At 53.1% G+C, this 57,671-nt stretch carries 39 protein-coding genes, 3 pseudogenes and 1 other annotated feature (2 of these 43 cut by a window edge); of the genes and pseudogenes, 19 read left to right on the plus strand and 23 right to left on the minus strand.

Annotation, left to right across the window (positions count from 1 at the left end; all coding sequences use genetic code 11):
- The 3 genes from KP708_RS10210 to KP708_RS10220 all read right to left on the minus strand — a co-directional run.
- Window positions 1-3,360, minus strand: the 5' portion of a protein-coding gene (locus KP708_RS10210; protein WP_215757176.1) for a cellulose synthase subunit BcsC-related outer membrane protein. 486 nt of this gene lie to the left of the window's left edge; only the first 3,360 of its 3,846 coding nucleotides appear in the window; the start codon lies at window positions 3,358-3,360; its stop codon lies beyond the left edge, outside the window.
- Window positions 3,357-7,913: a UDP-forming cellulose synthase catalytic subunit gene (bcsA, locus tag KP708_RS10215; protein ID WP_215751152.1), complete on the minus strand. Its 4,557-nt coding sequence runs from the start codon at window positions 7,911-7,913 to the stop codon at window positions 3,357-3,359. Before bcsA ends, KP708_RS10210 begins: the two co-directional genes overlap by 4 nt.
- Before the next feature lie 201 nt (window positions 7,914-8,114).
- A complete protein-coding gene (locus KP708_RS10220) occupies window positions 8,115-8,399 on the minus strand; it encodes a hypothetical protein (protein WP_252347547.1) in 285 nt (94 codons plus the stop codon).
- Window positions 8,400-8,828: 429 nt separating this feature from the next.
- Between KP708_RS10220 and KP708_RS10225 the strand changes: the two genes are divergently transcribed.
- On the plus strand, window positions 8,829-9,521 hold the full coding sequence (locus KP708_RS10225) for a recombinase family protein (protein WP_252347548.1): 693 nt from the start codon (window positions 8,829-8,831) through the stop codon (window positions 9,519-9,521).
- A gap of 412 nt (window positions 9,522-9,933) precedes the next feature.
- On the opposite strand, the pseudogene KP708_RS16030 reads toward KP708_RS10225, so the two are convergent.
- Window positions 9,934-10,089 (minus strand): annotated as a pseudogene (locus KP708_RS16030) (IS481 family transposase); the annotation flags it as partial.
- 748 nt (window positions 10,090-10,837) lie between these two features.
- Here KP708_RS16030 and KP708_RS10230 point away from each other — a divergent pair.
- The 6 genes from KP708_RS10230 to KP708_RS10255 all read left to right on the plus strand — a co-directional run bounded on the left by KP708_RS10230 (window position 10,838) and on the right by KP708_RS10255 (window position 17,828).
- On the plus strand, window positions 10,838-11,869 hold the full coding sequence (locus KP708_RS10230; RefSeq protein ID WP_215751153.1) for a LacI family DNA-binding transcriptional regulator: 1,032 nt from the start codon (window positions 10,838-10,840) through the stop codon (window positions 11,867-11,869).
- A gap of 200 nt (window positions 11,870-12,069) precedes the next feature.
- Entirely contained in the window at window positions 12,070-13,074 is a 1,005-nt protein-coding gene (locus tag KP708_RS10235) for a Gfo/Idh/MocA family protein (RefSeq protein WP_215751154.1), read from the plus strand.
- Window positions 13,071-14,486, plus strand: coding sequence for an MFS transporter (locus KP708_RS10240; RefSeq protein WP_215751155.1), 1,416 nt, complete (start codon window positions 13,071-13,073; stop codon window positions 14,484-14,486). The genes KP708_RS10235 and KP708_RS10240 overlap by 4 nt, the downstream gene beginning before the upstream one ends.
- Before the next feature lie 110 nt (window positions 14,487-14,596).
- On the plus strand, window positions 14,597-15,388 hold the full coding sequence (locus KP708_RS10245) for a 2-keto-4-pentenoate hydratase (RefSeq protein ID WP_215751156.1): 792 nt from the start codon (window positions 14,597-14,599) through the stop codon (window positions 15,386-15,388).
- A 27-nt stretch (window positions 15,389-15,415) separates the two neighbouring features.
- Window positions 15,416-16,348, plus strand: a complete 933-nt coding sequence (locus KP708_RS10250; RefSeq protein WP_215751157.1) for a 2-hydroxyacid dehydrogenase — start codon at window positions 15,416-15,418, stop codon at window positions 16,346-16,348.
- Window positions 16,349-16,406: 58 nt separating this feature from the next.
- Window positions 16,407-17,828, plus strand: a complete 1,422-nt coding sequence (locus KP708_RS10255) for a carbohydrate porin (RefSeq protein ID WP_252347549.1) — start codon at window positions 16,407-16,409, stop codon at window positions 17,826-17,828.
- Between the two features lie 189 nt (window positions 17,829-18,017).
- On the opposite strand, the gene KP708_RS10260 is transcribed toward KP708_RS10255, so the two are convergent.
- The 5 genes from KP708_RS10260 to KP708_RS10280 form a co-directional block, all read right to left on the minus strand.
- Window positions 18,018-19,628, minus strand: coding sequence for an ABC transporter ATP-binding protein (locus KP708_RS10260; protein WP_215751158.1), 1,611 nt, complete (start codon window positions 19,626-19,628; stop codon window positions 18,018-18,020).
- A gap of 10 nt (window positions 19,629-19,638) precedes the next feature.
- On the minus strand, window positions 19,639-20,478 hold the full coding sequence (locus KP708_RS10265; protein WP_215751159.1) for an ABC transporter permease: 840 nt from the start codon (window positions 20,476-20,478) through the stop codon (window positions 19,639-19,641).
- Entirely contained in the window at window positions 20,475-21,437 is a 963-nt protein-coding gene (locus tag KP708_RS10270; protein ID WP_215751160.1) for an ABC transporter permease, read from the minus strand. Before KP708_RS10270 ends, KP708_RS10265 begins: the two co-directional genes overlap by 4 nt.
- Complete coding sequence (locus KP708_RS10275; protein WP_252347550.1) at window positions 21,434-23,098, minus strand: ABC transporter substrate-binding protein; 1,665 nt, start codon at window positions 23,096-23,098, stop codon at window positions 21,434-21,436. The genes KP708_RS10270 and KP708_RS10275 overlap by 4 nt, the downstream gene beginning before the upstream one ends.
- Before the next feature lie 70 nt (window positions 23,099-23,168).
- The gene (locus tag KP708_RS10280; RefSeq protein WP_215751161.1) at window positions 23,169-25,430 is read right to left on the minus strand and encodes a TonB-dependent receptor domain-containing protein; all 2,262 of its coding nucleotides are present in this window, start codon (window positions 25,428-25,430) and stop codon (window positions 23,169-23,171) included.
- Between the two features lie 311 nt (window positions 25,431-25,741).
- On the opposite strand from KP708_RS10280, the gene KP708_RS10285 reads away from it, so the two are divergent.
- The 8 genes from KP708_RS10285 to KP708_RS10320 all read left to right on the plus strand — a co-directional run bounded on the left by KP708_RS10285 (window position 25,742) and on the right by KP708_RS10320 (window position 37,571).
- On the plus strand, window positions 25,742-26,956 hold the full coding sequence (locus KP708_RS10285) for an acyl-CoA dehydrogenase family protein (protein WP_215751162.1): 1,215 nt from the start codon (window positions 25,742-25,744) through the stop codon (window positions 26,954-26,956).
- Window positions 26,953-28,347, plus strand: a complete 1,395-nt coding sequence (locus KP708_RS10290; RefSeq protein WP_252347551.1) for an NtaA/DmoA family FMN-dependent monooxygenase — start codon at window positions 26,953-26,955, stop codon at window positions 28,345-28,347. The genes KP708_RS10285 and KP708_RS10290 overlap by 4 nt, the downstream gene beginning before the upstream one ends.
- Window positions 28,344-29,525, plus strand: a complete 1,182-nt coding sequence (gene ssuD, locus KP708_RS10295; RefSeq protein WP_215751163.1) for an FMNH2-dependent alkanesulfonate monooxygenase — start codon at window positions 28,344-28,346, stop codon at window positions 29,523-29,525. The genes KP708_RS10290 and ssuD overlap by 4 nt, the downstream gene beginning before the upstream one ends.
- On the plus strand, window positions 29,522-30,955 hold the full coding sequence (locus KP708_RS10300; protein WP_215751164.1) for an FAD/NAD(P)-binding protein: 1,434 nt from the start codon (window positions 29,522-29,524) through the stop codon (window positions 30,953-30,955). The genes ssuD and KP708_RS10300 overlap by 4 nt, the downstream gene beginning before the upstream one ends.
- Window positions 30,952-32,445 (plus strand): MFS transporter, encoded by a 1,494-nt coding sequence (locus tag KP708_RS10305; protein WP_215751165.1) that lies wholly within the window; start codon window positions 30,952-30,954, stop codon window positions 32,443-32,445. Before KP708_RS10300 ends, KP708_RS10305 begins: the two co-directional genes overlap by 4 nt.
- 99 nt (window positions 32,446-32,544) lie before the next feature.
- Window positions 32,545-33,858: an LLM class flavin-dependent oxidoreductase gene (locus KP708_RS10310; RefSeq protein ID WP_215751196.1), complete on the plus strand. Its 1,314-nt coding sequence runs from the start codon at window positions 32,545-32,547 to the stop codon at window positions 33,856-33,858.
- Window positions 33,855-34,796: an aliphatic sulfonate ABC transporter substrate-binding protein gene (locus KP708_RS10315; RefSeq protein ID WP_215751166.1), complete on the plus strand. Its 942-nt coding sequence runs from the start codon at window positions 33,855-33,857 to the stop codon at window positions 34,794-34,796. Before KP708_RS10310 ends, KP708_RS10315 begins: the two co-directional genes overlap by 4 nt.
- Before the next feature lie 489 nt (window positions 34,797-35,285).
- Window positions 35,286-37,571: a TonB-dependent receptor domain-containing protein gene (locus tag KP708_RS10320; RefSeq protein ID WP_252347552.1), complete on the plus strand. Its 2,286-nt coding sequence runs from the start codon at window positions 35,286-35,288 to the stop codon at window positions 37,569-37,571.
- A 527-nt stretch (window positions 37,572-38,098) separates the two neighbouring features.
- On the opposite strand, the gene KP708_RS10325 is transcribed toward KP708_RS10320, so the two are convergent.
- From KP708_RS10325 to KP708_RS10365, 8 genes and pseudogenes are all read right to left on the minus strand, one after another.
- Window positions 38,099-39,256: an aldo/keto reductase gene (locus KP708_RS10325; RefSeq protein ID WP_215751168.1), complete on the minus strand. Its 1,158-nt coding sequence runs from the start codon at window positions 39,254-39,256 to the stop codon at window positions 38,099-38,101.
- 283 nt (window positions 39,257-39,539) lie between these two features.
- Entirely contained in the window at window positions 39,540-39,698 is a 159-nt protein-coding gene (locus KP708_RS15785) for a hypothetical protein (RefSeq protein ID WP_252348095.1), read from the minus strand.
- Between the two features lie 371 nt (window positions 39,699-40,069).
- Window positions 40,070-41,059, minus strand: coding sequence for a transporter (locus tag KP708_RS10335; protein WP_252347553.1), 990 nt, complete (start codon window positions 41,057-41,059; stop codon window positions 40,070-40,072).
- A gap of 30 nt (window positions 41,060-41,089) precedes the next feature.
- Window positions 41,090-42,193, minus strand: a complete 1,104-nt coding sequence (locus KP708_RS10340) for an asparaginase (protein WP_215751169.1) — start codon at window positions 42,191-42,193, stop codon at window positions 41,090-41,092.
- Window positions 42,194-42,291: 98 nt separating this feature from the next.
- On the minus strand, window positions 42,292-43,881 hold the full coding sequence (locus KP708_RS10345) for a bifunctional aspartate transaminase/aspartate 4-decarboxylase (RefSeq protein WP_215751198.1): 1,590 nt from the start codon (window positions 43,879-43,881) through the stop codon (window positions 42,292-42,294).
- A gap of 25 nt (window positions 43,882-43,906) precedes the next feature.
- Entirely contained in the window at window positions 43,907-45,598 is a 1,692-nt protein-coding gene (gene aspT / locus KP708_RS10350) for an aspartate-alanine antiporter (RefSeq protein ID WP_215751170.1), read from the minus strand.
- A 307-nt stretch (window positions 45,599-45,905) separates the two neighbouring features.
- Window positions 45,906-46,660, minus strand: a pseudogene (locus KP708_RS15790) (IS5 family transposase); the annotation flags it as partial.
- Window positions 46,661-47,004: 344 nt separating this feature from the next.
- Window positions 47,005-47,117: a sequence feature (AL1L pseudoknot), on the plus strand.
- Between the two features lie 517 nt (window positions 47,118-47,634).
- Window positions 47,635-48,867, minus strand: coding sequence for an MFS transporter (locus KP708_RS10365; RefSeq protein WP_215751173.1), 1,233 nt, complete (start codon window positions 48,865-48,867; stop codon window positions 47,635-47,637).
- A gap of 108 nt (window positions 48,868-48,975) precedes the next feature.
- Here KP708_RS10365 and KP708_RS10370 point away from each other — a divergent pair, with 108 nt between their 5' ends.
- Window positions 48,976-49,923 (plus strand): AraC family transcriptional regulator, encoded by a 948-nt coding sequence (locus KP708_RS10370; protein WP_215751174.1) that lies wholly within the window; start codon window positions 48,976-48,978, stop codon window positions 49,921-49,923.
- Between the two features lie 841 nt (window positions 49,924-50,764).
- Here the strand turns inward: KP708_RS10370 and KP708_RS10375 are convergent.
- The 5 genes and pseudogenes from KP708_RS10375 to KP708_RS10390 all read right to left on the minus strand — a co-directional run bounded on the left by KP708_RS10375 (window position 50,765) and on the right by KP708_RS10390 (window position 54,660).
- Window positions 50,765-51,391, minus strand: a complete 627-nt coding sequence (locus tag KP708_RS10375) for a LysE family translocator (protein ID WP_215757177.1) — start codon at window positions 51,389-51,391, stop codon at window positions 50,765-50,767.
- Window positions 51,392-51,489: 98 nt separating this feature from the next.
- A complete protein-coding gene (locus KP708_RS10380) occupies window positions 51,490-52,263 on the minus strand; it encodes an AraC family transcriptional regulator (RefSeq protein WP_215751176.1) in 774 nt (257 codons plus the stop codon).
- A 254-nt stretch (window positions 52,264-52,517) separates the two neighbouring features.
- Window positions 52,518-52,894, minus strand: a pseudogene (locus KP708_RS15800) (IS5/IS1182 family transposase); the annotation flags it as partial.
- A 21-nt stretch (window positions 52,895-52,915) separates the two neighbouring features.
- Window positions 52,916-53,776: a DMT family transporter gene (locus KP708_RS10385; protein ID WP_215751177.1), complete on the minus strand. Its 861-nt coding sequence runs from the start codon at window positions 53,774-53,776 to the stop codon at window positions 52,916-52,918.
- Window positions 53,776-54,660 carry a MurR/RpiR family transcriptional regulator gene (locus KP708_RS10390; protein ID WP_215751178.1) on the minus strand — a complete coding sequence of 295 codons (885 nt, stop codon included), beginning with the start codon at window positions 54,658-54,660 and terminating at the stop codon, window positions 53,776-53,778. The genes KP708_RS10385 and KP708_RS10390 overlap by 1 nt, the downstream gene beginning before the upstream one ends.
- Before the next feature lie 96 nt (window positions 54,661-54,756).
- Here KP708_RS10390 and KP708_RS10395 point away from each other — a divergent pair, with 96 nt between their 5' ends.
- Window positions 54,757-55,653 carry an oxidoreductase gene (locus KP708_RS10395; protein WP_215751179.1) on the plus strand — a complete coding sequence of 299 codons (897 nt, stop codon included), beginning with the start codon at window positions 54,757-54,759 and terminating at the stop codon, window positions 55,651-55,653.
- Window positions 55,654-56,128: 475 nt separating this feature from the next.
- Window positions 56,129-56,350 carry an aminoglycoside phosphotransferase family protein gene (locus tag KP708_RS16035; protein WP_215751180.1) on the plus strand — a complete coding sequence of 74 codons (222 nt, stop codon included), beginning with the start codon at window positions 56,129-56,131 and terminating at the stop codon, window positions 56,348-56,350.
- 35 nt (window positions 56,351-56,385) lie between these two features.
- Here KP708_RS16035 and KP708_RS10405 read toward each other — a convergent pair whose 3' ends face one another.
- On the minus strand, window positions 56,386-57,144 hold the full coding sequence (locus tag KP708_RS10405) for a GntR family transcriptional regulator (RefSeq protein ID WP_215751181.1): 759 nt from the start codon (window positions 57,142-57,144) through the stop codon (window positions 56,386-56,388).
- Window positions 57,145-57,325: 181 nt separating this feature from the next.
- Here KP708_RS10405 and KP708_RS10410 point away from each other — a divergent pair, with 181 nt between their 5' ends.
- Window positions 57,326-57,671: the 5' portion of a TonB-dependent receptor gene (locus KP708_RS10410; protein ID WP_215751182.1), read on the plus strand. It continues 2,006 nt past the right edge of the window; 346 of the gene's 2,352 nt are visible here — the first part of the coding sequence; it begins with the start codon at window positions 57,326-57,328; the stop codon falls past the right edge of the window.

Consider the following 57,671-nt stretch of genomic DNA (forward strand, 5'->3'; position numbering starts at 1 on the left):
GTTGTTATTATACCTGAACCAGTCGGCATCAGCACCGATATGAACTTTGTTCATACCATCGTCGTAGATACGGAAACTGCCTCCCACCCCGGCTTCATAATTAACATTGGACTGCGTGTTACGACCATAGATGTAAGCACCGCCCCCACCTGCATACAGAGAAAAGGCATCATCTCCGTATTCGAACTGTGCATGAGCTCTATTTTTGGTCACCCCGCCCCAGGTCCTGTGCTGGGTTACGTCGCCCACTGTCTCCGCCTCACGCAGACCTGCATAAGAGAGGACGCTATCTGCGATGGCACGTCGTTCGAATGTCGTATGCAGTATAAGATGAGGCGCAATCTGAGGGGTTAATTCAATCCCACCCAGAATGTTGGTCACAGCAAAGCCCAGAGGCGACGTGCCAATATCCGCCCTGAACCAATCAAGAGCATAATAAAGATTTGTACCTACGCCATAAGCCGAGCGGCGACGTATTGCGTCACTGTAGCAGGCAGAAGTTGTCTGGATGTCTTGAGGCGCACAAGTTACCGCTGTCGTCCCGGTTTTCCATAGCCCTTCCCGATAATCCATAGTCCCCGTGCCGGAGGCGAGTACGGTGGGATCCAGAACGATACCCAATCGTCCCGAACCCACCGTCATGGCTCCTTCCATCTTCAAATCAGCACGGGAAAGCTTGGTCAAGCCGGTCCCGGAACGTCCGAGAAAGCCGGGAGTAATATCCACGGTCGGCGCATAAGTCTGACTGACGCGGCTTTCATCTTCCTGAATGCCACTCAGCATTGGGTCCTGCTCCGCCTCGGATTTGCCGTGATCCTGCTGCCGGAATGGATTAACGTCCTCAACAAGGCCTCCATCCGTCCGTCGAACCTGAGCGGCACGGAATTCTCTGGCCCGAGCAAGATCTTCAAGACTTTCGCGCCAGTTACCATCCATCTCGGCCACACGAGCTGCCGCAATCCACGCACGCGGATCGGTGGGCGCACGCTCCTTGAGAGCTTCGGCATTAACTCTGGCTTCGTCTTTTTGGCCAGCCTGAGCTTCGAGCTTGACCAATGCTAGTCTGGCTTCCAGATCATCAGGGTCACGATTGACAACCGCACGTACAATTTCATCCGCCTTGGCATTTTCCTGCCGGGCTTCATACAGTCTAACGAGCGCCATACGGGCTGACGTGTCAGACGGATTATCCGCCAGAACGGGCCTGAGGGCTTCATAGGCTTCCGCCTGATTACCCTTCGCATTCAGCTGATCCGACCGCGTTACAGCCAGCCCTGTTGTAATATCGTGGCGCTCACGTTCCTCTTCGGGAGTCAACTGCGCACCTGCAAGGCCTTCCATCAGATGTCGTGCTTCTTCTGTTTTGCGAACCCCCAGGAAGCTCCCCGCATATGCCAGTCGCTGCTGTGCCGTCAGATGGGGGGTAGAAGACAAGAGGCTCCGGAGAAAAAAGACAGCGAGAGCAGGCTTGCCTGCACCAACCAGTTGGCTGGCAACGCCTGCGCCCCTTATCCCGGTAGGATCGCTCATAGTGTCGGCAAGTCTGCGGACATAAAAGCGGGCATCGGTCTCATCCGCCGGCAGAGTGGCGATGCGGTCGTGATCTTCAAGACGCATCTCAACCTGTCTGATGGATTGCGTCCGTGCCTGTGCAGGCAATGTTCGAAGAAGCTGTCTGATTCTGTCGAAATCATTGACCTGACTGCTAAAAAACACTGCAGCCTGTAGCTGTTCAGCCGTCAGATGGCGATCTGTCGACAGGATAGGCTCCATGACTTCCCGTGCTTCCTGCTGGCGCGAAGACTTCAGAAGCGCCTGAGCCAGATGAAGCCTGATCCACGGGTCGTCTGGTTTTTCCGCTAGAGCTGAAGTCAACAGGGTTACCTTTTCCCCGGCGTTATCCGCCCGGTCAGCTTCGGCCTGTAAATCGGCCGCACGCATATCCTGCAGGAAACGGTTGCCCATACCCGGAATACGTCGGGCGAGTGCCTGAGCCTCACTCACCCTTCCATCCGAAGCCAGAAGTCCACTCAACCCCTGAAGCGCTGCGATATTCCCGGGCTCTGAAGCAAGAACACTACGATAGCCTCGCTCGGCTTCAGCCGTTCGCCCCTGCCTACGATCCATGTCTGCAAGTTTGACTTTAAGAGCCGCTTGGTCGGGCGCCACCTGCAACGTGTCAACAGCGAGTTGTCGTGCTTCGTTATAACGCCCCGTAGCGATCAGACTGTCTATCCTGTGATAGGTGCCCGCCAGCTTCGAACCTGCCAGGGCTTTCGTCCAACGCGCGGCCTCGGCAGGGTTCAGTTGCGATGCCCGGTTCAGAAGTTCCGTAGCTTCGTCCGAACGCCCCTGCCGCAGACGCACAAGTCCGAGCCCCCCTACCGCGTCCGCATCGTCCGGATGGGTCTGCAGCACTTCACTGAAGTCACTTTCCGCCTGCTGAAGATTGCCACGGTCCAAAGCCTGAAAACCTTCAGTGCGCGTCTGGGCCAATTCTTCACTCGGGGCATGCTCTGCCTGATGTCGACGTTCCAGTACATCATGATCTTGCGGCAGGACCGATAGAAAAGCATCATAAAGTGGGATGCTTCGAGAGGTCGGAGGAACCCAGTAAAGTGCTGTTCGCCAAGCTCTCATGACAGATGTTCGCTGCTCTCTTGAAAGAGCCGTAACACCTGCCAGACCTTGCAACCGTTTCATTCCATCCAGACGAGTGTCCTCGTTCCAGGTCAGAGCTTCAGCATATCCAATCTGAGCCGCAATATTGTTATGATCAGTGCGGACCAGTGATCGCAACCCGGCAATACCCTCGTTTCTCAATGGCTTGGACGCAGCCATCACCTGATAATATTCCAGTGCATACCCTCCTGGCGGACCATTCGGAAACAGACGCTCATAAACGCGCACTGCTTCTGTCGCCTTCCCTGAACGAGCGAGGGTTCGGGCCTCCTCCAAAAGCGGGCCAGAAACAAGGCTTCCCCTCATAACGGAATCCAGATTTTGTGCCGCTTTCGGATTGATTTTCTGAAGCGTCTTTAGAACTCTTTCCGAAGCCTCAACGTCACCTTTCTGAGCAGCCCATTCTCCCTCTATTTCCAGAACGCCTGGGTTCTGAGGAGCAATCTGCCGCGCCTGAGCCAGTGTTTCTGCCGCACGATCATACTGACTGCGACCAAGCCAGTACCTCGTCTGTTTTAACAGAAGCTCGACGACCTCCCCCTGATCCGCCGGGATCGCCGGAAGAGTAGCTGCCTGTTGAGCCTGTGCATCTTCCGGCAACCAGAAAAACACACATTGGGATAGACCGGAAAGAAGCAGGGCAGACGTCGGTAACGACGGCAGGAAACGCGCTTTCATTGCGCCTGAACGCCCTGATCGGAGAGTTGCACCTCATCCATGACACGTTTGCGCAGCATTGCCTGATACATGACTGCTTTATGCAGACTGCGTCCGATCAGAAAGATGGCAACGGCAGCAGCGACAATGATGCGGAATGGGTGCTCACGGAAGATACGCTCGATATTCACCCAGAAAGGCAGACTACCAACGGTATAGGAGATGCCATTGCGGGACGCGACAACATGGCTGCCATTAACGACAGTCAGATCCCCCTGAATTCCCCGCTGTTTTTCTGGATCGCGCATGGCATGAACCAGTTCATCCAATCCCTGCGGTGTCCCGGACAGCATCATGACAAGCGAGCGATGCGATGCATAAGGAGAGCGCGCTGCCATAAAAGCTCCCCCACTCTGCAGACTGAGCGCCCCCTGAAGCTTTACTGTACCTGTGTCAGAAACGGCATTTCCTGCAAGATCGGCAAAGAAATATCGCACCCCATCCAGCATTGTTCTCTGCCGGAAATGAAGCTTGCCATTTTCAAGAGTATAAGGTGTTGCCGACAACAGAGATGCATATGACCTGTCCGAGCCAAGCGTTCCCATCACCAGCACGTCCTGATCGGGAAAAGTCTTGCCCGAGGCTAGGACGCTCTCGCCAATCAAAGTCATTTTGTCTGCGGGATACCACGTATAGGAGCCAATGGTGCCCATCAGGTCCAGAAAGGCAGTCGTTACTGCAGTATCCGGATGATCAGGAAGGCAGATTACCGTTTCGGAAAGGTCTGCAAGGCGCGTAAAGGGAAAGGCGCTATTTGCGAACATTGCGAGATTGGGAAGTACGGCAAAATGGTACGCCCGCCTGAAATCAAGCGTGGAATCAGGATCAATGCTGATCGTGATATCCTGACCGGATGCGGCAATTTGTGTATTCGCAGCCGGGCGACCGCTAAAATAGAAATCAAGCTGGTTCTGCGCATACACCCCCCAAACTGGAAGTTTGATCCGGTCCTGCTGCAGGGCAGAAACCGACGGGAAGTAACGTGAAATCCATAATGGTAGAAGCGTCGGAACTCTCCAGGAGTAGCTCCGCAGGTAAAGGTTGTTGAGGCTCACATCAACATGAGACCGGTCCAGGTCAACAATTGCTTCCAAGGGACCATTGATGCCAACCTCGGCGAGAAATGGCTTGTCCCGCCACGTGTAGAGATCAGGCAAGATACGGAACGGAATACTCAGTGTGCCAGGAATATACCCGTGGCCCGTGAGAGCAGCATCACTCACCAGCTCGCCAAACCGGACTACCCGGCTTGTTGGTATAAATGCCGGTGCATCGTACGGATTTCTGGGCATGGTTTCCGGTGCGCTGACACTCTGTGAAGCATTTTCAGAAAGTGCTTCCGGTAGAAATGCAACGGCACGCGCAGCTTCCTGAACCTCTTCCACTGTGCGACCAGTAACAACCAGTACGGTTCCATTACTATCTTTGGGGTTGGCAACTTCAGCTACAAAGGGCCCTTTGACAGAGGCTGGAAGCAGCAGTCCGACTGGCAAAAGACCTGCTGGAGCGATGGCCACCGCATTACCGCTCAAAGGAAGATGTCTGCTGACAGGAAACGAGATATGCCGGACGTCGGTAATCTTTCCAAACCAACCTGCCATGATCGCAGCGCCCCGTAGGTCCCCCGGAGACTGGTTATCAGGAAGGACAAAAGGCAGCACGACAGGATCGCTCGCCTGAATGTCCAGCAGAGGTGCGGGAAGACGGTTGAGATGACGCTGGGGCGGCAAGGGTACGGTGGTCAGCGTCAGAGAGGACATACCTCTGATTTCGGCCCATATATCAGTCGTTCTTTGGGGCGGCGCAGGCGTTCCGTGATCCGAAGACGTGCTTCCCAAAGAAAATGTCAGTGTGTTCTTTTTCGTGAAAAGTACGGGATCAAGATCAAAACTAAGGGCGTCAAAAGAAGCGCGAGAGCGATCCAAAGTGATCGTTCCAACATACTGATCATTGAGACGTATCGTGATGGCCCCGCCTGTCGCGGCAAGTTGCGGTGAAAACGCTCCACTCAGGACAAGACGCGCCTCTGTGACAAGACGGGAAGATGGAACTGAAAGATTGACCCCCTGAATGGAAGCCCAAGGCAACATCCGTAAAACAGAGGGCGTTCCAAAATGCATGAGAGAAAAGGTCTGCGGCGTTGCCCCTGCAAGCGGAGGCATGACAGGCCCCGGCACATTCGTAGTGGTTCCTATATCGGGCAGAGGAATATTGTCTCCTGCATCGGAAATCGGAGATGGGAGAGCCTGAGCAGAGGCCTGCCCACTCATCGCGATGCTTGTCATCAGACCGATGATCAGGAGGGCAGCAGTCGAACCTTGTTTCATGGGACGAAGCACTATTCTCTCGCGTTTTTTCTTGCGGGCGGCAGCAAAATCCTTTGCCTGCTGTTCAGCATTCAGAATGCGCTTGTCGCGCTCAGCATAAGAATCAGGATCAGTTCGTTTAAACAGTGCTCCGAAACAGCGCAGAAGTAGCCACGCACTCCGGAGCGGACGATCTGGCGCATAGTTATCCCAGCCAAGCCATGCATCTGCCCGACCAAACATGAACCGTACAATCACCGCTTCTTCTCGTGGCGAAGCAGGCGTCCAGCGCAGGCTGACCTCGTCCTCTTCGACAAGGACAATTCTAGCAAGCACACCGGTCTCACCTGACTGCAGACGAAGACGGACTGCCATATCCGGGCGGATCATGCTTGCGTCTTCAGGCGGAACGTGAAGCCTGCAACCGCCTCGTGAGACATCGATCGTAACGCCTTCGACGAGGCTACCGTTCTGCAAATCGACCGTCAGCGGAAATATCGCAGCAAGTCTCGGGCTATGCCTTATCTGACGTGTCTCACGCCCAACCAGGATGGCACCAAAAACCAGGAGGGCATTCAGCGCAGCCCAGAAGCAGGTCGTCCATAACGCATTCAGAACCATGACGTCGTGCTGTCTGAAAAAAATTCTCCACACCCCTGAAAGAACAGCGATGCAGAGCAGGATCAGAATAACAATCTGCGGCCAAATGGCGCGGATATCCGTATATTCCTGCTTAACCAGACCACCTTTGTCGGTCACATTAAAGCGCCCGCGGCGTGGGAAGAGCAGCGTCATGAACGTAATTGGAGCGATGAATGGCGCAAGCGCGATGTCGTAAACTTCGCTCCAGAATGAATATCGCCAGTTTCTCTGGACGTGAGAAGCTGTTGCAACCGAATGGAAAAAGTGCGGCAGCACATAGACGGCGAGTGCCATAGGAGATGCTGCTATCAGCGTTTCCCCAAAGAAGAGATACGCGAGAGGCGCAAGAAGAAAAATGAGACGAGGGATCGCGAAGAGAAAACTCATCGTGGCAGACAGATAACAAAGCCGCTGGGCAAATGTCAGACCCGGTCCGAACAGCGGATTATCGACACGAAAAATTTGCGTCATTCCTCGCGCCCAGCGCGCACGCTGACCGATATGAAGGATAAGACGTTCCGTTGCCAAACCGGCAGCCAGAGGAATGCGCAAGTAAGCACTAGACCACCCTGCTCTCTGCATCCTGAGCGCCGTGTGACAGTCTTCTGTCACTGTATCGGTCGCAACCCCTCCTATCTCCTCCAGCGCCGTTCGTCTCAATACTGCACACGAACCGCAGAAAAATGCGCTATTCCAGAAATCATTTCCCGGCTGAAGCAATCCATAAAACAGATTACCCTCTGGAGGGACGGAAAGCCCTTCTGAAAGATTTCGCTCAAATGGATCTGGAGAATAAAAATAATGAGGCGTCTGAATGAGGCCAATACGGCGATCAGCAATCATCCATCCCATCGTGGACTGAAGAAACGCTCGTACAGGAATATGATCGCAATCGAAAACCGCGATGTACTCACCTGATGTGAGAGCAAGCGCGTGGTTTAGATTGCCAGCTTTTGCGTGAGAATTATCAGGACGCGCGATATAACCAGCACCACAGGCTTGAGCGAATTCGAAAAATTCACTTCGATGCCCATCATCCAGAATATAAATATTTAATCTATCTGCAGGCCAGTCCAACCCCATACAGGCCAAAACAACCATGCGTACTATTTGAAGGTCTTCATTATAAGTGGGAATATAAACGTCGACAGCTGGCCATTCTTCAACTTGATCTGGCAATGCCATCGGCTTGCGTTGCAGAGTATGCAATGTCTGAAAATAGCTCAAGACAAGCATTATTCCCGCGAAAAATTCGGCAAATATAAGGGCTACACTTAAGGCGGCCTGAGTAAAATCTTCAAATTCAACCGTCTCAGTAAGACGCCAGACAAAATATCTCAGTGAAACAAATAGCGACAGCAGCTTAAGAATAATCGCCGCATTGTCATTACGTACCCTATCTACGATAAAAAATGCTACAATACCTGCAACAGCAAGAACGGCTTGATTTTCCACTGAAAGAGGTATCGTTGCAGCCCCGCCAAAAAGAAGCGTTCCGCCCAGCGTGGCAAAGACAAGGTGGCGCGCTCTTATAGAACGCCACGCGGCAAGAGAGGACACTACCATTTCGCATCAAGATCCGAACTGAACTGTAAAAATTTCGATTACCCGGATCCTTTCCGCAATAACCTGTTATATGACCCGAAGACGAAGGTTAAGAACGACGAAGATGGGATTCCAAAACTCAATCTTAAGAGAGACGCAGCAATAGCGTCACGCTCTCAGCTATTGGGGCGCATTCAGCACCATTGCAATTTCTTAGATATTTCACAGCAGCGGGGTCCCTGTTGGACCACAATAAACCTCGAGTGCCAGACGTTCATCAGGAGCAAGCTCTGCTAAAGCTGCACAATGATATGCAGCCCCACGAGCGGCCGCTTGAGCGACATGCCACCACGCGTCCAGATCGCTTTTCCCCCCACATCCGCGTAGTCGGGCACCTGTGCCGCAATCGTATTCTATGAACCAGCCTTCACTTTCAGCCCGTGCCATGTCGAAGCTTCTCACATACCACTCGACTGACTGAGCCTTTTCAGAGAAAATCATTTTCATTTTTTAACAATCATCTCTGGAAGGCAGTTTTTTTGTACAAATCAGTCGGCCAAATTCGATGACCAAATCGTCTGCCACGTGCCGATCAACCACTTCATATGTCAGGGCATCATCGGTCAAATCCTGTCCATTAAAAAGGAAAGACATTCCCCCTGAAACACCCACCAAACGATCATGTTCTTCTGTTAGAGATCCCCTTACTGACGGACCAATTTGTCCGCCACTCCCGTCTTGTGAAGAAACTTTTTGCAACAAAAATTCCCAAGATGCCAAAAATGGTCATTTCGGGCAAAGGTTCGAAAATACCCGAAACTCAATTAGGGATTCCCAGAAAATGGCCGATTTTCTAACTTCGTCTGCGCAGAAAACTGTCTCAAATCAGGCCGGAACAAATCGACCGTTTTTGTCAACCTCGTCCCTTCAAAATTCATGAAGGTAATTGCAGAGATCTTCAACCAACGATCCAGTTTGGAAGGTCATTTATTTGATGTATTTGGAGTGGTTTATATGATCATCGGCTACGCTCGGGTTTCTACAGAAGAGCAAAAACTGGATTTGCAGATCCAGGCACTCCGGGCTGCTGGTTGTAGTCGAATTTTCACCGATCAAGGAGAATCAGGTAGTAAATTTTCCCGCTCAGGTTTGGACGCAGCAATGCAACATCTTCATGAAGGCTGCACCCTGGTTGTCTGGCGACTTGACCGACTTGGACGCTCTTTGTTTGGGTTAGTCCAACTCATGGAACGGTTAAGCAAGAAGGGAATACATTTTCGTTCGATAACAGAACACATTGATACTGCATCCTCCGGCGGTCGGCTAATGTTCCATATGATGGCTGCATTAGCCGAATTCGAACGATCCATCATTGCGGAAAGAACCCGAGCTGGCCTTGCCGCAGCACGCGTGCGCGGTAAGACGTTAGGCCGTCCTCGTCTACTTTCCGAACAGGATCTGGATATCGCGTTATCTCGCCTGGAAGACGGGACCGAAGGCCTGACCGACATTGCCCGTTCTCTAAACGTATCCTCCAGGACACTTTCGCGGCGCCTCACAAACGCAAAAATTCGTAAAAGGACACCCCCTCAAATCTCCCCGCTCCATGATACCTCTTTATCTCAATAACTTGCAGGAAACAGGCCGATCAATCTGGAACTACGGGACGCACAACATGGAATAAAAAAAACTGACCGATTTGGAGGAAAATAGTTTCTATCTCGGCATACGGTTCGCTTGCGGTAATTTCAGCTGGATTGCGTCTCTTCGTGGAACGGATTGTAAAGCCGTGAGCAAACTCTATTCGTTTTTTAAACCGTTGCAGCCGACAGCATTGCCTCTTTCGCGATAACCGCGATGTCGAGCCTGGGAGTAGTTGGCCGCAAAAGCATGCGCTCTTTCGTAACCGCTTTGAAGGCCTCAATCAGGACAAGCACTAGGCCGATACCGGCCGCAATTTTCGCAGAAGTCCAGATCGCGCAGCCCCGAATGATGGCTCCGTTTGCCTAACTGTTTACTCCCGTGGTTTGATGGTGTGGATTGCTGTCATGAAATCGCTGAGATGTGTCCTCAGCTCCTCATGGCTGTCGTAATGGAAGCGCTTGACGGTTGCCTTTTTGATTGTTCAGCTCATCTGTTTAACCTGACCATTGGTCCATGGGTGATTTGGTTTCATCAGACGATATTCGATCCCATGCGCTTCAGATCATGGCGAAGCGCATGGGACGCGACCAGGCCGTATTGCGATTACGGGGTTGGTGAGCGAACTGGATCCCATTATCGGTCAGAATGGTATACCCCCGGTAAGGAATGACGCTTAGGAGATGCTCGAGGAATTCCGAAGCTAGGGCCTGTTAGGCCTTGAATGACAATTTGGGCTGCATAGCTGTTTATTATGAGCATGATGCAGTCTGTCTTTTCTGATACCCCATAGTCCGTCCGGGAGACTTTAATCGAGGAAGTCCGTCCGAAGCACAAAATCCCACCGAAGAACCTTCGACGGACGATATCCGCGATTTTCTGGCGCCATTAGAACGGCCCGAAATGGCGCGCCCTTCCGCCTGAGTTTGGTCCCTAGTGGACCGCGGCACAACTGTTCATTCGATGCTCGAAACTCGGTGTATGGCAGCGCCTCTTTGAAAAGGTCAAAACAGGGGCCAGGTCCTCGGCACGGTTTTTCTCGATGGCACAAAGGTCTGCGTAGCCGCAGACAGACATGGCAGGGCATTGTCCTTTACGCTTTCGCCCGGACAGGCGTACGAATTACCGTGTGCCTACGCCCTACTATACCCACCGATCTATGTCGTCTGCGATCGTGGTTACGCCTCACACAAGTTACAGGAGTATCTTTGGAGCCAGAGAGTAGCTATGATCAGACGTTACCTGTATCTGCGTTGGACTCTTCCTCCTCAGAATTCCTTTGATCAAAACGTCATTGCGATTTCATGAAAAAACCTGGTTCTTTACAACCTATCAGCCTTCTTGCAGTTGCGCGTGAAGCTGGTGTGTCCAGAGCGACAGCCTCGTTGGTCCTGCGCGAAAGTCCTCTGGTTGCGACCGAAACGCGCGAGCGTGTTCAGGAGGTCATGAAACGTCTTGGGTATATTTACAATCGGGGTGCAGCAAACCTCAGACAGAACCGGACTCACACAATTGGTCTCGTCCTTCCCAATATTGCGAACCCCTTTTTCAGTGAGCTGACAGCGGGAGTTGATGAAATCAATGATACCAATGACGTTGTCTGCTTCATCGCCAATAGCAATGAATCGGCTGATCGCCAGGCTCGCCAGTTGCAACGACTGCGAGAACACAACGTTGATGGGGTCATCATCTGCCCTGCTGTGGGAAGTTGCCAGACGCTTCTTGACGATCTTGGGCGGTTAAAACTGCCTTTCGTGCAGGCTCTCCGGCAAGTTTCTTCAGATGAGAGTGACTATGTGGCGGCCGATTATGCTATCGGTATTGAGAAAGCAGTAACGCATCTCGTTCGGACTGGGCGCAGACGAATCATGTTCGTTGGCAATATGAACGTTCATTCTGCCGCCCAGGCTCGTTGTGAAGGATTCATGCGAGCGATGAAATTGCATCACCTCCCCCAAACACTGATTGTTCCGGGTGGAGCAGAAAATACCTATGACGAAGCGGTGTTTGATACGCTGCTAAAGTCCTCCGATCCTCCTGATTCAGCGATCTGTTATAATGATATCATGGCCTTAAATGTCATGAACCGTCTTCAGGCGCATGGTATTGCCGTGGGTAAAGAGTTTGCAGTTATCGGGATGGATGATTTGCCTCAAGCATCGGCGTCTTATCCCGCTTTAACGACCATCGCCACCGGTCCCCGCGATATCGGTCGAGCCGCTGCGAATCTTCTTCAGGCTCGACTTGAGAACCCCGATCGTTCAAGGGAACATATTATTCTCTCTCCCCAGCTAATCATCCGTGACAGTTGTGGCGAAAATGCTCACCTAAGGTGATGTCTTTCCCCACCTAAACGACGATACGATCACAAAAAACGTGATACAAAATTATATAATCACACAAGAGTGACGTTTGGCTAACGTTATTTATGTGACTTTCTCTCAAAATTAGCGTTCCTTGTGTGAACTACGGTCTTTTAGATCGATCCAATTAAAAGTTCTGTTTCGTCGCCATAGATGAAATTCAAGGAGGGCTTATGACAACACCCATGAAATGGGCTCTGATTGGGGCCAGTAATGTAGCACAGGAGTGGATGATTGATGCCATTCGCTCGCAGCAGGAAAGTATAATCTGCACTGTTTTCAGTCAGAATGCGGACAGAGGAAAAACCTACGCGCAGGCCAATGGTATTCCCTGCAACACAACGGTGCTTAAGGATATTCTGCAAGATCCGGAAATTCGGGCAGTCTATATCAGTTCCCGCAATGAGTTCCATAAAGACCAGGCCCTTGCTGCCGCGCGTGCTGGCAAGCACGTTCTCTGCGAGAAGCCACTGGCTTTATCGCTGAACGATGCTCAAGACATTGTCCGGGTCTGCCATGAGATGGGTGTCGTTCTTGGTACCAACCATCATTTGCGCTGTTCCGCCGTACATATCGCCCTCCGAGAGCAATTGCATACTGGAACAATCGGGAAATTAAACGCCGCTCGCGTTTTCCATGCCAATTATCTTGCCAAGGCGGTAGATGGATGGCGTCTGAATGATGCCGGGGGTGGGCTGATCCTCGATAGTACCATTCATGACATTGACACGCTACGCTTCTTGCTAGGGGCCGACCCTCTGTCGGTGTTCGCCATGACGCAGAGTGGACGGAAAAGTGTCTCTGGCATTGAAGATGGCCTTATGGCCGTCATGCGTTTCCCCGGAGATGTCCTCGTGCAGATCCACGGGTCTTACGCTGTTCCCTATGCTCCGGGGGGCGTAGAGGTTTATGGGGACGAGGGAGCTCTTATCGCACGGGATTGCATGTCCCAGAAACCAGTAGGAAGTCTTTCTCTGCGGAACGCAGAGGGTGAACATCCAATGCTCCTCACCCACCATAATCTTTACCGCTACAGTGTCGCTCGTTTTCTTGCCGCTATCGATGGCAAAGGAACACCTGCCGCAACAGGTGAGGATGGGGTGGCATCTCTCAGGATTGCACTGGCTCTCAAAGAATCCGCCCGGACAGGACGGGAAATAAAGGTCATCCCATCATGAGCGCAACCACGATGACGACGTCTCTTCCCCTTGATCAGGAGCGGCCCCTGGCTATGACTGAATCCTTGTCACTGCGTCCTGAAATGGCGCCTGAAGAACTACGCCGTGCTGCCTGGACATGCTCTATCGGGAGCGCCATGGAATATTACGATTTCGCGCTCTACAGTCTGGCCTCTGCGCTGGTGTTCGGGCCCCTTTTCTTCCCAAGCACCATTCCTGGCATGGGGCTGGTTGCAAGTTTCGCTACCTATTTCATTGGGTTTGCGGTCCGACCGATTGGCGGCGTATTTTTCGGTCGACTGGGGGACCGTCACGGACGCAAAAAAGTCCTGCTCCTGACCGTAACGCTCATGGGGTTGGCGAGTGCTGCCATCGGCCTCATTCCATCTTATGCCACAATTGGCATTGCAGCCCCTATTTTGCTTGTCTTAATGCGCATTTTACAAGGATTTGGCGCTGGTGCCGAACAGGCCGGTGCGGCCGTCATGATGACGGAATCTGCCCCAAGAGAGCGCCGTGGATACTTTGCTGCCCTTCCCTTTCTCGGGATTCAGATGGGAACGGTCGCGGCTGGCTTGATCTATTTTGGTATGCTTACCGGTGTACCAAACATTGCTGAGACCTGGATCTGGCGCGCGCCATTTCTCGGGAGTGCATTTCTTCTCGTCATTGCTCTCTATATGCGGCTGAAACTGAAGGAATCCCCAGCTTTCGCAAAGCTGAAGGAAGAGGAAGAGCATGAAGAGGTCATGCCCATCCGGCAGGTCCTGACCACATCGTGGCGCCCCATCACGGCCGGTCTTGGCCTACGCATGGCCGAAAATGGCGGCTCATCCATCTATCAGGTGCTGTCGATTAGCTACCTAGTGCATACGGTCGGGATGAGTAGCAAATGGGGCACCCTCGCCCTGATCGGCGCTGCATTCGTGGGTGCCGTTACCATTCCGGGAGCTGGATGGCTAAGTGATCGCTACGGACGTGTCCGAGTATATCGTGCATTTGCCATCTTGCAGGCTGTCACCGCTATTCCTGTCTGGTATGTTTTCAGCCAAGGAAACCCGGTTCTTTCGATGATTGCGCTGTCCCTGGCTCTGGGCGTCGCAACCTGGGGAATGTTCGGTACACAAGGCGCCTTCCTGCCTGAGATGTTCGGGGTGCGGCACCGTTACACGGCCGTTTCGTTTACGCGTGAATTTTCATCCGTAATTGCAGGAGGTGTTTCCCCCATGGTCGGGCAGTTCCTGATCACGATGTTCGCGCGTTTCAATATCGGTGGTGTCGCAAGCGGGAAGTTCGCATGGATACCACTCGCAACCTATGTGATCTTTCTGGCGGGATTGGCCGTGCTGGCAACGTTCTTCATTCCTGAAACTAGAGGAAGAGACCTGATGTCTCAGGACGACGTGTTCTAAAAAGTCCTCCCCTGATCCAGAACTATTCCTGATCCTTCCTTTTTGATTTCCACCTGAAATGCAACCGAACCTTCCGGACGCATCATGCTCCATTTATGTCTGAGGTTAACATGAAATCTGATGTTTTCTCTCCCTTATCGGATGCATTGGCACAGTATGCAGACCTGCTTCTGGGTGCGCGCAAAAATGGCCATTGCCTGCAACAGATCCCGGCTTCTTCTGCCCCTCAAAATGCAGAAGACGCATATGCGGTACAGGATCGGGTGGCACGTGGTCTGATCTCATCTCTTGGATCGATCCAAGGGTGGAAAGTTGGCGCCCCTACGCCAGACAGCAAGCCATTTTGCGCCCCTTTGCACCAGAACACGATTTTCTCGGGAAATACCAAACTCCCCGTGGGTTTATGCCGTCTCTACGGTGTTGAAGCTGAAATCGTTTATGTTTTCGGAGTGTCTCTGCCGCTGCGCTCCACGCCGTGGACAGAACAGGATGTTCGTAAAGCCATTGTCAGCGCACACGCAGCGATTGAGATTTGCGATACCCGCTTCTGCAAACCCGGATCCCAGTCGGGCCTGACCCATCTTGCGGATCAGGGAAACCATGGAGCTCTGATTTACGGAACTCCTCTGGATGACTGGCGACGCCTTGTGCCCGTTGATGAACCAGTCAGTCTCATTTTGAACGGTAAAACGGTCATTGATCATACAGGTGGAAATTCTGCTGGTGATCCGATGCGCCTTCTCGTCTGGCTCGCCAATCATGCTGCCAAGAGAGGTTTGCCCATACAGGCGGGAACTGTCGTAACGACGGGATCCATGACTGGAACTGAATTCGTTCCTGCAGGCACCGTCGCAGAAGTCCAGATCGGCCCATTAGCGGCAGTTTCCGTCACGCTCCCTTGAAAAGAACTAATGAAAGGTTTTGCGGTCATGAAGCCGGAACTACTTCTTGTTGAACCCATGATGCCTGAAATCGAGGCTCTTCTCGATGCGGCTTATACCGTTCACCGTTATGACGGATCAGTCATTCCCTCTAATGTTGCCTCGCGCATTCGGGGGATTGCTACAGGCGGCGGCACCGGTGTGCCAGCAGCGCTGATGAGAACTCTGTCGAACCTTGAAGTCATTGCCATCAATGGGGTGGGAACGGATGCCGTTGACCTGAAAGAAGCGGCACGACGCGGCATTGGCGTGACTACAACCCTGAACGTCCTGACGGATGATGTGGCGGATCTCGCCATGGCGCTCATGCTGTCGGCAATGCGCGATCTGGTTCCAGGAGATCAGTTCGTACGGAACCACCAATGGGGCGTTGGTCAGCTTCCGCTCGCTCATAAGGTCACTGGACGGAAACTTGGAATTGTCGGCATGGGACAGGTCGGACAGGCTATTGCCAAGCGTGCGCGTGGTTTTGATATGCCCGTTTCCTATTATTCCCGCCGTGACCTGGCGTTGCCAGACGCACCGTTTATTCCTGACCTGCAAGCGCTCGCTGAACAGAGCGATATTCTGGTCGTCGCAGCTTCTGGCGGTGCACAGTCCCGGCATCTCATTAGTCGTGATGTCATGGAAGCCCTCGGTCCGTGCGGTCTGCTCGTGAATGTTTCCCGAGGCAGCGTTGTGGATGAGCAGGCCTTGGTAGAGCTACTTCAGCAAGGAAAACTCGGGAAGGCTGCGCTGGACGTGTTCGAAAGCGAGCCGACGGTTCCAGAAGCCCTTCTCAAGATGAAAAACGTCGTTCTACAGCCACACCGTGCCAGCGCCACCGTGGAAACACGCCTTCAGATGGGCCAGTTGGTTGTCGCCAATCTGGGTGCTCATTTTGCCGGTGTGCCTCTCCTGACGCCTGTGCAGTCAATCTGATTGGGTCAAGGACAGGCGCTGTTCCGCTCAGAACAATGCTTCGCTCCGAGGTAATACCATGATGTATTCCCTGTTTTTTCGCCGGAGGCTTATTGCCTTTGGTGTTCTCTCGGCGGGATGGCTATGCGCCCACCCAGCCCATGCTCAGTATCGTGGTCCGATCTCCGAAACGGCCCCTCTCTTCGCGCTGGACACTCCAACGTCCTACGCCAATACGCCTTTTACACCCCCCGTGGAAAACATGGTCCTTCCGTGGGGAAGACTGGTTAAACGCCTCAATAAAATGGGGGTTGGGATCGTCGTGGATTACACGAGCGAAAGTGCCATCGCGCTGAATGCCGGTCATGGGGGTGATGCCGGATATGCGCATCAGATCGGGGTGGAACTGGATCTGGACTGGGAAAGGCTCATTGGGTGGAAAGGCTTCAAAACCCATGCCGTTTTCGTCAACCGCGCGGGACATAATTTAGCATCTGATATGGGGGAAAGATCCCTTAATGGCTTTCAGGAAATTTACGGTGGTGGCGGCAATGTCGGCGTCCATCTGGTATACGTTTATGGAACGCAGGACCTTTACAAGAACCGGGTTCAGATTGCCTTGGGCAAGATGCCGGTCAATATCGATTTTGCCAATTCGCCCTTGTTCTGCACGTTCATGAACAAATCGAACTGCGGCATTCCAAAGTCCCTTACCCGTGGAGCGGCAGGGTATGCGACATATCCAGGATCAACATGGGGAACGAGAGTGCGTTACTGGCCATTACATGGGGTTTACACCCAGGCTGGCCTGTATGGTGTCAATCCATATCTGAATACCAACAGATACGACCGTACCGGTTTCAGGATGGATACAGAGCTTTATACCGGCATCTATATTCCCGTTGAAATTGGCCTCATACCGTCTTTTGGAAAGAACAATCTGGTGGGCCATTACAAGTTCGGCGTTGCGTATGATTCTTCGAATTACAGGGATGTCTATTACGATACGGCGTTACAGCCAGCAGCCAGAACGGGCATGCCCTATCGTTGGACCAACGGAAAAACACAGATATGGCTTCAGGCAGACCAGATGCTGATCCGTAATGGGAATGGTCCACTGCACGGCCTTTATGCAATTGCCGGCTTTACGAAAAGTCAGGGCAACAACAGCCCCTATACGTATCAGGTTTATGCCGGGTTTGTAGACAGAGGCCTCATCGCTAGCCGTCCGCAGGATACAATGGGTGTAGAATGGTCAGAAACATTCGCGAGCTCGCAACTGGTAGCATCACAATGGATCCGGTATCGGCAAGGTTTATCTCTGCCCGGAAATGCAGATTATCCGCAGAGTCACCTCACGACGTTTGAAGCAACTTACAATATTCACGTTTTCCGTGGCCTTTCGATCCAACCGGACTATCAGCATATCTGGAGAACCAATCTTCAGAAAAACAAGCCAGAGGTTGATGCGCTTGGCCTGAAGATCCATGCTGTTCTTTAGACATTGAGTCCCGTGTTAATATCGAAACTTTCCCGGGCACGTTGACAAAAAGATTTGATCCAGAACTTTGCGGCGGCGAGATCGAAGAAGTTCCTGAACCGTCAAATGGTCAAGCATTCACTGAACTCCATAAAGAACAGCTTTGAGCCACATCCGCTGCAACGTGAAAAGATTTTTTGTCAACGAAACCTAGATCACCCTGGATCTGAGGAGGCTTTTTGTAAATTCATGACTGGGATTTTTGAAGATATGATTTGTTTCCCCATGGTCTACAATTTTACCATTCTGCATTATAATAACATTGTCGCTCATCTCTTTTATAACTCCCAGATCATGAGAGATAAATAAATAAGAGATTTTCAGACGCTCCTGGAGCTCTTTCAACAATTCCAATACTTGTGCTTGCACAGAAACATCCAACGCTGAAACAGGCTCGTCACAAACAATCAATTTAGGTTTGCCCGCGATAGCCCGCGCGATGGCAATACGTTGGCGTTGCCCCCCCGAAAGCTGGAGAGGGTGACGGCGAGAAACGTCCGGTGTTAGGCGTACCAGCGCCAGAAGTGCCGTAATCCGTTCCGGAAACTCCGTCTGTGGGATGTTGTTGGCTTCAAGCGCATCGGCAAGAATGCGCTGAACAGTCCAACGTGGATCAAAAGAACTCAGGGGATCTTGATAGACAATCCCCATTTCATGCCGATGCGGCCGACGCTCTCGTTCATCTACGCTCCGGAGAGTATCAGCACATATCCCGTTCCAAACTTTTCCATCAAACCATACGTTACCTGCATCAGGCGCCAGAAACCCGGTTACAATTCTTGCAGTTGTTGTCTTCCCAGAACCAGATTCACCTAAAATACCGAGCGTTTCCCCTCTCCGAAGGGTAAAGCTGACATGATCTACCGCGGTCCGCGATGACCCTTGTGACTTAGGGTAATCCTTGAGGATGTCTTTCACGACGAGCAGAGGGGGGTCATCTTCCGTTTGCTGAACTGAGGGACGCTGCGGTTTGTGCTGTTGCCCTGGGATCGAACTCAGTAGCAAACGCGTATACTCCTGAGTGGGGTTCTTTAGAATTTGGGCCGCCTCTCCCTGCTCTATTAGTCGGCCTTCTTTGACCACGATAATTGTGTCTGCAACCTGAGACACGGCTTCAATGTCATGGCTAATCAGTAAAATCCCGTGCCCTGCATCCCGTAAGTCACGGAATAGCTCCAGAACATGTGAAACGGTGCTGGCGTCCAACGCCGTGGTTGGCTCATCTACAATGATGATCCCGGGGTTTAGGGCTATCGCAGAGGCCATGAGAGCCCTTTGACGCAGCCCTCCGGACAGTTCATTCGCGCGCTCCTGCAAGCGCGTTTCAGGGTCAGACACCGCGCTATTTCTGAGCAGTTCCAGAACTCGCTCCCGCCGCGCCCTGCGATGACGCCAACCCCGCAACTGGCCGTGAACCGTCAGAGCTTCTTCTATTTCCTGCCCAATGGTTCGCAACGGGTCGAGCGACGTCAACGCGTCCTGAAGCACAAAACCTATCTCTTTTCCGCGAAGTTCGATCCAGCCCTCTTCACCCAGGCCCAGGAGATCAAGATCGCCGAGACGCAAGCTCTGTCCTGCAATCTGGGCTCGATCACCCGCCAGCCCAACAAGACTGCGCGCCGTTACGCTTTTACCTGACCCTGATTCACCAACCATGGCCAGAATTGTGCCGGGTTTTATCTGAAAAGAGAGATCATGTACGACCTGCTTTCCCTCAAATGATATGGAGAGTTTTTCGACCGTCAGTTCCTGTCCGATCATAGCATGTACCTCATGAGGGTCTGCCTTCGAGGCGACGTTGCAGGAAGCGCCCTAAGATTGTTGTGGACAGCACAGTCAGTACAATGAAAAGGCCTGGAAAGAGGGTAAGCCACCAGGCATCAGCGATGAAATCGCGCCCCATGGACATCATGGTTCCCCATTCTGGCGTGGGGGGTGGTGCGCCAAGCCCCAGAAAAGACAGTCCTGCCGCCCAGACAATCGTCTGGCCAACCCCCATGGTCGCGGTCACAACGAGCGGACGGAGCGCATTGGGTAGAACATGTCGTCGAATGATGGAAAATGGCGTGTGGCCAAGGGCACGGGCAGCTTCCACATATCCTGAGTGCCTTACCGACAGCACCTGACTGAAGACCATCTTGCCGTAGCCCGGCGTAGCGGCGATCCCGATCGCCAAGGCCAGTGGCCCTGCCCCCGTCCCAAGACTGGCGGAGAAAAGAAGCGCCAGTATCAATGCAGGAAACGAAAACAGCACATCTATAACGGCGCCAATGCCTTTCTGAAGCCACTGAGGACCCAGCCCGCCTGCCAGTCCAAGGATGATCCCACCAGAAAAACTGATTGCGACGGCCCCTGCCCCAACCAGAAGGGACTGTCGTGTGCCATGAATAACGCGCGTCAGAATGTCGCGACCAGACTGGTCTGTTCCGAAGGGGTGGTTCCAGTCTGGGGATAAGAAAGCGTGCCGTGGTGCAATAGCATAGGGATCAGTTGCGCTGATCGCGTTTGGAATGATGGCTGAGACCAGAAGAAAAACCAGAAAGCCTGATGCGGGAAGGATTGCAATGGGAAGCCGCCTCCACGCGATGAGCTTTTTCGGTGCTATAATCATAAGGATGCTCTCCGCTCCCGAGATGTCGCAAGGCGCGGATCGACCAGTTCATGGATGAGTTCGATCATCAGGCTGGCAAGTATGTATGCAACTGTGACGAACAGAACGATGCCGGTTGTTAGGGGCATGTCCTGTGCGGAAACGGCATAAACAAGCGTGCGCCCAAGTCCTTTTCGTGAAAAAATGGCTTCAATGACCGCTGTTTCACCGAGAAGCGCGCCAAGAGCCCACGCTGAGAGCGCAATACCGGGAAGAAGCGCGTGACGCAGGGCATGGCGCCACAAAACCTGCCCCATGCTTAGACCTCGCATTCTCGCACTCAGGATGAACGGTTGATCGAGGGCAATCTCCAAAGACTCACGCGTGACCTGAGCCAGAAATCCTCCCAGAGGAATGGCAAGGGAAAGTGCTGGCATAATGAGGGAGGCCAGCGAAGAACTCCCCGCGGGCGGCAGCAGGTGCAATCTGAACGCAAATATCCAGAGCAGCACAATTCCAAGCCAGAACGGCGGGAGCGCTGCGGCAGAGATGTCGAGAGAGGCTCCAAGGCTCGAGAGTACTCTCCCGCGGCGGACTGTGCAGAATACTGAAACCAGTGCGAGAGCCCAGGCAAGGAAGAGCGAGAACGATGCGAGTGCCAGCGTAGGCAGCATCTGCTGGCGCAAAACCTCCGCAACACGCAGGTGCTGACTGAAGGAAGCCCCTAAATCTCCATGGAGGAGCCGCCATATATAGAAACCATATTGCACGATAAGAGGACGATCGAGGCCGTACTCCCTGGTGATCGCCGCGACAGCACCGGGTGTAGGGTTGGCCATGGCCCCACCGAGGATGATCGTTGCCGGATCACCGGGCATCATGCGCACAGCGAGAAATGTTAGTGTTGCAGATGCGAAAAGCATGCCGAGACTCAAGCCAATCCGGTTGATCAGGCGCTGGGAAGCCAAGCGTTTCGTCATGGTGTCATCCAGGCATCATGAAAATTGATGACGCGTAACGAGGGCTCAATGCGTACACCATGAACATTGCTGAACACTCCCAGACGCGTGGTCTGCGAATACGTCGTGATTTGAAGATGTGCCTTAGCGATGATCTCTTGAGCTCGCTGGTAAAATGCTTTTCGCTGCTGCGGGTCTTGCGTGGCCAGTGCCTGTTCCACCACCCCGTCGAAGATCGGGCTGCTATAGCCGGAAGCGTTCTGGTGAATACCGTGCTGAAAATGGTTGGTAAATGCAGATCCGAATACGATGCGAAGGACATCTGGAGTATTCGTGTTCCAGTATCCAATCCGCACATCGTAATCCCAGGCATCACTCCGCGCGATATTGGCGGTCTCGCTTAAGGGCTCCAGCCGGACATCAAAGCCGGTTTGACGCGCAGTGGCTTGTACCTGCTCCCAAAGGGTACGATCGGCAGGTGCCAGAACCGTGGAGATCGGGATGTGCACAGTTAATCTTCTGCCGTCACGGAGGCGATATCCCTCAGAATCCCGGTCTTTCCAGCCAGCTTTCTCCAAAAGCTCGTTGGCACGCTCCGGATCATAATCCTTGGTATGCTCAAAATCCGGACTGTAGTCTGGTGTGGAGGGGCTCAGAGGGCCTCCAGCGCGCGCATAATGGTGGAAAAATATGCTTCCTAACGCCCCATCAATATCTGCGGATCGAATGAACGCTTCACGGACACGTATGTCATTAAATGGCGGCCGAAGCGTGTTCAGGGTCCCGTTCGTAGGATTTCCCGGCCGATCTGCCATCAGCAATGACACGTCCGGGTTGGACTTTGCTGGGGTTTCGCCCTCAGGCGGCACACTATCAATCACACCGACCTCGCCCGCCTGAAGCATGGCAAAACGGACTGACGGTTCAGCAACGAAGCGCCAGATGATTCCGTCAAGCCACGCTGGTCCCTGATGGTGTGCGGTGGAAGGAGCCCATGCATAAGCTGGGTTTTTCCTGAGGACGACCTCACTCTGATGATCCCAGTGGGTGATAATGAACGGGCCAGACCCCACAGGGCTCTGGCAGTTCACATCGCGAGGGCGGCTTAAAGCTGCGGGAGACTCAATACCCAGAAAGCCTTGAGCCAGAACATTTAAGAAAGCCGAATACGGCGAGGACAGGTGAACCGCTGCCGTATAAGGATCGAGAATGTCGGTCCGAGTGTATTGGCGGATATAACCGCCCGCAGTACCTGACTGTGTGGCGGGATTCACCATATGGTCCAGATTGCGTTTTACAGCCGCTGCATCGAACTTGGTCCCATCGGTGAAGGTCACGTCATGCCGGAGATGAAAGATATACGTTAGTCCGCCGTCCGCTATTTCCCACGACGTCGCAAGCCAGGGATGAATGGTGCCCTGCTCGTCCATCGATACGAGCCGGTCCAGATACTGCTCGGCGATATAGACCTGCGGCATATCTCCATACACATGGGGATCCAGGCACAGAGGCTCGCGCTCCGTTGCAAAGACGAGAGTACCGCCTTTGTGGGGTGCTGATCCCTGCTGCGTGCTCGGATGTCGCGTTTTACTGTCGGTATCATGCCGATAGAACAGGACAGCCACGCACGCTACCACCGGAATAAGTATCAGAACCGGCCTGCGATTATGAAACCTGGTCATGCTCTTAAAATCAGCACGTATGAGCGAATATCTGACCAATAAACTGTCTTGGGAAAGAACCAATGCCTCATCAGAAGTGCCTTCCCAAGTCACTGAGGTGTACAGTCACGCCGCCAAACACACTGAATCCGTCACCCGGGTAAAACATTGCGGAATCAGTATGGTTCAGATTGTAGGCAGTATAAGCTGCCGTGGCGTAATGCTTGTTTCCGAGATTGCGGAAATCAAGAAAAGTGCTCCAGATTTTGCTTTTTGCCTCATAACCAAGCTTCAGGCCGAAAATCCCATATCTGGGTGCCTTCAGTGTATTGGCGTAATCGACATAATAGCTTGAGGACGACCTGAAATCGAAGTTCGCATAGAACCCCAGAGGATTATTATACTGGAGTTCGGCTTGATATTGCCATGTCGGGATCGACGGCAGCTTGTTTTGCCCAAGAAGGGAATCATGTCGGTAATAAAAGTCATTGAGCGTAAGCGCCTGACGGAAGGACAAGGCGCCATATTGATGCAGATTAAAGAGTTTCGTTGAGAGCCCGGCTTCAATGCCCTGATGAATTGTTGGGCTTGCGTTAGACGTTCTGGTAATCTCGGCTGTTGTATTTGTCGCGCGTGTAACGACGACGGACAGCAGCTCGTCTTTAACCCAACTCCGATAAAGGGTTAGATTTCCGTCGAATATGCCGACATGACCTCGGATACCAATTTCCGCCGAGTTAGCCCGCTGAGCTTTCAATGGCCCTACAGTTCCCGTGTCATTATAGGGGCTGCCCCCTTTGACATCATGGTAGTTCCACGTCACCGGAGGGTCGATCAAGCGACTGAAGTTGGCGAAGACGTCAATGTCCGGATTAATTTCATACCGTAAACCGACGCGCGGCGTAATGAAGACATTATTATAGTGCTCACGGCTCTGAAGCGCTGAGTTCGGTATCAAGCGGTCAACAACGCGAATATTGCGATCAACCCAGATGACTGAAAAGCCGCTAGTCAGCCAAAGCCGATTGAAAATATTGAAATTATTCCCGGCCGCAAAAACCAGATCATGTGATCCGCCGTATTTGACCCGCTGGTGCAGCGTCCAGTCTTCTCTATTATAAGTCGTGGATGGGACGGACGATGTATAATATCGAGAGTCTCCCGACACCATATGCACATCACTCAGAATAAAATTGCTTTCAATCTTCCGCCCGAGAAGACGATCACTCCGGTTATATTTGACAGAATTGTTAATGTCCGTGGAACGCCACAGGTTAAACTGCTGCGTATTTGTCCCGTTAAAGAGCGGATAATCGTTCCACGTTATGCCGTATTCCAACCTGGAATCATCATCGAAAATGTAATTGGTTTTAAATCCCAGCATAGTGCTTCTGGTCGGGCGCCCTCCCCAGTCGTTTGGATTAATGCTGGGGCTTTTGCGAAGTTGGGCCAGTGTCAGCAGGCCACCATAATGGCCGAAACCCTCATCCCATTTGAAAATAAATCGTGCAGACAGTTTGTCGGTGAAGCGGTAGCCTAGATTTGCGACAACATCGGTACGATGCATCGCCGTATAGCTTTGGAAGCCCTGTCGGTTGGTTCGCGCTACAGTGACGTAATAATCGCCTTTCTTGTTGCTGAACGTCCCCCCCTGACTGACCTGTTCTTTCAGTGTGCCGTAGCTGCCAGCTTCGAAACGGGCCATGAACCCGGGCGCAGAGACCCCGGTATGTGTTACGAAATTGATGCCGCCACCAAGAGCGGTCGCAGCGTAGTCGAACGCGTTGGCACCATAAAGGACTTCTGTGCGCTGATATCCGGTATTGTTGAGGCGATCTTCCTGAAATCCTCCCACACCGCTGACAGTCAATCCATCAATCAGGTATTTCATTCCGAGGCTGTAACCTCCATAGAATACCCCTGCGCCCGATCCTCTTATGGAGATCTTGTTTCCGGTGCTTCCACTGGTTGCTTGCGCGAAAATACCAGGCTGAAACGCCAAAGTGTCCTCAAGCGTGGCTGACCGCCCTTTCTCAACTTCCTTGCTACTGATAACCGTGAAATTTCCCGGCACCTTTCTCATGCGCTTTGCGGCTGTGCGGACGCTATTCGACCCAGTGACACTGATATCCTCGCTCTTTGAATGAGGAGAAATTGCGTCGCCTTTTAAGCGCTTCGGAGCAACCGGAGTGTTGGGACGACTGACCGCCGGTCCGACATGAAGGGCTCGCGGACCAGAGCGTTTGTTCCTTTCAGCATCTTGGGCAATAGCCGTGGGAATCATGGTGCATGTTGAAAGGACGGTCATGCCAAGGAGGAGAATGCGTGTGTGCCGCTCGTAGAAGGCTTTCATGACTCGTTTCTCAACATTTGGGTGATATCTCGGAACATAAAAATCGACCGTCCGGAGGCGCATTTCCTACCGACGATTCCTTTATTCACATATCCAAATGTATGAACGTTAATAACAACGTATTTTTAATGTTGTATTTAAAAGGCACAATTTTCCCCATAAAACCAAGGGAAAGAGCCATTCTAAGAGTTCCTATTGAAATAATTAATGGGAGAGATGACGAATTAAAAATTACGCTTATCTCAGTTTGGTGCGCATCATGAACTACGAAAACTAGTTAATTCTGCCTTATATTCGTTAGGTGTCGTTATATGTCCTCTTCCGCCAATTTCGTCTCTGCCAGAGAACGCTTTCAGCCGATCATAGAAACGATAACGCGTGCATCACGGGAGTTCGAGCACGACCCCGCGCTTGTGAGAAGCATTGTGCAGGATCTGAAAACTGCGGGACTGGGACGCGTCCGCCTTCCAAGTAAATTGGGCGGGTATGGAGCTTCCTTGACACAGAGCTTTACCCTACTGAAAGAGCTAGCGACAGCAGACTCTAACCTTCCACAGATTTTCCGTGCTCATTTTGCCTTTATTGAAGGCAGGCTCCGCCATTCACACAAATCTGCCGAATGGTTTGACCGCATCCGTGATGGCGCTCTTTTTGGCGCGGCGATGGCGGAACGCTCAGACGAAACGGGCGTGTCGACTCAACTGAGTTCCGACGGACAGGAGTATCGCCTGAATGGTACAAAGTACTATTCGACTGGCACCCTCTATGCTGACTGGATCATTGTCTGGGCCGCAGAGGGAGAACAGCGCGCGCATGTTCTGGTCCCTTCAGAGGCCTCAGGTGTCACACGAATTGACGACTGGGACGGTTTTGGTCAGCGCCTGACCGGCAGCGGGACAACTGTTTTTGACAACGTTTTAATTGCTCCGACACAAATTCTGGACCGATCCGAGCCCGGAAATATTCCTGCACATTCTTATCTCGCCGCTTACTATCAGCAGTTCCATTTGGCAGCATTGGCAGGAATTTCAGCCGCTATACTGCGTGATGCGATTGACTTTGTGCGACCCAGAACACGAACTTTCGGTGTTCCAGGCAAAGTTATCCAACGGGAAGATTCCGTTGTTCAGGGCGTCGTTGGGCGACTGTCTGCTCTTGCCTTCTCAACGTCTGCTCTGGTCGATCGCGTTTCGGACGCTTTGACGGAGGCTGAGACCGCGTGGCTAAGGGGCGATACCGAAAGCGTGACGTTTAGCGAAGCAGAAGAAGCCGCCTTCAAAGCGCAGCAAATCGTTATTGATCAAACGCTTGAAGCCGCAAATTTACTTTTTGAAGTTGGCGGCGCATCGGCCACCAGTCAGACCAGAAATCTGGATCGCCATTGGCGCAATGCTCGCGTTCTGTCCTCACATAACCCTGCGGCCCAGCGCCGTCGGGAACTCGGGGATCTGGCCTTGAACGATACCCCGCTTTGGACGCCGTACCGTGAAGGACTGAAGAAAAGTCTCTCCAAGGAGCCGGCATGAGTAAGGCATCGGCCCCTAAGCAGTTAAAAGTCAATCTGTTTGAGATGGCTTGCGTGAGTCACATCGTCCACGGAATGTGGACGGCGCCTGACAACAATCGCCACCGTTTTGGAGAAATGGCATTCTGGCTGGACCAGGCCCGCTTGGCAGAAGACGCAGGTTTCGACGCAATTTTTCTTGCCGATGTCATCGGGGTTTATGACCGTTTTAACGGACTTGACCCTGCCCTTCGGCTCGGCGTGCAAATCCCGAACCTCGATCCGCTCTCCCTGATCCCGGCTATGGCCGCTGTCACCACGCGCCTAGGGTTTGCCGCAACATTTTCAACGACTTATGAGCCACCGTTTGCCTTTGCGCGACGTATGAGCACGCTGGATCTTCTAACCGAAGGGCGCGTTGGCTGGAACATTGTGACCTCCTACCTGCCAAACGCCGCCAGAAACTTTGGCCTTGCAGACGAAATCGAACACGACGAGCGCTACGAGCGGGCTGAGGAATATCTTGAGGTTCTCTACAAGCTCTGGGAGCAGAGCTGGGACGAAGACGCCTTGGTCATTGATCGTGAGAACGACGTGTTCACCCACCCGGATCGTGTTCATTACATCAACCACAAGGGTCGGCATCATCAGGTTGAGGGTCCACATCTTGTGCAGCCCACGCGTCAGCGCACGCCGGTCCTTTTTCAGGCAACCGGGTCCAAGCGTGGACTGGAATTTGCAGCCCGTCATGCGGAGGCCGTTTTCATTGGTGGCCGTACGCGCGAGGAAATTCGCCATAACATCGCCCAGACACGCGAACAGGCGGCTCTAAACGGTCGAGACCCCAACGACCTGAAATTCTACGTCATGGCTGGGCTCATCGCTGGGAATACAGAAGTCGAGGCTCAGGAGAAGCTGAACCGCTACCGTGAGCGCTATAGCGTTGAGGCTGCTCATGTCCACGCGCAGGCCGAGATTGATTTGCGGAATTTTGACCGCTCCCTGACCATTGGTGAGGCGCTTGAGCAATCGGGGCGTCCGTTTGGAAACATGGGGCGTCGATTTGGCCCCGATCAAACAGTTGGCAGCGCACTGGACCAGATTGCCAGCTTCGAACAGGGCCGTTTTTTCGTCGCGGGCACCCCCTCCCAGATCGCGGATGCCGTCGAAGACTGGCTCGACGAAGATGGGATCGACGGGATTAATCTCCGCCAATACCACACGTTCGAGACGACCAGGGATTTTGGAGAGCTGATTGCTCCGGAACTCCGCAAGCGTGGTCGCCTGCCAGAGCGAAACAGTCCTCCGGAGACACTGCGTCATCGCCTGTTCGGTTTTGATCGCCTTCCGACAAGCCATCCCGCCCATCAGGCCACTCTACCCGTTCACGCCCAGACAGCGAGTTTCTCATGAGCACAAATGCCGTCATCGGGGGTGTCCCCGAGAAAATCAACGTTCTTTGGTTCCTTCCAACTCATGGAGACAGCCGATATCTGGGAACGCAGGAAGGTGGCCGCAGCGTTGACCTGCCTTACCTCCAACAGGTCGCGCGGGCTGCGGACAGTTTGGGATATTACGGCGTCCTCCTCCCCACAGGGCGGAGTTGCGAAGACTCCTGGATCGTTGCATCCTCCCTTATTACGTCCACTGAACGGCTGAAATTTCTGGTAGCCGTCCGCCCTGGGTTGCAATCTCCAACCTTTGCGGCACGTATGACGGCGACACTGGATCGTCTATCTGGCGGCCGTCTCCTGATCAATGTTGTAACGGGTGGAGATCCCAAGGAAAATGAAGGGGACGGTCTCTTTTTCGACCATGCCACCCGCTACGAAATTACTGACGAATTCCTGTCGATATACTCTCGTCTTCTGAAGGGTGACACCGTCCATCACGAGGGCAAGCACTTCCATATTGCGGATGGCCAGATCCTTTATCCGCCACATCAGGCTGGCGGTCCGCCTCTGTATTTCGGCGGCTCTTCTGAGGCAGGAATTCAGGTCGCGGCCAAGCGGATCGACAAGTATCTGACGTGGGGAGAGCCACCGGAACTTGTTAAGGAAAAAATCTCCCGTGTTCGCGAGGCCGCTGCGCGTGAAGGACGCGAAGTCAGTTTCGGGATCAGGTTTCATGTCATCGCTCGTGAGACAACTGAAGAGGCCTGGGCTGCGGCAAACCGTCTGATCTCCCGCCTTGATGATGCGACCATCGCGCAGGCCCAGTCTGTATTCTCAAGGCTAGACTCTGTAGGGCAGTCCCGCATGAGCGCCCTGCATGGCGGACGACGGGACAAGCTCGAAGTCAGTCCTAACCTCTGGGCTGGCGTGGGGCTGGTCAGAGGCGGAGCTGGCACGGCTCTGGTGGGTGATCCGGCCACCATTGCTGAACGCATTGATGAATACAGACGCGCTGGTTGCGACAGCTTCATCCTTTCCGGATACCCTCATCTGGAAGAAGCTTACAGCTTTGGCGAACTGGTCCTTCCGCTCCTTCCGACTGCCCACCCGACACGGGCAGCCGGCGGTCAGAACAATATGGGGCCGTTTGGCGAGACGATTGCCAACTCCTATCGCCCGGCCCAAGCCTCTTCATGAACGCGGAAGTCCAGCTCAGCCGTCTGCCAGTTTCTGCCCCTGTAGCAATTATCGGTGGCGGAGCGACCGGCACGATGATTGCGTACCATCTTCTTCGCAAACGCCGAGATCTGGGTGCTGGTAGCGTTGTGATCTTCGAGCCTCGCCCCCGGTTGGGCGCAGGCGTGGCCTATGGCAGCAAGGACCCGCAGCATCGGATCAATGTGCCCGCTTCGCGGATGAGCATCGATACAGAAAGACCTGACGACTTTGCGGACTGGTTCAAATGGCACAGTCATAAAACCTGTGATCCGGAAGCATTCTTGCCCTCTGGAGACGTTTATCCGACGCGTGCAGAGTTTGGTCGTTATCTTTTTGAGAGAATAACGCCATTTCTCGTCAATGAGACACTTCAGCATGTTCAGGACACTGTGGTGTCTGTACAGCATACCGGCAAGTACTGGCAGATCCAGACCGCCCACGGCGCGATTTATACTGCTGCCTATGTTGTCATTGCGACTTCGCATCCTGCCCCAGCGCTGCCGACCCCACTCAAAGGGATCGCGCACGATCCGCGAGTAATCTCTGATCCGTGGGCAAAAGATGTCTTCAAGACCATAGACCCTCGGGCACGGATTGCCATTATAGGTACCGGGCTCACGATGGCAGATGTTGTGGCAACTCTCGCAGCACAGGGGCATCTTGGCCCTATCACTGCGGTCTCCCGCCGCGGTCTCCGCTCCCGAGGGCATTCACATGGGCCTGCCAGTCTATTTGGAGATTTTTCCACCAACCCCGAACAGACGGCGCTGGGTCTGCTCAGGCGCATTCGCGAGACCCTTGCTTCGGCCTCTGAAAGGCCATGGCAAGACACGCTTGATGCTGTACGTCGCCAAGGGAAGACCATCTGGACGGCTCTGCCGGTCGTTGAACAGCGTCGTCTTGTCCGCCACCTTCGACCATTCTGGGATGTCCATCGTTTTCGGATCGCACCACAGGTCGAACGCGCTTTAAACCTGAGATCAGAAACAGGGTTACTCACAGTGCTTGCTGCTCGGCTTGAGAGCGCAGAAGCCGCCCCTAATGGCCTTACTCTACACCTTCGGGAGCGTGGGGAACGAAGCCGCACGGTCCGTGCAGACATCCTGATCAATACCACCGGCCCTGACCATGCAGGCATTCTAACCAAGCCTGGTTTTCTTTCCCGTCTGGCTCAGGAGGGCTTTGTGCAGAGAGATCCTGTTGGTCTCGGGCTTTGGACCGACAAAGATCACTCCGCACTTGTCGACGGCCTGCCAGTGTCGGGCCTCCTTGTCGCTGGCCCGCTTTCCCGCGGGACTTTCGGTGAGCTGATGGGCTTCCCGGAGGTAACGGCCAATTCCCAGTCTGTAGCCTCTAGGCTGGCCGATATCCTTCAGATCTCGACATACTCTGAACAGGTGCATTCATGACGTCTGCTCAAAATGCCACATTCGGCACGCCTCGCCCTATAATCCGTCATGCTGATGATGTTTCTGCCATCGTCAACGCAGGACCTCAGGGCGGCGGTCACGCAAACATCATCGTTGCCCTTGCTCTCGGCGGCGTCTTTCTTGACGCCTATGACCTGACGACGCTGTCCTACGGCATTGGTGACGTACAGAAACACTTTGGTCTCACGACATCTGCCACCGGCATGGTTGCAGCAGCGATGAGTGCCGGGACAATTGTCGGGAGCATTGCAGGCGGATGGCTGACTGACCGGATTGGTCGATACGCCGTTTTCATGGCGGATATGATCTGCTTTGTCATCGCGGCCCTCGTGGCAGGCATGGCCCCCACGGCCACCATCCTGATCCTTGCCCGTTTCGCGATGGGTTTTGGCGTCGGAATGGACCTGCCTGTGGCCATGGCGTTCCTGTCAGAGTTTTCAAAGCTGAGTGGAAAAGGAAGCAAAGCGAGCCGAGCTGCAGCATGGTGCCCAACGTGGTATGCCGCCTCTTCACTGTGCTTTTTCCTCGTTTTTGCCCTAGACGCGGTCGTTCCTACCACCCACCCGGATTGGCTATGGCGCGCTTCACTGGCCTTCGGGGCGCTTCCTGCGCTTCTGATCATCCTCGTCCGTAACCGATACATGAGTGAATCCCCTATCTGGATCGCCCGGAACGGCGATCTGGAGAAAGCAGCGGAGATTTTACGGGCGTCTCATGGCATTGATCCCGCTCTTCAGATTGAAGCTCCGCCTATCCGGCCACAACCTCATGGGATTGCCCCGCTCTTCCGTCAGCCCCTGCTTAAGCGCGGAATTCTTGTCAGTACCATTTCCATCGTCAGTGCTTATTCGTATGCGGCAATCGCGTTTGGGGCGCCGAGTTTGCTCGCAGGAATGCTGCACCTCGACCGCAAGCAGGTTCTGATTACATCAATCATCCTGAACCTTGTCTTTGCATTTACGGGCGGTTTGATCGGGGTTCGTCTGGCGCGGTACGTGTCGTCGCGCAAGGTCAATATCGTTGGATATATTCTTCAGGCTGTTTCCATAGGAACGCTGGCGATTGTCGGCACACCACACTCCACGGCAGGTGTCATAGCGGTTCTCGGTGGCTTCGCTGGGTATCTCTTCGGTCAAGGCTTCGGACCCGGCTGCCAACAGATGATCTACGCCACTCTCACCTACCCGACCGAAATTCGTGGTGTGGGAATTGGCATGAACCGGCTCATTTCTGGCCTGGGTGCCACCATGGCCATGTGGGCTCTACCCAGCCTCTACGCAAATTTCGGAACGAACCTTTTCTGGTTCATTTTGAGCGCCCCTCTGATCGGTCTGACATTGCATCAGGTGATCCGTTGGGATGTCTTCAATTATGACCCGGATGGCGACGACACATTGAAGGGCGTCCTAAGGCCAGCCGCCCGACAAGACACATCTCTTCAGCATTCAGCCCTCTTCAATCAGGGCTGAGTGAACTGAGCCGCATTTTCACGTCGCAACACCCCGCCGTCCTACCGTGATCGTTGTTAAGGAGCGCATGTGTCTTTTATCCCCGTAAACGCATTTGATATGAATTGCGTCTCTCATCAGGCAAGCGGCCTATGGCGGCATCCGGACGATCAGTCATGGCATTACAACACCATCGGATACTGGACGAACTTGGCGAAAACGCTTGAACATGGACTGTTCGACGGCCTTTTCATCGCAGATGTTCTTGGCATCTACGATGTATATGGAGGCGGCCCGGAAGCGGCATTACGCAATGCGTCTCAGGTTCCCGTCAATGATCCGGCCATGCTGATTTCCGCCATGGCCGCGGTCACTGAAAATCTGGGCTTTGGGCTGACGGCAACCCTCTCTTTCGAACATCCCTACCCCTTTGCTCGCCGCATCAGCACCCTGGATCACCTTACCAACGGGCGGATGGGATGGAACATTGTAACGGGTTATCTGAACAGCGCCGCAAAAGGCGTTGGTCAGCAACAACAGACATCTCATGATGAGCGTTACGATGTCGCGCGTGATTATATGCAGGTTCTTCGAGGTCTGTGGGGAAAAAGCTGGGAGGACGGCGCCGTCCGTCGGGACAGAAAAAGTGGGATCTTTACGGATCCCACAAAGGTTCATCGCCTTCAGCATAAAGGAAAATACTTTGAGGTAGATGCAATTCATCTCTGTGAACCCTCACCTCAGCGAACACCCGTCCTCTATCAAGCCGGAACTTCCAGTAAAGGGCGGGCTTTTGCCGGAGATTACGCTGAATGCGTCTTTATTGCTGGCCCATCCAAAGAAGTGGCGAAACATGCCGTTTCAGGGCTGGAAGCAGAGCTCCAGCGCACTGGGCGGTCACGGAAATCACTCAAGATTTTCTCTCTCGTAACCATCGTAACGGCCGAAAACGATGAGGCCGCTTTAGAAAAATGGGCGGAATACAGAAAGTATGTCAGTCACGAAGGTGCTCTGACGCTCATGTCAGGATGGACGGGGATCGATTTTTCGACCTTCGATCTCGATGATCCTGTCCGTCATATTCGTAATGACGCCATTCACTCCGCCATCGATGCCTTGACCGTTGTAGATCCCAAACGGGTGTGGACCGTCAGGGAACTCGCAGAACATGCGGCAATTGGGGGCATGGGCGTAACGTTCGTTGGTGGCCCGCAGAAAGTCGCGGATCAGATTGAAAAATGGATTGAAGACACAGGTATTGACGGTCTCAATCTCGCTTACGCCATCACCCCAGGAAGCTTCGAGGACTTCGTGACTTATATCGTGCCAGAGCTTCAAAAGCGTGGCCGTTACAAGACAGAATATCAACCCGGAACTCTACGGGAAAAGCTCTTCGGAACATCTGAACCACAATACAACACGGCGGCTCCATGACTGATACACGCGCCATTATCAAGCGTCGCCACCTACTTTTTGGCACTCTTGCACTCACCCTTGCCTCGCCAGTTCGCGCAGCAACACCGGTTATCCGCATCGGCTATCAGCGCTACAGCACCTTGGTTATTCTCAAGGCATCTGGCGCCTTGGAAAAGGCATTGGCTGGCCGCGCGAATGTCGTGTGGTCCGAATTCGTGGCTGGCCCACAGCTCCTGCAGGCCCTAGTCGCGGGAGCACTTGATTTGGGACAGACCGGCGATGCTCCGCCAGTGTTTGCAGCCGCCGCAAGCCCCGGTGCACTTGTGTATGTCGGACATGAGCCTCCTGCCCCACTAGCCGAAGCCATTCTTGTCCCCAAAGACAGTTCGATCCGCACCGTCGCGGATCTAAAGGGCAAGCGGATCGCTCTCAATCGCGCGTCCAACGTCCACTGGTTTCTTCTTCAGGCCCTGCATAAAGCCGGGCTATCTTTTCATGATATCAAACCCGCCTATCTCACGCCCCCCTCTGCTCGCTCAGCCTTTGAAAGCGGCCAGATCGATGCATGGGCAATATGGGACCCCTATCTGTCCGGAGCGCTGTCCAGTGGGCCACGCATTCTGACAACCGCACAGGATATGGTCGCCAATCGAGAGTTTTTCCTGGCTCGCCGTGGATTTTCAGAAAGTCAGCCTGATCTTCTTCGGGAAGCACTTCATCAGATCGCTCAAACGGATGTCTGGGCACAAATCCATAAGCCCGAAGTTTCCCATCTTCTCGCAACACAAACAGGACTGCCGTACGATACGGTATATTCTGCAATCAAGACACGTGATTTTGGTTATGCGCCTATGAGCGCGGATATTATTCAGGAACAGCAACAGGTTGCTGACGGTTTTTTAAAAGAAGGACTTTTACCTTCACGCATCGATATCGCTTCAGCAGTCTGGAAATGATCATCAGAAGCGTAAAAAATTTCACTAATGATCGCGCCAAAAGAGCCATTGAAAGGAACGGTTCAGGCTGCGTTAGCCGTTTCACTTTTTAAGACGGAATTCCATCACCGCCCTTATCACTCAGAGATTTTCATATAAGACCTGATTAATAATCATATATGCGCCTGTATAAATCTAATTAAAAAAGTAATATAGTTTTTTAACCATCGTATTTGGTGACATGTCTTTAGGTAAGGAATACTTGGATGCGATGTAAGCGCGGTGATGCCTAAAAGGCAACAAGCCTTGTTGTGAAGTTGCGTCACGCCCACCCAAAGCAACAATGCTGTGTTCTCTATCTTTCGATTAAACGAAAGAGACCAGAGATACCGCATTACCCTCCGTTGCAGGTGCGGCCACAGAATTCACACCTGAAAATTCAGAGCTCCGAATGTGAGCCAGAGCATCAATAAACATGGGGCAAAATTGCGCCTCAGAATGAGCTTGAAAATGAAGAGCAAGAAAAATCAGGTGCATTCCCATACAGGTTTTCGCCTTGGTGTGCCCCACGGCCGCCTGTCCTCCCTTTTGTTAAGCGCGGTCGCAATGACGCCACTCATAAGCGAAGCGGCAGAGTACAAAACTCATCCAACTCATCACCGTACAGGCACTTCGAGTAAAAAACTCGTAACACCCCCCTCTGCCGTTAGTGGGACACAGTCTTCTGAGGCGGTTCATCGCTCTGCTGCGCCCAAATCCTTCGTCGCCCCGACAAGTGAAACAATCAAGGTTTCCACCCGTCGACGCTCTGTGGTCGATCAATCGAAGGCAGCATTAAGCACCATTCCCGGTGGCGTCAGTGTGATTGACGCGCACGAGGTTCTGAAAGGCCGAAACTTCACTAACGCTGACGTTCTTGCGTTCCAGCCAGGCGTTTTTGCCCAGAGTTCGGGTGGAGGTGATGGCTTGCGTCTGTCTATCCGTGGTTCCGGAATTCAAACAGGTACAAACTATTTTCGTTCTGGCATTCTGATGATGTTTGACGGCCTCCCCGTAACGACGCCGGCTGGCACGCCTTACGAATTATTTGAAACACTCGGCGTGCGTTATACAGAAGTGCTTCGTGGCGCCAATGCGTTTGACTATGGCGGCGTACAACTTGGTGGCGCTATCAACTACGTCACACCGACGGGGTATGATGCGGACTTATTCCAGGTTCGGGCAGAAGCAGGCAGCTTCAACTATAACAAGCAGCAGATCAGTTCCGGAAAAGTCATTGGGAAGTCTGACTACTATGTCAGTATCACCAAGTCTTATCGAGGCGGCTACCAGCAACAGACGGCGGCCAGCAGTTTTGGTGTTAACGCAAACTACGGATACCGCTTCAATGATAAAGTCTCCACGCGGTTCTTCTTCCGGTATCGACAGACGCAAAACGGATATCCAGGATTTCTGACGCGAGATCAGATCATTGACAATCCGAAACAGGCACAATCGACTTATGTTGCGCTTCATTCCAAGCGCATTCAGCCGGGCTCAAAATGGTATGGCAACATGACAACCATCCGGATTGACGATCATTCCAAACTGGAGCTGGGAATTGATTACCAGGATGCTCCGATTGATATTGAGAATGGTACGACTGCGGGCATCTGGGGATACAAGACGATTGCGGGCGTGATCCGATACACCCGGAAAGACAAGCTGTGGGGCCGCAGCAATGATATGCTGTTCGGCATTGACACCTATAGCGATCTGGACGCCTGGCAAACTACGCGGACCAGAACGTATACCGGCACTTATGCTGGCATTCCGCTTGGAACAAAGCTTCGACACGCTACTTACGGCGGAACGGACAACTATTTCCACATCAGAGACAACTTTGAACTCTTTCATAATTTCTGGCTAACAGCTGCCGGTGCTCTGGACTTCGTGCAGCGCTCTACTGCTGTGACGTACCCTACGCAAAGCTCTCTTGGCACCTCGGCCGTGGGCTTTACCCCGCGTGGAGGATTTCGGTATGTTATCAGTCCGCATGTCTCGGTTTATGGAAACGTCAGTCGCAGTTTTCAGCCACCTAATGACTGGCAACTTCTGTCTGGCGCAAACTACACAACCGGTCCTGCAGCAGGCTTGACTGCAACGGGAGCCAGCCTCGAAAACCAGACAGCAACAACGTATGAAATTGGTACGACAGGCAACTGGCTACACAATAAATGGAGCCTGACATACTACTATTCCTCTGTGAGGAATGAACTTCTGTCTGTCATGACCCCATTGTCACAACTTTATGGGAATGCGACCTATTCAAACGCGTCCCCAACCGTGCATCAGGGTGTGGAAGCGTCTCTGGAGACAGATCTGTATAAATGGTCCGGCGGAACACTAGGCTTACGTCAATCCTATACCTATCAGGATTTTCACTTCAAAAATGATGCCGTTTTCGGCCGGAACAAGCTTCCAGGAATTCCTGCTCATTTCTATCAGGGAGAAGTCCGTCTTGACCTGAAAAATGGCTTTTATGCCGGGTTCAATACACAGGTTTCGTCAAAGGTTTCAGGGTCTTACGACGACACTTATTTCGCGCCTTCTTATCATATCTATAATGCCAACATTGGCTATGAATGGCCCGGGAAACACCGTCAGGTCTTCTTGTCTTTTAACAATCTGACCAATAAACATTATGCCTCCATTGTAGTACCTGGATATATCGCAGGAGGCCGACAGCTCTCAGTCATGCAACCGGGAGACGGGTTTGGTATATTTGCGGGAATTTCGATCGGACTAAACGACTAAAGATACTTCTCAGACCTCATCTCAATAACTACAAGTGAGACATACCGCTGGCCCCTTTTTGCTCCTACATTTCAAACATGGGGCAAACAGGATCCAGCGGTTGTTGATAAAAAAAGCATAATCGTCCCTCGGTTGCATCCAGCGCAAATCTGTCTTGCAGGGAGGGATATTAGAAGTATTTCAGATATTGCTTTTCTAAGATGACAACCCGCGCCCCGGCAAACAGGAAATTCATTGTCTCTTCAAGTAGTACGCTAGCCCTTGAAGTATTATCGATAATGTTTCTTTGACATATTATTCGAAGTTATTGTGTGTTATTCTACACCATCACGGGAAACTATATATTATTATCAAACAATAACCATAGCATGAGCAATCAATATTTTCAACAAATCCCAAGTCGCTCTTGGTGCCTACTCTTCCGACCATTTCCAAAATAAATGATATTCTCCTAAAGAAAAGATCTAATCCTCTTTCCATGCCTTAGAGAAAAGCGATACCAAACGCTCTACCTGCCCAGTTTGTAGTTACACTGGAGCAGGAACAGGTGCAGTCTGCGCAATTAGATTTTTCTTCCTGAGTTCATCCCAAAAAGCCGTCGGAATCGAGACTTCCATGGATTTCGCATTGGCCTGCATCTGGGCAGCATTACGCGCTCCCGGAATGACGGCTGCGACCGTCGGATGAGCGGCTGCGAACTGAAGTGCTGCCGTACGAAGATCAGTTCCGTGCTTCTTGGCTATAACTTCCATCGCCGCCCTCTTACGCCCCATCCCGGATGGAATGGTGCCGCCGTAATCATAGCGATTGCGTCCGGCAGCATAACCTGCATTCAAAGGCGCGCCGATAACGGCCGAAATGCCACGAGGGGCAAGCGCAGGCAAAGTATGCGCCAGAGCTTCGTCATGCCTTAGAATGGAATATTGCGTTGCCAGAAGGACAATATCCGGGTCCCCGATCTCAAGGGTTCTCAGGACAGCTTGAGGCGTATTAACCCCGAGCCCCCACCCCTTGATGAGACCTTCCTCCCGCATCCTGGTCAGCGTCGGAATGGCACCTTTGGCAGCTTGATCGAAATAAGTCGTCCAACGTTGTCCCATATCCTTGTTTTCTGGCGACAGGTCATGAATGTAGACGATATCAAGCCGAGAAATTCCTAGTCTCTGAAGGCTGTCCTCGATCGACCGCCGAACGCCATCTGCCGTGTAGTCATAGCGGTAGGCGAAAGGAGACGGATTATGCCACATCGTGCCACCAGGCGGCTGTGGAGCGGCGGTCAGCAATCGGCCAACTTTGGTAGACAGGACAAATTCATCCCTTGGCCGCGTGTGCAAAAAATGGCCAAACCGACGCTCACTCAAGCCCAGACCATACCAAGGCGACGTATCAAAATAGCGTATCCCTAAAGCCCAGGCCGCTTCCAACGTGGCTTCAGCATCTTCATCCGTACCAGCGGCAAAGCCATTTCCAATCGGGACCCCACCAAGTCCAATGCGCGTCGGAGGACGAAACCGCTGGCCCGTCTGCGTTACATTCACTGGGAGCGTATCACGCACAATGTCCCCCCTGGTCGGGGTAACATCTCCAGCATGCTGTGCATCCTGGGTCTGTCCGCTTCGGGGCATCAGCGCGGCTGCGCCTCCCAAGGCCGAAAGGGCGAGAAGATTGCGGCGGGTGGCTGTCATCGCGTCCTCACATGAGATGGATGTGGCTCTTAATGCCTGTAACCCGTTGAGGTTCGAAACTTTCCGGGGCTACTGAAGGAAGGTCACGTCATTGTGTCATCCCCCTCCAACTTACCTCTCAAGAAACCGCAATCCCGCCGTGCCGAAGAGAATATTTCCCTATCCACTTTGTACGGAGAGTTTTACGGTCTGCACCCCGCTCCTTGGCTCACGTTGACAAAAGACCTGATCCCCAAAAAGCCTAGCGGCGATAATTGAATATCCGTTCGATGCCGTTGCGATCTCAGTAACGCCGCCAGTCTATTTTCTGCGGCGCACTTTGGTCTTTGCGTGATGGAATGTCCGGCACGATACCATGCTGCGGCAGATCCTGACGGAAACTGTCGCTATCATACACCCAATCAGCCAGCATGGCCCTGGAATTTGAAATCGGCGGTTCCATCCGGGCACATATGGCTTTGTAGCCTGAGACTTACCGCCCCTGTGAGGGTAAAGCCGAGAGGGCATCCCAGACGCTCTGTTCAACCCACCGGCAAACCGAACATAAACCGAATTCCACTTGCCGTGGGACTCATGCACGCCTCCCCCCAGACAGTCTGTGTGCACGACACGCAGCATACCGTTGAAAACAGGCAGTTATCTCCGCTTGGACGCTCCCTACCTTGGCGCCCGGAGGCAGAAAAGGCTCAATCATCAACCATTCCAAATCTATCAGATTACCTCGTGTCATACCTACTCTCTTTGTCCTTATATACCACAAGAAGCAAGTGAAGCAGGTGTCGACATATGGTATAGATCTTTAGTCAACTTGATCTAGAACATAGAGTTAATTGCAAATTGCGGGGAGACTTGGATATTTTTATTGTGACCAGAAAAATAAAACGCTGCCCCCGCAATTATGCCCCAGTTTGCATTCCAGTTGTATTCAAAAGCCGGAGCAATTTGCCAATCTGTGTTAGCAGATCCCGTTTTACTGACATAAGTTCCGTTAGTATCGTGCCCACGCAAGACTGAACCATTCGACCAATCTCGAGCAAGATCCATGACCAAGACCCACTTCTGGGTCAAGCCATACTCCAACGAAAACCCGCTTTGTCCACTCATTCCCGGCCTGCCACGCCCCCGGAAACCATAGGCCGTGCCATAACTTGTTTCATCGGTCAGTGAGGCCGAGGTAACTGCCCGCCGAAACCAGTTCCATGCTCGTACACGTAATTCATGATGACCCGGCAGCGTATAAGTAGACTGCGCAGTTAAGGCGAAGCGAAAAACATAAGCGCCACTCCCTACCCCATCCTGAATATTGTGTAGTTTTTTGTAGTCACCTGTAGGAAAAATCATTCCTGCAAAGAGGTTAAGGGCAGGAATGTAACGTCTTGGGTCGGGCCTTACCAAACGATAGATCAGATCAACAGGGACATCACCTGTTTTGGGCCCATGAGAATGACCGTTAGCATGTTTCCACCCGTAATCAACGATTGTATGAATCTGAATACTGAAGTCTTGAGAAATTCCGTATTTCCAGAGAGTGGAGTTTGAAAACATACGCTGTAAGGGGTGAGATGCTGGTAGCGTTCGCCCGTGTGGACCAAAACTGCCTAGAGGCTGACTGTAAGAAAAGTAAGGTTCGACATTCAAAACTCCTTCGCGTGTTGTGCCAGAGGGGGAAACAAGTGAACCTGTATACCATTGACCGGCATGTGCAGATGAAAAACCACCTGCAAATACCAGAAAGCAAAAAACTGCTTTTTTAACAGACAATTCTTCATCCACACGCAATAAATTCTTAAGGCGTGCCCTCATTTAATTACTCGTTATACAAAATTTCCGTACTCAAAGCCCGGCGTTGAAGATGGGTTGAATATCTTCTGATGTGTTTTTTCCATTCGCCAGAAGCAGCTGAAGAAGTATTCGCGCCTTTTGTGGGTTCAGATCCATAGAAGCCACAAAACCGTAGCGGTCATCGTCAACTTCTACATTACGGTTTACAAAACCACTGCCAACACGGGTAGAGCGCACGACAACTACGCCTGCCTTCGTAGCTCGTTCCATGCCAGCCAAGGCATCACTCGAAACATTGCCGTCCCCCATCCCTGCAATCACGATACCGCGTGCGCCATGCCTGACGGCATCGTCAATCTGCTGCGCATCCATATCTGCATGGGCATATACAATCTGTACGGGAGGCAATTTGTGATCTCTCGGAAGAGCAAGATGATGCTCAGGCTTTACCGGAGTAATAAAACGCACGCTTGCCGGATCAACATATCCAACAAGATCAAGATTAGGCGAACGAAATGTCTGAAGAGACGTCGTATGCATTTTGCTCACACCACGTGCCGACTGCACTTCGTCATTCAAAACCACTAGCACACCCCGCCTGCGGGCCTGCGGATCGACCGCTACTTTCACAGCTTCATACATATTTGCCGGGCCATCAGCACTAATAGCTGTGCTGGGCCTCATAGCGCCGGTCAAAATAACGGGCCGCGCATCTCCAATCACGGTCCCCAGAAAGAAAGCAGTCTCCTCCATTGTGTCAGTGCCGTGAGTGATCACAACAGCATCGGCTTCGTTATTAGAGAACGCCTTCTGAATACGCTCGGCAATTTTGAACCAGACTTTGCTGTTCATGTTCTGGGATGCAATGTTGGAGATCTGCTCTACCTGCAAGTGCGCTAGTTTTTCGACCCCCGGCACACCAGCAATCAACTGCTCTCCCGTTACAACGCCGGCGTCGTATCCAATGGCGGACCGAGGGGCGGCCTTTCCGGATATCGTGCCACCAGTCGCCAATACGAGCACGCGCGGTAACGCTATCTGTTGATGAATCATCTCATGAGGAGCGCTTGAGGCTTCTGTGTGAGAAAAAGCAGGCATAATCGAAGCTACTCCCAGAGTTGCAGCAAAAAGAGGCAGGGCACGCCTAGAAAACATAGGGAATACTTTTCCGGCACGGGAAGAGAAAGGGCTGCCCTCTCTTCCCGTGATTAAAAACAGCATCAGCATCCTTGAAGGGAGCCCTGTAGTTTTGATTATTCCTGAGTTTTCACGAATTCGCCGTGATATTCCTCAACCATCTTTCGCAATGAACGACCAATCGCCGCGTACTGGAATTCATTGAGATTTGCGAGAGAGGCGCGTGCCGATGGACGTGTAGCGCCAAACCCGGTGCCTGGCAGCAGAACAATGCCTGTCTCATCCGCAATCCGGAACAGGATCTCACCTGTGCTGGAACGTTTGAGCATCCACTGGGCAAAGTTGTCGCCGTACAGGGTGCGACAGACGTCTTCCAGATCAATCAGGGTATAGTAATCTACTGCATTCGCGTCCTCTGCTGGCGCTACCCCCAATTCCTGATAAAGCGCGGCTTCCCGACGGCGGATGACGCTCCTGAGCGTCGCTTTATAACGACCTTCATGATCCATCAGCGCAAACAATGAGAAAAGTACCATCTGAACTTGCTGCGGGGTCGAAAGGCCAGCCGTATGGTTTAGTGCCACAGCACGGCTATCCGCCACTAGTCGATCAATAAACTTCAAGCTTGCGGCATCTGTTGTCAGGCTGGAATAGCGTTTTACCAGTGCATTTTTTTCCTCTTCCGGAAGCTGTGCCAATCGCGCATCAATAGCATTCTCCTTATGCATGCCGATTACCCCCAGACGCCAACCTGTTGCTCCGAAGTATTTTGAGAAAGAGTAAACAAGGATCGTATTTTGCGGACAGATTGCGTAAAGCGACCGGAAGCCATCAGCAAACGTGCCATAAACGTCATCGGTCAAGATCATCAGATCCGGGCGTTCTTTAACAATGGATGCAATCTTCTCCAGCGACGCATCGTTCATCTTGACAGATGGGGGATTGCTGGGGTTCACGCAGAAAAAGATTTTTACCGCCGGATCGCGCAGTTTTTCCAGTTCACCTTCCGGATACTGCCAATTCAGAGCTGGATCGGCCTGCACTGGCACAACTTCAAGGCCGTATTCTTCAAGCTGTGGAATTTCGATATAGGGAGAAAAGATGGGCATGCCGATAGCCACCTTGTCTCCCTTTTTGATGAGACTGTTCTGCTTGAGGGAATTGAACACGTAGGCCATGGCCGCCGTGCCCCCCTCGGTCGCAAAAAAATCTGTGGAATCCAGTGCGACACTTCCACCCACCATTTCACGCAGCACGTATTGCGCAACAATTTTTTCGCTCAGGGTCAGCATGCGTGGCGGGGTCGGGTAGTAACACCCCAGAATACCTTCCACCATTTCGACAAGGAATGTAGCAGGAGGGAGCCCCATCTGATCCCTCACGTAGCTGAGGGCATGTCCTAAAAGAGCTGCTTCTTCTTTATCTGCGTTGCTTTCAATAAAGCGGTCAAAACGCCCTTCTATTCCTTCGATCCGCACTGTGCCTCCAAGCCCTGGTGACAGATAGGACAGAGAAAGGCGTGCTTCCGACAATGCATATTGCCCAAGCAGGAAAAAGGCCGCGCGCGGGAGTGTAGCTAGAAAGTTGGGATTGCCACGACCTGCATTAAGCATAACGCGGTCTGCCTTCGACGAAGCCAAGCTTATAAGTGTATCTTTAAGTTCAAATGGACTGAGATCACGAAATTTAGAATAATCGATTGTCATTATTAAGTTTCCTTGTTTTGAATATTCAGGAGAAGGCGACCACAAGTGGTCCCAACAATGTCAGAAGAACGTTTGCAACGGCGTAAGTAATGGCAAAAGCGGGAGTGGGAACGGCGTTACCCGCTTGGTTCAGCACTTCACCAAAGGCTGGATTGGCACTGCGCGCGCCAGCCAAAGCGCCTGCAAAAATAGCTGTATTATTGTACCGCAACACATAGCGCCCGAAGAGCATGGTAAGGACAAGCGGGACCAATGTTACAATAACGCCCAAGAGGAAGAGCGTAATGCCATGCTGCATGATGGTCGCAATGGCCTGCTGACCCGTCTGCAACCCTGTGACCGCCACAAAACCAGCCAGCCCGAAATCCACCAGAAAGGTTGAAGCGCCCTGAGGCATATTCCCCATAACGGGGTGGCGGCTTTGATACCAACCAAACAGCAGGCCAGACAGGAGAGCGCCACCACCACTCCCAAGAGTGAGAGGAACAGATCCAATGTGCATCACGCCCAGACCGATCAATAAACCGGAGGCTATACCTAGTGAATGAAAAACAAGATCAGCTTTAATATTAGGAAGAAGAATAGAGCCAATTTGGGATGCAGTTCGCTGCACATCTACTGATGTACCGAGCAAAGTCACAATATCCCCGTTCTGCACAAGCGCAGTGCTGGTAACGGGAATAGCTTTACCTGCGCGCGAAAGAGCAACAAGATAAACACCATGACGCACAGCAGCCGAAAGTAGCTCGGCACACTGTCCAACCGTTTTTCCCGCAAAATCCTTACGGGACAAAACGACATCACGGCGAATAAGGGAAAAATCCAAACCAGGAATTTCTCCAATTTCCTGACCGATGTTCTGCCCTATAGCCAGAACATCCTGGCGCTGCCCAACCAGCAGAACTTGGTCACCCGGCATTAAAGCCATGTCAGACGCTACGCCCACCGCCTTACCATTACGCAGTACCTGCTCTACTGTGATAGCTGCGGCCATGCTTTCAACACGCGCAACAGTAAGATCAGAATGCGTTAAACGATAGGCCCGTCCAACAAGATTGGGAAAAGCAGAAACCTCTCCCTCCCCCATAACATGTACGCCACCTGCCTGTTCGGCTTCCGCACGGATGGCATCTTCTCGGATGCCGCGTTTCATGAACCACGGCAGCAGGTTTACGCATAAAAGAATTGGGCCGATGGAACCGAAGATATACGTCACAGCATACCCAACTGCGACATTGCCCTGAAGCTGCTGCACCTGCACAAGAGGCAGACCAATCTTTTCCAACGAAGAACCGGCTGTTCCAATAATAGCTGATTGCGTTAGGCCGCCTGCTGCAAGTCCTGCAGCAAGCCCTTTATCGAGATGAAAAATACGCGCTACAGCTACAACGGTGAGCAACCCCGTAATAGCAAGCACAGCAGCCATCAAAATTTCTTTAAAAGATTGCCGCCCCAATGAACGAAAGAACTGCGGTCCACTTTGGTAACCAACGGCATAGATAAAAAGAGCAAACAGAACACTCTTGATGCCTGAATCAATATGAACACCCACCTGACTAATCAGGACAGCTGCCAGCAGAGAGCCCGCGACACTACCGAGTTGGAACGAACCAAAACGAAAGCGTCCAATCCAGCAACCGACAATCAGGGCGAGAAACAAAGCTATCTCTGGGCACGCAACAAATAGACCAGACAGTAGTGCCGTCAATGCATGCACAAAGATATTCCTCAGTATTTATTCAGACACAATAAGTTGCGATATACACTAATTTGTATAATTCCAATTGATAGAAATCAATAAATAATAATTTACATGATTCGCACTTATTGTGTTATTGCAACAATTTCTTATTAAATAATTTATATTATGGTTGTGTGGAGATATTTATTTTATATAATTATTATTTACCACAATAATTAAAATACTATAGAACATTCTAGGTGTGGATATCAGAACAGACTGTATCGCTGCTTGTGAGAAGCATGATGCAATCAGTCTTTTCTGATAGCGCCGGATCTGTTGTCTAGGTCGCGTTGACAAAAGATCTGATCCAGAGCCTTGCTGCGGCGATATTGAGGAAACTCATGAAGGACAGGGCGGTCTTGTCATAGCGGGTCGCGATGCGGCGCATCTGCTTGAGGTGGTTGAACATCCGCTCGATGCGGTTGCGGTCCCTGTAACGTCGCCAGTCTGTTTTCTGTGGAACACTGCGGCCTTTTCGTGAGGGAATAACTGGCAGGATCCCGTGGATCAGCAGGTCCTGGCGGAAACTGTCGCTGTCATAACCCCGATCGGCGAGCATGGCCTTGGGGTTTGGAGCCGGAAGTTCCAGCAGGGCATTTACGGCTTTATAGTCCGAGACCTGCCCGCCGGTCAGGACAAAGCCAAGAGGACGTCCCTGATTGTCGCATCGGGCGTGGATTTTGCTCGTAAAGCCGCCGCGTGACCGACCAAAAGCTTCCGCATGAGCCCCCCTTTTGCGCCAGTGGCCTGTGAATGGGCACGCACCACGGTACTGTCGAGCATATGCTGCCAGTCATCGGTCAGGCCAAGGTCTACAAGGGTTTGCAGCATACCATCCCACACACCTTGTTCGGCCCAACGGCGAAACCGAACATAAACCGAGTTCCATTTGCCGTAGCGTTCATGCATGTCACGCCAGGGGCATCCAGTGCGTAGGATGTGCAGCATACCATTGAGAAAACAGCGGTTATCTCCGGACGGGCGCGCCCAACGTCCACGCTCAGAAGGCAGAAGCGGACCAATTATCGCCCATTCCTGATCCGTCAGATCGCCTCGTGCCATGCCTGCTCTCTCTGCTCCTTACCCCATAGGCAGGAGGTGAATCAGATCTCAGGCTGATCGTATAGATCTTTTGTCAACGTGACCTAGGAAACTTTGATCGAGCAAGACCGCCCTAAAGAAGGCACCCTTCGAGCTAGACAGCGATAATGTCGATTGCTGGCAATCACTGGCTGCTCAGTCCATACCCTGAACGAATGGGCAAGAAGGCCAAGGTCGAAACAGGCAAACGTTCCAGCCGAAACCGCCGGTCGGCTCAAAAGGCTGGTACGCGAGAACCGCGAAGTGCATCAGATGAATGAAGCTCTGCGCAGGGCATCGGTGTATTTCTCCTAAGCGCACCTCGACCGCTCCTCGGAAATGACGGGGTTCGTCAATGAGCATCGCAAAACATACGGAATCGAGCCGATTTGCAAGATGCTACAGATTGCCCAGTCAGACTACTATGAACGGCCACGAAAGCGACGCGAACCAAGCCGCAGATCGGCCCGAGAGCAACGTGATAGAGAGTTGAAGCCCGAAATACTGCCGCGGGTCTTCATTGAAGCATTTCGGTGTCACAGCGTGCGCAAGGTCTGGAGTCAACTTCGTTGAGAAAATTTCACGGCCGCTCGCTTTACCGTAGCCAGACTGATACGCAATCTTGGCTTACGGGGCATGATCCGGGACAACACGTGGGGTAATTTATCCATACCGGTCTTCGTCAATCCCCCGGCGGTTCAGGGTGAGTTGCTGTGAAACTGCCGGAGATGGGGGGGGGGCTTGCCGTTCGTAACGCGAAGCGGACATTCTGCATGCCACCTGTTGGCAGCACGGAAAATGAGCGGACAGTCAGTAATTCCTTCGTAGAAGCCATTCAGATTAAGAGGCGGACTCTCCAGATACCCATATTATTGACGGGCGATCGTAGACGGCCATCGAGACGCTTAGATCACCCCATGCTTGCGTCCCTAGGCTGCTTTTTCATTCATCTCACGAGCGCTGGTCCGTACTCGGAGCCCGATTAGCAGAGCCGAAAAAAGCAAGATCGCGCTGGCGACACCAAACACMCCGACCACACCGCCGATACTGAACATCAGACCACCTACAGCAGCCCCTGCCGCGATGGCAGACTGCACGGAGACCACGACCATTCCACCCGCGCTTTCAGCCTGATCTGGAACCGCATGCGCGACCCAGTTCGACCACGCCACCGGAACGCCACCAAAAGCCATTCCCCATAGGATCACCAGCAGCACCTGACCAGTTATTCCCGTAGGTAACAGGATCAGACCCAAGCTTGCGATCCCAATCAAAACCGGCATAATGACGAGCGTAGCGCGTAGGCTACGTTCAAGTATCCATCCGGCAGCCAGTGTTCCAACAAAATTTGCGATGCCGAAAGCCAGTAATACCAGCGCCAGACCGCTGACATTGATCACCATCACGTTTTCCAGTACCGGGCGGATATAGGTGAACAAGGCATATTGACCCGTATGAACAAGGGTACAGCAGAGCATTCCTACGCCAACCCCGGGCCTGCGCAAAACATCCAGAATAGTTCCCAAATGGGCCGGACTATGGGGCTTCAGAGGTGGAAGTGTGAAAAACTGGAAGGCCAGAGTGAGAACGCCGAGCGCCGCCGCTGCAAAAAAGGCAGCTCTCCACCCATACAGGCCACCCAAATAACTGCCGAGCGGAACAGCTACGACGGTTGCTACCGAAATGCCGCTAAAAATAATCGACAAAGCCCGTGGCAGGAGTGCCGCTGGAACCAGGCGCATCGCTACCGCAGCTGCCATGCTCCAGAACCCTCCCAGGGCAATGCCCAGCAGGACCCGCATAGCAAGAAGTACGATGAGGCTGGATGACAGAGCAGCCAACAGGTTGGACGTGATCATCAGTAGACTGAACGCAAGGAGTACAATCCGGCGATCGACCCGTCGCGTCAGGCTTGCCGTCAGTAGTCCGGAAAACATGGCAACTACTGCCGTTACCGTGACCGCCTGTCCCGCCAAGGCTTCTGAGACGCCCAATCCGGTGGCCATGGGTGTCAGAAGGCTTGCAGGCAGATATTCCGCTGTCAGAAGTCCGAAAACCCCCATGGCCAGTGAGAAAACCGCCATCCATGCAGGGGATGTAGGCTCGGTGTCGCCTATGCTGCCGATGTCCGAGGTGGTTGGCTCCAAAAATATATCACTCATGAAAACGTCCTCAGAGTTGCTGTTGCAACACAGGCTATGCGGCATACTCAGGACGATCTATGACTGTGAATCTGTATTCTTTGACTACAACGCCGGGATATTCCGCCATTGGACCAGATTGCTCCGTCCTCTGACCTCATGAGCGAACTGCTTCTCGGGATGCGTTTGCGTGGCATTCAATACCGTCGCATTCATGCTGGGTCCTCTTTTGGCTTTGCTTTCAAGGCAAAACCCGGTTGCGCCTATTTCCATTTTCTGGCGACCGGAACAGCAAAGCTACTTACTGAAGATGGTGCGCTTCAGACGCTCTCGGCGGGAAATGCGGTGTTCCTTCCGCAAGGGAGTGCCCATCAAATTCTCTCCGACCCGACGGCTCCAGTTCAGGATATCGACCACTACGATGTCGTTCCCCTCAGCAAGACCATGTGTGCGGTGGAGGCTTGCTCCATCGGCACACCCCATACGATTTTCTTTAGTGGCTGCATGGAGTTTGATCTCGGGGGCCTGCAGGGACTTGTCCCCCTGATGCCAGAGATCATGATGATTGACGCCACGAGCCAGCGTTATCTTGAACTCATGCCGATTTTGACAGCCATGGAACAGGAAGCCTGCACCGGGCGCGTGGGAGATGCCGGTATTCTCGCCCGTCTCGCCGATGTTGTGATGGCGGTCATTGTCAGAGGCTGGGTTGAATGTGGGTGTGGAAACAGTTCCGCTTTTGTAACCGCTCTGCGAGAGCCAAAACTGTCGCGCGCTATTCTTGCCCTGCATCGTCACCCCGGACGTGACTGGACCGTCGCGGATTTGGCAGCGGAAAGCGGCCTTTCGCGCTCGGTGTTTGCAAAGCGATTTCAGGAAACAATTGGCGTTCCGCCTTTGCGCTACGCTGGAGATCTGCGGATGCGCATCGCCCAGACCTGGCTCGCTTACGACAGAATGTCAATTGAGAGAGTGGCCGATCGCCTCGGCTATACATCTCAGGCCGCCTTCAGCCGTGCTTACAAGCGGATCACAGGGACATCACCAGGCTACAGCCGTCGGGTGCAGGGAAAATAGTCTCGGAGCCAGTGTTTTCTTGGCGTTTATCAAAGAAATTGTAGATCTTGATCGGTAGTTCATTTGTTGCCTGCTGATATTTCAATGCGGGCATTTCGCTGCCTACGTTAGTCTCCCATCCAATCCTCGGACTGTTTACCAGGGTAAATTCTTGTAGATTTCCGGTTACAACAACAAGCCCCCTGCTCCGGGCATGGTCAGAAATCATCAAATCGTAAGGGCGGATGACACAACCAGGAGCTTCTAGGTCAGCCCTGATTTCTGTCGTGTACGCAGCGACATCATTATCAAACAGCAAAACAGACTGACGCGCGGCAAAATGCTCGATTTCACGCCGGATCTTTGCCGGATTTGAGATTTTTCGGCTCCATAGAGAACTTCGTAGAGCACGACATCTGAGATACAGAGTACCTTGGCGTTCTCATTGATAACGTTCGCCTAGGTCTTTTGGACGATCAAGCAAAATACGGATACAAAAATTTGTATCAAGAAGATAACGGAGCATTAAAAGCTTTCGCGCCCCTGCATCTTGGGCTGCTCAGGCGAGCCAGACGCTTTTCGACATCAAAGAAACTTGGGTGCTTCGCTCCATCCCCCCTCATCAAAAGATGAGAAAGGAAATCATAGAAAACCTATCCAAAGCAGGGGGCGTTCCCACTACATCCGCTACGCTTCTTTCGTCAGTGCTTGGGATCTCATTGAGATAATCGATGCTTTCGTCCAGATTTGCATCACCACAGCGAAGCTATTTGCGGGATAGAACACTAGCGTGGTCGAGCCATTGCAATCGATAACAACGCCGGTAGAAGACGGTTTCTTACCGCACAGACTTCGATGTGTCTCAATGCATCATGAAAATGATGACACCTACAGCCAGCAGAATCAGCATGGCACCGGAAACGCGCTCTAGCCACGGCAGCACCCGGGCGAAACGCTGCAGGATGGCCTGATTGCCAATCATGGCCGCCACCAGAAGATCCCATAGTAACACAACGCTGAACATCCAGATGCCATAGAACGCTTTCCAGCCTGTGCTGGCGTAAGGCCCAGTCAGCATTGTCGCCAGACTGGCATAAAATAGCGCATTCTTGGGATTAAGTATCCCTGACAGGAAGCCCATGCTGGCGGCGCGGCGCCAGGCGCCGAACCAAAGACTGGATCGCGCGACGTGGCTGTCTTGAGTCAGCACACTTCCCAAGCCGCTGGTACCAGCATGCCGAATGAACAGCACGCCGAGATAGAGCAGATAAGCGCAACCGATCAGCTGAAGGATCACGAACCACGTGCTTTCTCGGCTCAGCGCGGCAAGCCCCGCAAGTGCGGCGACGATGAACACGCCGTTGGCGGCAGCAATACCCAGACAGGCACCGCTGGCGACCCGCCAACCGGAAGACAGCGAATTTCGGGCGATCAGGAAGAAATCGGGGCCGGGAGAAAGCAGCGCCAGGAAATGCGCTGCGGCGATCATCAGGAATGGCTGCATTCAGGACACACTCGTCGTTTTTTCCACACAGTGTGCTCACCAAAGCACCTTCTGTATTGAAGAAAATTGCAGCTGTGCCGTCGTCAGCCCCGGAAACGGCCAGGCGTCACACCAGCATGCGCTTTGAACACTCGCTGAAAGTGTGCCTGATCCGCAAAGCCAAGGTTGTGGGCCACGTCTGCAAGGCTGTCCTCGCTTTGAATCCACTCCCTGGCAAGATTGACGCGCTGATTGAGCTGCCAGGCGTGCGGTGTCATGCCGGTGACCGCGCGGAACGCCCGAATGACTTGATAGCGGCTCATGCCTGCCAGGGCAGCCAATTTGTCCAAGGTCGTACTGACGGTGGGTTGCGTATACAGATAGTCTAGGGCTGGTTGAATCTGCTCGGCAAGGTTCGAAGGGACGAGTGGCCTTTCAATAAAAAGCCCCTGTTCGCTGTCGTAGTCCACGACAAACTCGATCAAAGCGGCCTCCTTCTCGATAGGATCGGCTTCTCCGAACAGCAGCGCATTGAGACGACAGAGGCGCGCATAGATCATGGGATCGGTCACAATACGCACCGGCTCATCTTCCATCGATTCAGTTCGAAGGTACTCTCGCCGAACAGCCTGGAGCCATGGGGCATCCAGATGCAGCATCTGATAGCTCCATGCGGTGTTGGGAGCTGGGTTGCACGCATGAACACGCGATGCAGGTATGAAGACGAGCGTGCCAGGAGACAGGAGGACTGGGCCACTCGGAGCGCCTGTAAAGACGCTGGTGCCGCCATCCACAGCACCAATTGAAAAGGTCGGATGATGGTGGGGCTTGTAACAGGCCCAGCTCTGGCAGGCGCGGCGGCTCTTGACGAAAGGCAAGGCCGGATCCCGCCAGAATGCTTGGATATCGCTATGCGGGTCTGCGCATGGCGGGCAGCTACTTATTTTTTCGAGATTAGCGCCCATACAGTCCTTGCACATTGTTATTCTGAGACCGGGTCAGCTAGCCTCGCGCTAAGCAGGACATAACCGCCTGCACCTTGCCGAACAAGAACCGGAAATCAACGCAATCTTACCACTCGCATTTGGAGGGATCGAAGAGCCATTGATTGAAGTCACCATGCCCTGGTTTTCTACGCGGCGACGCTGCTCCGTTCCAGAAATAGAAAACCGCGCAGGTTGTAGACGATTTTGGTCAGCTCGATCCTCATCGCGGCACAGGCGATGCCTACAGTGCAGACAAACAGTCACGTCTGTGACTTCTGATCAGCAGAGAGAGATGCTCGACACGGGATCGAATGATGGATTTGCCAGTGTTGGACCGTTGGATATGACGGGGCATGAGTTTGCGATGCCACTTTTTCCTGTGAACCTTTGAGGCAAAACCTCGCTTTTTCATGCAAGCTTCATTGGCTTTTGACCGGTAGGCCGTCTATGCCCAGACATCCGATGCTGTATTACGGCGGTCGAGCAATCCCTCCCCCAGTCTGACATCGTCACAGGCAGAGGCAGAGGCATCGGTGAAGGGGCATCAAAAACTGACGGCCATGATCCCGATCAGTACAACGGTAGCCCCCGTGATCCGGCGCGTGAGATGGCCCTCGTGAAAAAGCAGGCATGCGAGAAGAGAGCCTATAACGATAGAGGATTCACGCAGGGGGGCAACGAGTGCCACTGGCGCCGTCTGCATGGCGCTGAGTACAAGGATATAGGCTAGAGGGGAAAGCACGGCGACAATAAGGATTGGCTTGATGTTTGCGCGGATAGCAGTCGGGATCCGATGACGCCGACGCAGTGCGCTTGGCGTTAGCAATATGCCCTGTAGCAGCAGCGTGCCAGTATAGTAACTTACTGGTGCGAGATGCAGTAAAGTGACTGAATAACTGTCCCAGAGAGTGTAGCCTGCAATGGTGGCGCCTGTTGCAGCACCCCATAACACACCCTGAAGCGGGTGATGAGTTGCGCGCCTGAACGGATTTCCTGTGACAACGAGAATTCCTGCTATGATCAGGAAAGCGCCAAGCATCGCGACTGCCGTAAGGTGTTCTCCAAGCATGAGGACCGCGAAGAACATCGTCAGCAATGGCCCCGTGCCGCGTGCTACCGGATAGACCACGCCCAGCTCTGCGCGGTCATATCCGACCTGCAAGATCAGGGAGTATGCAATATGGAGCACCGCCGAGACGGCCGCGCCCAAGGCAAGCCGCCAGTCGAGCACCTGTTGCCCCGGGGTTACAAGTGCGGCCCAGATTGGCACACAGAGCAACGCCGAGATGCCAGTATAGGCCCAGACGAATAGCAGGGTATCACCGCGCTTGTATTTCGAAGCCAGGTTCCACATCGCATGGGCGACCGCCGCAACAAGAATTATTTCAACCGTGCCCGGCTTCATCAGGCGAGATCGGGCAGGTCGATGCCGGCTCGTTCCGCCCGTTGGCTACGCTCCGGGTCGCGCAAGGCAAGTGCTGCGGCCAGTGCGTCGATGACGACGAGCTGGGCCAATCGGCTGCCAGCGGCAGCCATCTGTGCCGGCAGTGGCGCTCCACCAACAACCAGTGCAATGTCTGCAAGGGCAGCCAACGGTGTGCCATACTGATTGGTGACCGCGATGAGCGATGCTCCTGCGGCAGCAGCGGCGTCGGCGACACCGAGCGTCGTTGGCGTGCGACCCGTCGAACTGACAGCGATAACGACGTCGCCCGGCCCGAGCAGGCGCGTGGCAATCATCGCCGACAAATAATCCGGGATGCCGATGGTCGTCACGCCAAGTGCACGCAGGCGGAACACGGCGTCAGCAGCAACCGTTGCTGACGGCCCTGCACCGAAGGCGATCACCTGGCGGGCACTCTGGATAGAGGCAACGGCCTTGTCGAGCGCAGTCGTGTCAACGGCGCCGCCGAGCGCCGTCAGAGCGTCGGTGCCTGCACGAATAGATGTTTCGAGCACGGTGGCGGTCGTCGCATCCGCCATGAGTGTTTCAGAAGGTGCCAAGAATTCGGCCGTGCCGCGGGCACGGGCGATCTCAATCTTGAGTTCAGTAAAGCCGCTGAACCCAACCGCACGTGCGGCGCGGATCACGCTTGGTGCCGAAACGCCAGCGCGGGCGGCTACCTGCGCCGCCGTGCTGGTGCCGACGAACAAGGGATCGGTGAGCAGGAGTGCGACCACCTTCTCCTCGCTGGCAGCAAGGTCGCCGGTGCGTGCCTGAATACCGCCGAGCCATTGACCCAATCGCCTAGCAGAATCTGTAATTCCATTACAATAATCTCTCGTCATGTGTAATAAGTTACTAAGCGCGCATCGAGCACACAAGCGTCATGTGCGTATATGCGCTGCATGTGAGCCAAAGATTCCGCGAGGGAGGCCGTTTTCATGAATACGGATATGAGGACCACTGTCGCTGTCATAGGCCCCGGGGCAATCGGCACCGTGATCGCGACGGCGCTGTATGAAGCTGGTCATACTCCGGTGCTATGTGGTCGCACACCGCGCGAGCATCTGACTCTTCAGGATAATGGTCGTCTCATCACCGTTCCCGGACCGGTGAGAACTGATCCAAGACAAATGGATCGGAAGGCTGACCTCGTCTTCCTTGCGGTCAAGGACACGCAAAGCGAGGCGGCGGCGGAATGGCTGTCAGTACTGTGTCGCCCGAGGACCGTCGTGTGCGTGCTCCAAAACGGGGTGGAACAGGTGGAGCGCGTTGAGCCACACTGTCCGCAGGCGCAGGTCATACCTGCTGTGGTGTGGTTTCCTGTTCAGGCGGAGTCCGATGGCTCGGTACGCTTGCGTGGGGGTGTGCGTCTTACCCTGCCTGACATGTCGGCTTCACACATCGTTGTCGAGGCGTTGCAGGGCTCCCGCTGTTCCGTAGAATTGGCCGAGGACTTCCTTTCCCAGGCCTGGCGCAAACTGCTGCAGAACGCGGCAGCCGGCCTCATGGTGCTCACGCGGCGCCGCTCAGGCATGTTTGGCCGGTCGGACATCGCCGGACTGACGCTCACTTATCTGCGGGAATGCCTGGCCGTGGCTCGCGCCGAGGGCGCTGAACTTAGTGATGAGGTTCCTCAGAGCATCCTCGACAAATTCCTGGCATTTCCTGCTGACATGGGCACGTCCATTCTTACGGACCGTGAAGCCGGTCGCCCCCTTGAATGGGATATCCGCAACGGCGTCATCCGGCGTCGAGGTCGCGCCCACGGCATCCCGACGCCGATCAGCGATGTCATTGTGCCACTCCTCGCAGCCGCAAGCGATGGTCCAGGCTAATTCCGTCACAGGAACGATCAAAATTATTTTTGAAATCCCTGCGACCCAATTTTGAAGGCAATGGATAATGACAACTGGGTCTGCGGGATGACGTTCGCCTTAAGTTAAAATCGAGCGGGAGTTGCTCTGCCTCAAACGGTTATTCGGCGACGCGGACCCCCTTGAGCAAGAAAGAGGATGGCACAATTAGACGACAATCATTCATCCCACAGACATTTTGGAGATAAAGTAAGTGCGCCTGCTTTTTTGGTGCTAGCGATATGGGTATTTCTCCAGCGAGTTTTAGTTCAGTCAGCAGGCTCACTGAGGAACCATGCGCTCGCCCTGATGCCGGGTTTCCCAGTCTTTATTCAAGAGCGGACCTTCCAATCTCCCCCTGATCTGTCTGGGTGCTCTATCCCTGCTGAGCAGACAGGCGACATACGCCTACATCCTGGTCCATTGAAGGATTTCCCAATAGCGGACACTATTTATTATGTCGCGATGGCATCTTGCTGATGATGGCGCGCCTTTTCGGACAGCGAGTTCCTATTTGGTGCCGGTCACCCGCGACGGCTCTCCGGCTATGTTGAAAGTGACTTCTGATCCCGATGAGATTCGTGGCAATCACATCATGACGCTGTGGGATGGGCAGGATGCTGCCACAGTTCTGGAATATGATCGAGACACGAATAAATATAGAATTATGTATATATAATTCACATAGAATCTATAAAATAAATAATTTTATATTTAATAATTATTTATAATATCTCCATTTAATCCAATTCTAAAATCTGCCGTTGCTTCACTAACAAGAAGCCTACTGTATTCGCACACTCCTAATTCTGCACATGTTGTAATACGTTCAATCCGCATCAGGGTAGTCTGCTCAGGAAGCTTCATCCACTGGGCAACATCTTCCGACGCTCGGGAAAGGCCGATCGAGATATCTGCATGCGTGACCCGAAGTCCAAGCTCTTCTCGCAGAATGGCCGTTGAGGTCCGGGCAGAGGCCATCTCGCGCGTAATGGCGGACGCCAGATGCCCCGGATAAAAGACTTCCGTGACGCCAAGAGGAGTGTGCTCGCTCCTATATCCACGCCGGATAAACAGAGCCTGTTCCACCGATTCAAAGGCCTTGGCTACCTCCTGAGGGGGAAGACGCATCTGGTAATCCAGCATGATCATTTCCGGCCTTAGCCCCTTGCTCGACAGGATATCGAAGAAGGAATGGATCGTTTTCTGCCGACCGGGTCGATGGAGAGATCCCACAAAGGTCCCTCGCCCATGTTGCCGCACAACAATGTCCCGCTCTGCCAGGGAAGCAAGGGCCTGTCTGATCGTAATCCTGCTCACGGCATACAATCGGCATAGCTCAGCTTCAGACGGCAGACGCTCCACAAAGCGGCTGTCTTTACCGATAAGGCTGGAAATATGTCGGGCCACCTGAAGATAAAGCGGCTCTGCGCCATTCATATCCAGCGCAGCCACAAACACAGCGTCAGGCATAAGCAAGATTTTTCCTATATTGTTGCATTTATGGATTGAAATCTTAGAGAAAATCAGTAACAGGACGTCTTATAACAACTTAAGACGTCTTTGCCGATTCACTCACTGACAGTCCCGGGTGAGAGGCAGAACGAGCCCGTTTTCGTCGTGTCTCCGTGTTTGGCCGGGAGCTTCATCAGTCATGCGTACTTCAATCCTTCTAGGTACCACGTTTCTCGGCAGCCTAGTCTGTCTGCCCGCGCATGCGGCAACCCTGTCGGACCACCCATCCAGCACCGACAAACACCATTCGGCCCCTCATCGCAAGGCAACGTCTCTCTCAGCGGAGCGCTCGGAAGTTATCCGCGTAGCTGGTGCAGCGGCTGGCGGCGGCAGAATGGTCGCCCAGAATGGGGCAAAATCAAGAAGCGAAATTACTCAAGCCTATATTGCCAAACAGGCCCCGACGCCGAACGTGTTCAAACTTCTGGGAAACATGCCCGGCGCCAATGTTGCAAGTGCAGATCCCTTTGGCATGGTCAGTGGAA

Source organism: Gluconobacter sp. P5H9_a, from assembly GCF_018812085.1.
Lineage (GTDB): Bacteria > Pseudomonadota > Alphaproteobacteria > Acetobacterales > Acetobacteraceae > Gluconobacter.

What these genes read in the sequence shown, in the direction of transcription:
- bcsA (WP_215751152.1), bottom strand. Translation starts at nt 7,913, where the DNA reads ATGGTAGTGTCCTCTCTTGCCGCGTGGCGTTCTATAAGAGCGCGCCAC.
- KP708_RS10220 (WP_252347547.1), bottom strand. Translation starts at nt 8,399, where the DNA reads ATGAAAATGATTTTCTCTGAAAAGGCTCAGTCAGTCGAGTGGTATGTG.
- KP708_RS10225 (WP_252347548.1), top strand. Translation starts at nt 8,829, where the DNA reads ATGAAGGTAATTGCAGAGATCTTCAACCAACGATCCAGTTTGGAAGGT.
- KP708_RS10230 (WP_215751153.1), top strand. Translation starts at nt 10,838, where the DNA reads ATGAAAAAACCTGGTTCTTTACAACCTATCAGCCTTCTTGCAGTTGCG.
- KP708_RS10235 (WP_215751154.1), top strand. Translation starts at nt 12,070, where the DNA reads ATGACAACACCCATGAAATGGGCTCTGATTGGGGCCAGTAATGTAGCA.
- KP708_RS10240 (WP_215751155.1), top strand. Translation starts at nt 13,071, where the DNA reads ATGAGCGCAACCACGATGACGACGTCTCTTCCCCTTGATCAGGAGCGG.
- KP708_RS10245 (WP_215751156.1), top strand. Translation starts at nt 14,597, where the DNA reads ATGAAATCTGATGTTTTCTCTCCCTTATCGGATGCATTGGCACAGTAT.
- KP708_RS10250 (WP_215751157.1), top strand. Translation starts at nt 15,416, where the DNA reads ATGAAGCCGGAACTACTTCTTGTTGAACCCATGATGCCTGAAATCGAG.
- KP708_RS10255 (WP_252347549.1), top strand. Translation starts at nt 16,407, where the DNA reads ATGATGTATTCCCTGTTTTTTCGCCGGAGGCTTATTGCCTTTGGTGTT.
- KP708_RS10260 (WP_215751158.1), bottom strand. Translation starts at nt 19,628, where the DNA reads ATGATCGGACAGGAACTGACGGTCGAAAAACTCTCCATATCATTTGAG.
- KP708_RS10265 (WP_215751159.1), bottom strand. Translation starts at nt 20,478, where the DNA reads ATGATTATAGCACCGAAAAAGCTCATCGCGTGGAGGCGGCTTCCCATT.
- KP708_RS10270 (WP_215751160.1), bottom strand. Translation starts at nt 21,437, where the DNA reads ATGACGAAACGCTTGGCTTCCCAGCGCCTGATCAACCGGATTGGCTTG.
- KP708_RS10275 (WP_252347550.1), bottom strand. Translation starts at nt 23,098, where the DNA reads ATGACCAGGTTTCATAATCGCAGGCCGGTTCTGATACTTATTCCGGTG.
- KP708_RS10280 (WP_215751161.1), bottom strand. Translation starts at nt 25,430, where the DNA reads ATGAAAGCCTTCTACGAGCGGCACACACGCATTCTCCTCCTTGGCATG.
- KP708_RS10285 (WP_215751162.1), top strand. Translation starts at nt 25,742, where the DNA reads ATGTCCTCTTCCGCCAATTTCGTCTCTGCCAGAGAACGCTTTCAGCCG.
- KP708_RS10290 (WP_252347551.1), top strand. Translation starts at nt 26,953, where the DNA reads ATGAGTAAGGCATCGGCCCCTAAGCAGTTAAAAGTCAATCTGTTTGAG.
- ssuD (WP_215751163.1), top strand. Translation starts at nt 28,344, where the DNA reads ATGAGCACAAATGCCGTCATCGGGGGTGTCCCCGAGAAAATCAACGTT.
- KP708_RS10300 (WP_215751164.1), top strand. Translation starts at nt 29,522, where the DNA reads ATGAACGCGGAAGTCCAGCTCAGCCGTCTGCCAGTTTCTGCCCCTGTA.
- KP708_RS10305 (WP_215751165.1), top strand. Translation starts at nt 30,952, where the DNA reads ATGACGTCTGCTCAAAATGCCACATTCGGCACGCCTCGCCCTATAATC.
- KP708_RS10310 (WP_215751196.1), top strand. Translation starts at nt 32,545, where the DNA reads ATGAATTGCGTCTCTCATCAGGCAAGCGGCCTATGGCGGCATCCGGAC.
- KP708_RS10315 (WP_215751166.1), top strand. Translation starts at nt 33,855, where the DNA reads ATGACTGATACACGCGCCATTATCAAGCGTCGCCACCTACTTTTTGGC.
- KP708_RS10320 (WP_252347552.1), top strand. Translation starts at nt 35,286, where the DNA reads ATGAAGAGCAAGAAAAATCAGGTGCATTCCCATACAGGTTTTCGCCTT.
- KP708_RS10325 (WP_215751168.1), bottom strand. Translation starts at nt 39,256, where the DNA reads ATGACAGCCACCCGCCGCAATCTTCTCGCCCTTTCGGCCTTGGGAGGC.
- KP708_RS15785 (WP_252348095.1), bottom strand. Translation starts at nt 39,698, where the DNA reads ATGGAACCGCCGATTTCAAATTCCAGGGCCATGCTGGCTGATTGGGTG.
- KP708_RS10335 (WP_252347553.1), bottom strand. Translation starts at nt 41,059, where the DNA reads ATGAGGGCACGCCTTAAGAATTTATTGCGTGTGGATGAAGAATTGTCT.
- KP708_RS10340 (WP_215751169.1), bottom strand. Translation starts at nt 42,193, where the DNA reads ATGTTTTCTAGGCGTGCCCTGCCTCTTTTTGCTGCAACTCTGGGAGTA.
- KP708_RS10345 (WP_215751198.1), bottom strand. Translation starts at nt 43,881, where the DNA reads ATGACAATCGATTATTCTAAATTTCGTGATCTCAGTCCATTTGAACTT.
- KP708_RS10375 (WP_215757177.1), bottom strand. Translation starts at nt 51,391, where the DNA reads ATGATCGCCGCAGCGCATTTCCTGGCGCTGCTTTCTCCCGGCCCCGAT.
- KP708_RS10385 (WP_215751177.1), bottom strand. Translation starts at nt 53,776, where the DNA reads ATGAAGCCGGGCACGGTTGAAATAATTCTTGTTGCGGCGGTCGCCCAT.
- KP708_RS10390 (WP_215751178.1), bottom strand. Translation starts at nt 54,660, where the DNA reads ATGACGAGAGATTATTGTAATGGAATTACAGATTCTGCTAGGCGATTG.
- KP708_RS10395 (WP_215751179.1), top strand. Translation starts at nt 54,757, where the DNA reads ATGAATACGGATATGAGGACCACTGTCGCTGTCATAGGCCCCGGGGCA.
- KP708_RS16035 (WP_215751180.1), top strand. Translation starts at nt 56,129, where the DNA reads ATGTCGCGATGGCATCTTGCTGATGATGGCGCGCCTTTTCGGACAGCG.
- KP708_RS10405 (WP_215751181.1), bottom strand. Translation starts at nt 57,144, where the DNA reads ATGCCTGACGCTGTGTTTGTGGCTGCGCTGGATATGAATGGCGCAGAG.